We start from the raw sequence: 53,142 nt of genomic DNA on the forward strand, positions 1-53,142 counted from the left end.
GCGCGTCGCGCTGCAAATCGGTAGCCTGGGAGCCGTCCGCCTTCGATACCCGCATGTAGCCTATCAGCATGTCGTACCTGTCACATATACGTTCGTTTTGTCGAACCATTGCATCGCCCTTTGTGATTGGCGTATAAACACACAAACACCTATTAGCGGAGAACGCTATGAATACCATTCGCTGGAATGTCGCCGTCTCGGCCGACACCGACCAGTCGCTTCGGATGTTTCTGGCCAGCCAGGGCGGCGGCCGTAAGGGCGACCTGTCGCGCTTCATCGAAGAAGCGGTACGGGCACACATCCTGGAGCTGAGCGCTGAGCAGGCCAAGGCCGCTAACGCCCATCTGAGTGAGGCAGAATTGACCAACGCGGTTGACGAAGCGCTCGACTGGGCACGTAAGCGCTGATGCGGGTCGTGTTGGATACCAACATCCTGTTCAGCGCCCTGATCTCGCCACATGGCGCGCCCGATGCGATCTACCGTGCCTGGCGGGCGGCGCGTTTCGAGGTGGTGACCTCGCGGATGCAACTCGATGAAATTCGTCGAGCCAGCCGCTATCCCAAGCTTCAGGCCATCCTACAGCCCGCCAAGGTGGGCGCCATGATCAATAACCTGCAACGGGCTGTGGTACTGGAGCGCCTGACCATCGAGGTCGAAGCCGATGATCCGGATGACTCGTTTTTGCTGGCCATGGCCTTGGCGGGCGATGCGGACTACCTGATAACCGGTGATCGCCGCGCCGGCCTGCTGCAACGCGGGCACATCGAACGCACGCGGATCGTCACGCCCGCCGTGTTCTGCGTCGAGGTGCTGTGATCAATGCCGGTCGGTTTTCTGACTCAAGAGCAACGCGACGGTTTTGGCCGCTATGTTGATTCGCCCAGCCGTGAAGAGCTGGAACGTTACTTCCACCTGAGCGATGAAGACCGTGAAGCCATCCAGGTGCTGCGGGGTAACCATAACCGTCTGGGTTATGCCGTTCTGCTGACCACCGTCCGCTTCGTTGGCGTTCTGCCGGACAAGCCCGCCGCCGTGCCGGTGGAAGTCCTGCAGGTGCTTTGCCGACAACTGGCGATTCCAGACCCCGACTGCCTCCAGCGCTATAGCGATCATCGCCGCTGGATACATGCCACCGATATTCAGAACCGCTTTGGCTATCGTCATTTCACCGATCCGGGCATCGGCTTTCGCTTGAGCCGCTGGCTGTATGCCCTCTGCTGGACGGGCACCGACCGGCCGGGAGTGCTGTTTGAGCGAGCCACCTCGTGGCTGTTCACACAGAAAGTCCTCCTGCCTGGTGTGTCTCAACTAGAGCGCTTTATCGCCCAGTTGCGCAGTCGGGTCGAAGAACGCCTCTGGTTTACGCTGGGCCGCAGCGTGACTGAGGAACAGCGATTGCAACTGCAAGACTTGCTGACGGTGGCCGAAGGCAACCGCAGCTCCCGGCTGGATCAATTGCGCTCCGGCCCGGTCATGGTCAGTGGCCCCGCGTTGATTCGGGCACTGCGCCGGCTCGATGACGTGCGCGGCATCGGCATCACCTTGCCGGCGGCGGCGCACATCCCTCCCAGCCGTATCGCCGCCCTGGCCCGCTTCGCCAACACGGCCAAGGTCACCGCGATTAATCGGCTGCCGGCGTCGCGGCGGATGGCGACACTGGTGGCCTTCGCACTCTGCCTGGAGGCGACTGCGCACGACGACGCACTGGAAGTCCTGGAGGCCTTGCTGCGCGACCTGTTCAGCAACGCGGAGAAGGCCGACAAGAAAGCCCGCATGCGCAGCCTGAAAGACCTGGATCGGTCGGCCGCGACGCTCGCCGCCGCGTGCAAGGTCGTGCTGGACAGCTCGATCAGCGATGACAACGTGCGCGCCCGGCTGTTCAACGACCTGCCGAGGACCACCCTGGAAAAGGCCCTGGAAGAGGTCAACGCGCTGATCCGCCCGGTAGATGACGTCTATTTTCTTGCATTGGAAGCGCGCTACCGCAGCGTGCGCCGCTTCCTGCCCGACCTGCTCAAGCACATCCGCTTCGGCTTCAGCCCGGCCGGCAAGGGCGTGGCGGCTAGTCTGGAGTGGCTGCAACTGAACCTGCCGCGCCGGAAGCCAGAGGATGACGCGCCGCAGGAGATCGTGGCCAAGGCTTGGCAGAAGCACATCACCCGCGAAGATGGCTCCCTCGACATGGGTGCCTATGTGTTCTGCACGCTCGATGCGCTGCGCACGGCCCTGCGCCGCCGCGATGTCTTCGTCTCGCCCAGTTGGCGCTATGCCGACCCGCGCCTTGGCCTGCTCGACGGTGCCGAATGGCTGGCGGCGCGACCGATCATCTGCCGGTCACTGGGCCTGACCATCGACGCCAAAACCACCCTGGACGCCTTGTCCGTCGAGCTGGATGCAACCTGGCTGGCAGTAGCCGCGCGCCTGCCCGACAACCCGGCGATTCAACTGAGCGAGAACACCGAGGGCAAGACCGAACTGTCGCTCGGGGCGCTGGACAAGCTGGACGAGCCCTGCTCGTTGCTGCAACTGCGGGCGGCCGTGTCTGACCTGATGCCGCGTGTCGATCTGCCGGAAATCCTCTTGGAAATCGCCGCCCGCACTGGCTTTTCCGAGGCCTTCACCCATGTCTCCGAACGCAATGCACGCGCCGACAACCTGGTCACCAGCCTCTGCGCGGTGCTGTTGGGCGGGGCCTGCAACACCGGCCTGGAGCCCTTGATCCGCACCGACAACCCGGCGCTGCGCCGTGACCGGCTGTCCTGGGTCAGCCAGAATTATATCCGCGACGACACCCTGTCAGCGGCTAACGCCATCCTGGTCGGAGCGCAAAGCCAACTGGAACTGGCCCAAGTCTGGGGTGGCGGCGAGGTCGCCTCCGCCGATGGCATGCGCTTCGTCGTACCGGTGCGCACCGTGCATGCCGGCCCCAATCCGAAGTATTTCGGCACCGGCCGGGGTGTCACCTGGTACAACCTGATTTCCGACCAATTCTCCGGCCTCAACGCCATCACCGTGCCCGGCACGCTGCGCGACAGCCTGGTGTTGCTGGCGGTCGTGCTGGAACAGCAGACCGAGTTGCAGCCGACGCAAATCATGACCGACACCGGGGCCTACAGCGATGTGGTGTTCGGGCTCTTCCGCCTACTTGGCTACCACTTCAGTCCGCGGCTGGCCGATGTCGGCGGTACCCGCTTCTGGCGCACGCGCCCGGACGCGGACTACGGCAAGCTCAACGGGCTGGCCCGCCAGTCGGTCAAACTCGACCTGATCGCCGAGCACTGGGACGACCTGCTGCGCCTGGCCGGCTCGCTCAAACTCGGCCGGGTGCCGGCGACTGGCATCATGCGCACGCTGCAAACGGGAGATAGACCCACCCGGCTGGCCCAGGCGCTGGCCGAATTCGGGCGGATCGAAAAGACTCTGCACACGTTGACCTATATCGACGACGAGTCCAAGCGCCGCGCCACCCTGACCCAGTTGAACCGAGGCGAAGGCCGGCACAGCCTGGCCCGCGCCGTGTTCCACGGCAAACGCGGCGAGCTCCGCCAGCGCTACCGCGAAGGCCAGGAAGACCAGCTCGGTGCTCTGGGCCTGGTGGTGAACATCATCGTGCTGTGGAACACCCTCTACATGACGGCGGCCGTGGAACGGCTCAAGCAGCACGGCTATCCAGTGCTGGAAGAGGATTTGGCCCGGCTATCGCCGCTGATCTACGAGCACATCAACATGCTCGGGCGGTATTCCTTTGCGGTACCGGAAGAAGTTGCGCGCGGCGAGCTGCGGCCACTGCGTAATCCAGACGACGACCTGTGATCCCCCTAAACGCTATGAGCAACACCCAAGCTGCTGCTGGATCGGCGGGCACTTCACCGAGCCGAACGAACAGAAAACGCAGCAATCCCCTGGGTTGGGGCGCAGCAGCGCCTTGCAGTTGCTGCACTCGTAATAGAACTGGCAGGCGTCCGTGGGCATGGTTTCCGGCTTGGCGAAGCCGCAGCGCGGGCAAGTCAGCACGGACTCAAGGACAATGGCGCTCATCGTGACCTCACTTCTGCACTGTGGAGGGGTATCCCGCGTTCGCGGTCGCCTCAGTCAGTGCCTCGGGCTGGGCCTTATCGGGATCGTAGGTGACGGTCGCCGTCTTCTGGTCGAAATTGACCTGGACGTCACTCACGCCGGACACCTTCTCCAGCGACTTCTTGACCGTGATCGGACAGAGTCCGCACGTCATGTTCTGCACGTCGAGCGTGACGGTTTTCGGGGGAGCCGCCAGCGCCACGAAGGGCAAGGCGAAAAGCACGGCGATCAGCAGTTTGCGCATGGTTAATCTCCTTCAGTAGAACAGCGGGGCGAGCCACGGCACGGCCAATAGGCCGAGCAGCAGCACGCTGACGATCCAGAACACGAGTCGCTGTCGCACGAGCGTGCGCGGATCGGCGCAGGGTGTACCTGGCGTACAAACCTGTGGCACCAGGTAGAGCTTGCGGAATGCCAATCCCAGGAACAGTAGAGTCAACCCGATGAAGAGGGGGCGTAGTGGCTCCATCATGGTCAGAGCGCCCACCCACGTACCGCCGACACCGAGTGCCAACAGCACCAGTGGCCCGACACAGCACACCGACGCACCGATGGCGGTCAGCGAACTCGCGACCAGCGAGCCTTTCCCGGTGAGTTGCATCCCCATTCCCATCTCCTGAGCCTGATTGCCTAGGTGCTATTCTAAACTCCGTACCAAAGTACGGAATCAAGGAGAAAGTGATGGCCACAGAGCTGACCATTGGCAAGCTGGCAGACGCCGCCGGGGTGAACGTCGAGACGATCCGCTACTACCAGCGACGCGGGCTGCTGGATGAACCAGCCAAACCCTTGGGTGGCCATCGGCGCTATCCGGTGGACATGGTGAAGCGACTGCGTTTCATCAAGCGGGCTCAGGCGCTGGGTTTCACGCTCTCGGAAGTCGGTGGACTGCTGACGCTGGATGAGTCGTGCGCCTGTGCCGAAACGCGAGCACGGGCTGCACGCAAGCTCGCGTTGATCGAGCAGAAGATGGCCGACTTGGTCGTCATGCAGCAACTGTTAGGCGAACTGGTGCAGCAATGTTATGCGGGAGACGGCGGAACGATCTGCCCGATCATCGAGGCACTGATCAGAGAGTAATGCCTGGCGGGTGAGCTGGAGATCGGAAAGCCCCTTTACGGTGGGATTCAGAGCTTACGTTGGTTTTTGGTTCCATTGCTCCCCAAACCCCGGAATCAAGGCATTGCTATTCTCGAAAATAGTTCTTGAAATTCTATTCTTGATTGCATATCATCTCAACGAGTTTCGATAAGAAAGGATGCCCATGCGACCGTCTGTTGTGCTTGACATGAAGCGAAGCGCAGTGCGTGAAGCGGTAGGCCGCTTTCGCGCCGCGAACCCGCGCGTCTTCGGCTCGGTGCTGCATGGCACCGACCGGGATGGCAGCGACCTCGACCTGTTGGTCGATGCGCTGCCCGGTGCCACGTTGTTGGACTTGGGCGATTTGGAAGAAGAACTGAAATCGCTGCTCGGCGTTGACGTCGATCTGCTGACTCCCGGCGACCTGCCGCCGAAGTTCCGGGCCAAGGTGCTCGCGGAGGCGCAACCGATATGAGCGAGAACCGCCTGCCCGATTACCTCGACCACATTCAGCAGGCCGCAACCGATGCGCGCAGCTTCGTGGAAGGGATGGCCAAGGACGACTTCTTGGCCGACAAGCGCACCCAGCAGGCCGTCATCATGAGCCTGATCGTCATCGGCGAGGCGGCCACAAAGGTGATGGATGGCTACGTCGAGTTCACCCAGGCGCATGCCGACGTGCCGTGGCGCAGCATGCGCAATATGCGTAATCGCATGGCTCACGGCTATTTCGACATCAACCTCGATGTGGTGTGGGAGACGGTACAGGAATGGCTGCCGGCGTTGCTCCAGCAATTGCCCGCCGTGCGTCAGGATGCCGACGATGAAGACCGTAACGACAAAGGCATGGAGCCATGACCAATCAAGCCGCCGATGTTCGGCCCCTCTGGCGTGTTCGATCCCGCGACCTATGAGCCGCGCTCGGGCAAGACCTTCTGGATGGCCGCAACGGACGAGAGTTCGCTGGTGGGCAAGGAGGCAGCAGCCGACACGCTCATCGGCAACTGCACGACCGCACGACCAGCCTCCCGTTCAAATTCGAGTTAGAACTCATATCCAGCCTGTCTGGGGGCACTGTGAAAGAGGGATCTCCGATGACTGTTGAATCGAGAATATTTTCTGTAGCCGAGTATGTTCAGCCGTCCGAAGGCGAGCCTATTCGTTCCGTTGTGCTTGAAACCCGAGACTCAATTATCGTGGTTTGGCATGTCCATCCCGGGCAGGAAATTGCGGCTCACATTCATCCTCACGGCCAAGACACGTGGACTGTTTTGTCGGGAATGGCTGATTACTTTCAGGGCAATGGGATTGTTCGTGCCCTCAGGGAAGGTGAGATAGCCGTGGCAAGACCGGGCCAAGTGCACGGGGCGCGAAATACAGGTACCGAGCCATTTGTGTTCGTCTCGGTTGTGGCATCAGCCAATGCCGGTTTCGTATTGGCTGAGCGATAGAGCCCAATCTCTGGAGTTGGTCCAATGAGCGGTCGGGGAGATAGGTAACAGACATGCAGCGGACACGGCTGCTAAACCAGGTCGCAAACCTCCTTGCGTCGCAGCGTGCCGCAAGCGACGCGATCAATCGAATGGGGTCGGCATGAGACTGAACACCATCCAGTTCCCGACCGCGTAGCCGCCTGTCCTGCCGATCAGGTCTTGACCATCGACGCCTGGGATCAGTCCTGAATGTTCTTGGAGACCACTACGTTATGAGCCGCAGCCGCCGCAAAACACCCATCGTCGGGCACACGACCTGCGGCAGCGAGCGCGAGGACAAGAAGCTCTGGCATCAGCGCTGGCGCACCCGTGAGCGCACGGCGCTGACCAGCGCGTCGCCCGAAGCCCTGAGCGCCCATCTGCCCCTGCTGGAAAACCAGGCCAGCAGCGTCTGGTCGATGGGCAAGGATGGCCGCTCCTACTGGCCCGTCAAGCGCCAGGCCGCCACGGCGGATCGCATCGCCAATCACAAGGGACGCAACCCGCAAGAACGCGCCTCCCTGAAAAAGCGCCTGCTGCGCAAGTGGATGAGCAAATGAAGCTCTCCTTCCATCAGCACATTGCGCTGTTCTGGATGATCGGTGCTCCGGGCGTCTTCGCGCCCGTGATCGAGAACGCCAAGCGGCCCGATGCCGGCGCCGTCATGGCGTGGGGTGTCGCGATCGTGGCGGTGATGATCCTCTTCACCCCTTTGCTGCTGCGCTGTCCACCATTCCGGCGCTGGTATGGCCGGACGGATGCGCTGTCGGAGCGGCAGCGCCAGGCGCTTGCCGAGCGCGGCCTGCGCCGCTACTACCAGACCGCTTTCGATGACGGCTACGTGCCCCGCGTGATGCCCTACGTGTGGCGCATCATCTGGACGGTCGGCGGGTTGATGGCTGTGACCGCCGTACTGCCTACCAACACCGGACGGCCAGCCTTCGATGCCTTGGTGGTCTTCTCGACCTGGTATCCGATAGGCGTGATGCTGCTGGTTTTCGCGTCGAGGCCCCTTGGCCGGTTGATTCGCCAAAGAGCACAGGAGCGGCGGAAATGAGCACGTCAACCATCGAGGCGCTGGCCAGCGCCTGGGCAAGGATTGCCGAGGAAGCGGAATTCCCCGCTGACTACGAGGGGACTGCCACACCACAAGCGCATCGGGCTAGCGAAGCTATTCAGGAGCAGATTCGGGAGCGCATCGTCGCCACCAACGACATGCGGCTGTTCAGCCTGCTGCACCTGCTGGGTCAGGCGTCGCTGCGCATGGAGCAAGCGCTGTGGCCGGAGGATTACGAGCGGATGACGCGCGAGGTTGAGGAAGCCCTGCGGCAAGCCACCGACGCCAACGCCAGATCGTACACCCACGAAGAAGTGATGCAGGCGATGCAGGAACGCATCGACCGGGCGCGAGACAAGCCATGTTGATTGGCTATGCGCGCGTCTCGACGCAGGATCAGAACCTGGAGCTGCAACGCGAAGCCTTGAGCAAGGCCGGATGTAAAAAGGTCTTCGAGGACAAGGTGAGTGGCACGCGGGCAGACCGGCCTGGCTTGGCCAAGACGCTCGAAATGCTGCGCGAAGGCGATACTTTGGTCGTCTGGAAGCTCGACCGGCTGGGCCGGTCGGTCAAGCAACTGGTCGATCTGGTCGGCGATCTGCACAAGCACGGTGTCCAGTTCAGGAGCCTCACCGACTCCATCGACACCGGCACACCATCCGGGCGGTTCTTCTTCCACGTCATGGCGAGCCTTGCCGAAATGGAGCGCGAGCTGACCGTCGAGCGCACCCGCGCCGGGCTGGAAGTCGCCAAGCAGCTCGGCCGCAAAGGCGGCCGCAAGCCGAAGATGACCGACAGCAAGATCGAGTCGGCCAAGAAGCTGCTGGCCAGCGGGGTGCCGCCCAAGGACGTGGCCAAGAACCTCGGCGTGTCCATTCCGACGCTGTACCGCTGGGTGCCAGCCTCCACGCACGCTTAGCGTGCTTTATTTTCCGTTTTCTGAGACGACCCCTTGTTGGAACCAGGGGTTGCGCACCAGCCAGCGATTGTTGCGCGGGCTAGGGTGAGGCAGGGGGAACGCTTGCGGCCAGTGCTCGCGCCAGGCTTCGACCACCCGGGTGAGCGGCGTCTTGCCAGTACCGAGGTGGTAGTCCATGGCGTAGCTGCCCAGCACGATGACCAGCGACAGGCGCTCGAAACGCTGCATGAAGGCTTCGCGCCAGGCGGGGGGCGCACTCCGGGCGTAGCGGCAGGTCACCGCTTTTGCCGGTGCCCGGATAACAGAAGCCCATGGGCAGAATGGCGATGCGGGTAGGGTCGTAGAAGGTGTCGCGGTCCACGCCCAGCCAGGCGCGCAGACGCGCGCCGCTGGCGTCGTCGAAGGGCACGCCTGAGGCATGGACCCGGGCCCCCGGTGCTTGGCCGGCGATGAGGATGGGCGCACTCGGGTGAAACTGGAAGACCGGCTGCACGCCGTGTGGCAGATGCGGTGCGCAGCGCGTGCAGGCGCGGACGACGGTCAGAAAGGCGTCGAGTGTCGGCATGGCGCGCTTCCGGAAAGGGTGGCTCGCGCAGGACGGAGGTGCCATCCTGCGCGAAGCGTAACCCGGCAGCAAGTCAGTGCTGGGTCAGTGTCGGATAGCCCTGGATGAATACGCGGTCGGTCTTGGCCGCCGGCACATGGCAGCCCATGCAGTCGGCTTCGTAGCTGACGGCGACATTCTTGGCGGGGGCGTCGGCCTTGAACAGCGCCCAGCCCCAGCCGTCGCCCCACAAGGGGTTGCTGGCGAAACGGCCTTTGGCGTCCTTGACCATCACGAACCACACGGCCGCATCGGAACCCCAGACCACAGGGTTGCCAGTGGTCATGGCGCTGGTTTCGAGCTTGCGGATCTCTTTCACCAGCGTGGCGCCGTCCAAGAACTTGCCGGTCTTGCGGTAGTGCTCGGCCGAGGCCTTTTCGGTGTACACATCGTGCAAGCCGCGAGAGGCGGATTTTTCGTCCAACACCGCATATGAGCCCAGGTGGACGAAGTTTGTGCGGAAGTCTGTGGGGCGGCTGATGCCGCCCTGGCTGTCCACATAGGGCGAAAAGTCGCCGGCCGTGACGGCCAGTGGCAGGACGAGGGCGCTGGCGAGCAGAGCGCCGGTGAGTGCGATTTTCATCGTGTTCTCCTTATATGCCTATGGAGATCAGACGGCGACCACGGGGAAATCCACCGTGGTGTCGGCGATGTGGTTGGTGTAGTTGGTGAGCGTGTTCAGCGCGACGTTGGCGATCACTTCCAGTATCAGGCCGTCGTCGAGCCCCGCGCGGCGGTAGTTGGCCATGGCGTCGGCCGACACCACGCCGCGTTGCTCGACCAGCGCGCGGGCAAAGCCGGCGATTGCATCGTCAAGTGCGTTGGCCGCCTGGCCGGTGCGGGCCGCGGCGATGGCCTCTGCCGACAGTCCGGCACCTTTGCCGATCAGGGTGTGTGCGCTCAGGCAATACTGGCAGCGATTGGCTTGACCGGCAGCGAGCGCAACGATCTCGCGCTGGGAGGCATTCAGGCGGCCGGTGCCCAGCGTTTCGGACAAGCCGAGGTAGCCATTGAGCGCCGCCGGCGCGTGGGCCAGCGTGGCGAACAGGTTCGGCACCATGCCAAGCTTGGCTTTGACGGCCTTGAGTGTGGCAGCGGTAGCGGCGTCAGCGGTGTCGATGGTCAGGGGGGCGATTTGGGTCATGTCTATCTCCGTAGTGGGTGAGGTGCAAGAGCACGTGGGCATGATCGCCCTTTGTTTGGTACGATATGGCACGTAAAGTATCAAATACGTAACCTATCGTCTTATATGGAGAGTGGAATGGCGGATCGACTGGCCGGCTTGCTCCGGCACTACTCGCTTTCGGCGCGCGTTTTTCACAGCGGCGCCTTCTGTGGGCAGCATCATTACGCGGCGCCGCATGGCTATATCCATCTGGTGCGGCGCGGCCCGATTACGGCGCGTTCGCCCGTGCATGAAGATCTGCTGGTTACCGAGCCGAGCCTGCTGTTTTATCCGCGCGTGGCGTCGCATCGTTTTGTCGCCGCCCCCGGCGATACCGCTGAGCTGTTGTGTGCGGAGGTCGACCTGGGCGCTTCGACGGGCAATCCGTTGGCCATGGCCTTGCCGTCGATGCTGCTGATTCCGTTGGCGGACTTGCCCGGCCTCGGGCCGACGCTAGAGTTGCTGTTTGCCGAAGCCGAGCGCGACCAGTGCGGTCGGCAGGCCGCCATCGACCGCTTGTGCGAGTTGCTACTGATCCAGTTGCTGCGTTATCTGATGGATGGGCGGCTTGGCGCCACCGGACTGCTGGCGGGCCTGGCCGACCCGAAACTCGCGCGCGCCATAACCGCCATGCACGATGCGCCGCAGACCGCGTGGTCGCTCGAGGCGCTGGCGGCGAAGGCGGGCATGTCACGCGCGCGCTTCGCCGCCGCGTTCAAGGACGCGGTGGGCGTCACGCCGGGCGACTATCTGGCCGACTGGCGGATGAACGTCAGTTGCACCCTGCTCAAGCAGGGGCGGCCGGTGGCGGTGGTGGCCGACCGCGTCGGCTACGGCAGCCCGAACGCTCTGGCGCGCGCCTTCCGCGTGCGCATGGGCTGCGCCCCGCGCGACTGGCTGGCGCAGCAGCGCGGTGACGCGGCGCTCAGCGGTTCGTGAGTTTGAGTTCGATTCGCCGGTTCTTGGCGTAGGCGGCGCCGGTGTTGCGCTCGTCGAGCGGGTGAAATTCGCATCACGCCGGAACAACTGGCGGAACTCCAGGTGGCGATCCGTCAACGGCTGGTCAGTCTGTTCGTGCGGCGCGGCCGGCTGGACAAGGCTGAGTCAGTGGCGCAGGTAGCTGGATGACGCTGTCCCGCCCTGAGCCGACGCTCACAGGCGGGGATTTCCAGTGTCGTCATTGTCGGCTATTGGCCGGTTTCGGCCCGTGGCCACCGGCAGCTATGGATTGAATCCGGCCAGTCGTGACTGGCAACAGCCGAACCATCGTGGACCACTGAGAGCTAGATGAGTGGAAGCTTCGAATCGTCACCGCCAATCAGCTACTGCCGTTTTGTTGTAATCAAAGGGGAGACTTCTTCTTTCTATGCAGAGACTTTTCGGACTGCGTGGTGGTGGCCGTCCACCACGCTCCCGGCGACCATCCAGCCGGCAAGCAGGGCGATGTGTTCGCGGTCGAGATCAGGGTAGCGCATGTCCTGCCTTGGCCTGAACGACGACCCGGTGTTCCAGTACAAAGAGCCTCTTTCGTTCCAGGTCGCGACCGATGATCAGGCTGAGACGGACCACTTGTGAGCGCGATCATTAACAATGTGGCCAGGTGAGCGCGTATGGCTGGCACAGGGACGAGTGGGTGTTTCGTGGTAGATCTCCCTACATATCCTGACGGCTGCAATACCCAGCCCTGATCGAGCGGCAGCAACGCGTTCGTTCGAGGCCATTGATGGCAGGACGAAGATCGACTTTGCCGCGATCGAGGCTGCGCTGAAGGCTTAATCTCCAGCGTCTGAATCCAGCCCCAATGACTGAGCCTGCCTCACACCACATGTGATTCTGAGGCTGCTGCGGCCTCTCCGCGTGACTCGCAGAGTTCCGTGCTGTGATCCTCCTCTGTTGCGACTCGGTCAAGCTAAATGCAATCGTTGGTCAGGAGCTTCTATAAAACGCAGGCATAATCTTGTTATGATATAGCTGGCTTCAAACTCGGCAGATGATACTGACTTATAGATTTACTTAAGAGTGTATGTCGTATATTAAATACGTGGCCTCAATGTTGTGCTTTGCTTCGAATTGTTTATGCGTCCGATTTTGGTAGTGTCTAACTATCTCAATTCTTCGCAAGTGGTGCGGGATGTTGCAAGGTGGGCGAGGTTTTTATAGTAAACTGGGCTTGTAAATATTTAATTGGAAGCTAGTGTATATGATGATGGGCGAACAGGTATCTCAGATTAATAAAGCTGCGGAACTTCGTCGTAAAAAGCTGCGCGGCAATGTGGGCAAGGCTGTTGTAGATTATGCAATGATCGAAGATGGCGACAAAGTTATGGCCTGCGTAAGTGGTGGCAAAGATTCATTCGTTATGCTTGACGCTTTGCTGCACTTGCAGAGAGTTGCGCAAATAAAATTCAGTGTTGTGGCGGTTAATCTTGATCAGAAGCAACCTGGCTTTCCGGAGCATATATTGCCTGAGTTTTTCGAGGCTAAAGGGATTGATTATTATATAATCGACAAGGATACTTATTCCGTTGTCAAGAGTAAGATCCCAGAAGGTAAGACTACTTGTTCTCTTTGCTCTAGACTCAGAAGGGGCACGCTTTATAGTTTTGCTGAGGAAATTGGGGCTACTAAATTGGCACTCGGTCATCATATGGATGACATGGTTGAAACTTTGTTTCTGAACATGTTTTTCCAAGCGCAATTGAAAGGGATGCCTCCTAAGCTTCTTAGCGATGACAAGAGGAATATAGTCATCCGGCCACTCGCCTACTGTCGCGAGAAAGATATAGCAAAGGTCGCTGCCGATAGCGCATATCCAATCATTCCGTGTAATCTCTGCGGATCGCAAGAGAATTTGCAGAGGAAAAAAATCAAGTCGATGATTGCGGAGTGGGATTCGGTAAATCCTGGCTGCGTAGAAAACATCTTTCACAGCTTACAAAACGTAAGTCCTTCCCAGTTAGCTGATCGCAGTCTCTTCGATTTTATAGATCTATCCATTGATAGATCGGATGTCCGGCCGCCCTACGAATTCGAAGCAGCCGAGGTTTCATCATCCAGTGTTGAAGGCCGGATTGATGTCGTTCGGATTTTGTAAAGGTTGAAGGTGGTTTTTCGGGAGGTATGAGGGTTTTTAGAGCTCAGGAAGACGCCAAATTTACATTTTTGCCTTTTTCTGTAAAGCCTGAATGCTATTTAATTTATTTAAAATCAATAGGTTACGTTTATGGTGGTGCTGTAAAATTTTGTTTCTTAGCCTATAAGGGAAGGACAGCTACACCATGCTGGACGTGCTGCTGTACCTGCAGAAGGTCGCGCCGATCAAGTTCGAGATCGTCGCCGTGAACATGGACCAGAAACAGCCGGGCTTCCCCGAGCACGTGCTGCCGCAGTATCTGGAATCCATCGGCGTGCCGTACCACATCATCGAGAAGGACACCTACTCGGTGGTGAAGGAGAAGATCCCGGAGGGCAAGACCACCTGCTCGCTGTGCTCGCGCCTGCGCCGGGGCACTCTTTATACGTACGCCGACGAGATCGGGGCGACCAAGATGGCGCTGGGGCACCACCGCGACGACATCCTGGAGACCTTCTTCCTCAACATGTTCTACGGCGGCACCCTGAAGGCGATGCCGCCGAAGCTGCTGGCCGACGACGGGCGCAACGTGGTGATCCGTCCGCTGGCGTACTGCAACGAGGCGGACATCGAGGCCTACTCGCGCCTGAAGGAGTTCCCGATCATCCCGTGCAACCTGTGCGGCTCCCAGGAGAACCTGCAGCGCCAGGTGGTGAAGGAGATGCTCAACGAGTGGGAGCGCAAGTCGCCGGGGCGCACCGAGATCATGTTCCGCGCCCTGCAGAACGTGGTGCCGTCGCAGCTGGCGGACCGCAACCTGTTCGACTTCGTCAACCTGCGCATCGACGAGACCGCCACGCCCCGTACCCTCGACCTGGTGAACCTCTGACGGAGCGCCTGCATGCGTGACTATCGTTGGCTGCACGAGTACTGCCTGAACCGCTTCGGTTCCGCCGAGGCGCTGGAGGCGCGCCTGCCGCAGCCCCGCTCCGACGGGGAGCTGCGCTCGATCCCCGATGACCGCTACCTGTCGCTGCTGGCGCTGCGGGTGTTCCGTGCCGGGCTCAAGCACAGCCTGGTGGATGCCAAGTGGCCGGCCTTCGAAGAGGTGTTCTTCGGCTTCGACCCGCAGAAGGTGGTGCTGATGAGCGCCGAGCACCTGGAGCGGCTGATGCAGGACACCCGGCTGATCCGCCACCTGGGCAAGCTCAAGAGCGTGCCGCGCAACGCCCAGTTCGTGCTGGACGTGGTGCGGGAGAAGGGCAGCTTCGGGGCGCTGATCGCCGACTGGCCGGTGACCGATGTGGTCGGCCTGTGGAAGTACCTGGCCAAGCACGGCAACCAGTTGGGCGGGCTGTCGGCGCCGCGCTTCCTGCGGATGGCCGGCAAGGACACCTTCATCCCCACCGACGACATGATGGCGGCGCTGAAGGCCCAGGGCGTGATCGACAAGGCGCCCACCAGCCAGAAAGACCTGGCCCTGGTGCAGGCCGCGTTCAACCGCTGGCACGAGGAAAGCGGCCGACCGCTGTGCCAGCTTTCGGTGATGCTGGCGCATACCGTCAACCATTGATCGAGGCCGCAAGGCCAGGGAGTGCAGCCGATGGACCTGAGCAGCCGAATCCGCCGCGTCGCCGAGGCCCTGTCGCGGGCTGAGCGCATCCTGGTGATCACGGGGGCTGGCCTTTCGGCGGACTCCGGCCTGCCGACCTACCGCGGGCTGGGCGGGCTCTACAACGGCGTGACGGAGGAGGGCATCCCGATCGAGGAGGCCATCTCCGGGCCGATGCTGCAGCGCGACCCGGCGTTGTGCTGGAAGTACCTCGCCCTGCTGGGGCGCGCCTGCCTGGCTGCCCGCCCCAATGGAGGGCACCGAGCCATCGCCCGCTTGCAGGCGCTCAAGCCCCAGTGCTGGGTGCTGACCCAGAACATCGACGGCTATCACCGCCAGGCGGGCTCGCCGGCGGAGCGGCTGATCGAGATCCACGGGGAGATGGCGCCGCTGTTCTGCCAGTCCTGCGGCCGGGAGAGCGACCACGTGTCGCAGTACCTGGAACGGGAATTGCCTCCCCGTTGCGACGGGTGCGGTGGTATCCTCCGCCCCCCTGTCGTGCTGTTCGGCGAAATGTTGCCGGAACACGCCATCGACACTCTCTACGCGCAACTGCGCCAGGGCTTCGATGCGGTGCTTGCAGTGGGCACCACGGCTGGCTTCCCGTACATTTCCGAGCCCGTCCTGCGCACGCGCCAGCAGGGCGGCTTCACGGCGGAGATCAATCCCGCCGTCACCGATCTCTCCCCCGTCGTCGATGTTCATCTCAAGGGTCGCGCCTTAGATGTTCTGGAAGAACTCCTGAGTCACATTTCGATCGATTAAATTTGCAAATCAGATCGATAGAGGGCATAGTCGCGCCTTCATTTAAAAATTCGACACGGTCGTGCCCATGCTCAAGCGCTTCGCACCCCTCGTGCCCCTCGCATTCGCTATTTTGTTGACCGCCTGCGCCGGTGTTTCGCCCAAGCCGCAATCGGTCGCCATCCAGGAACCCCAGGTCGAAGAACCTACCGACCAGGAACTGGCTGATTTCACCGACGACAAGCCCTACGAGCTGCCGTCGCTGGCTGATGGCCTCCTGGAACGTGGCTTCGAACTGATCGGCACGCCCTACCGCTTCGGTGGCCGTTCCGAGAAGACCGGTTTCGATTGCAGCGGTTTCGTCGGCTTCCTGTTCAAGGAAGAGGCGGGCATCCAGCTGCCGCGCTCCACGCGCGAAATGATCAACCTCGACGCCCCGCTGGTTTCCCGCAATGAGCTGAAGCCCGGCGACATCGTCTTCTTCAACAACCGTGGCCGTGGTCGCGTCAGCCATGCCGGTATCTACATCGGCGACGACCAGTTCATCCACTCCTCCAGCCACCGCAGTGGCGGTGTGCGGGTCGACAGCCTGGATGACCGCTACTGGAGCGCCAGCTACATGGAAGCCAAGCGCGTACTCGCCCAGGCTTCCCCGCAGCCGACCCATCCGCTGCACCGCTGATCGATCGGCTTCACCTGACGGCCCGGACATTGTCCGGGCCGTTTCGTTTGTGGCTTCCGTTGCCGGTTGTCGCTGGGGCCGCGCTGAAAGATGGCTTTTTGCTTGCATTATTCGAACTGGATCAGCACATTAGCGTGCAAACCTCAAGTCGGGACTGACTTGCCATGCGCGCCTTCCTCCGTTTTTCCCTCATCGCCCTGGCTGCCACCCTCGCTGCCTGTTCCGGCCACGCCCCGACTCCCGAGCCCGTCTACACCCCGCCCGTCTTCAGCAATGCCCAGAGTTCGCCCGAGGCCGAGGACGTGCTGTTCCGTGCGCTGGGCCTGGTGGGCACGCCCTACCGCTACGGCGGCAACACCCCCGACAGCGGGTTCGATTGCAGCGGCCTGATCGGCTACGTGTACCGCGACGCCGCTGGCATCCAGCTGCCGCGCTCGACCCGCGAGCTGATCGCCATGCGGGCGCCCGACGTCGGGCAGGATGCATTGCAGAGCGGTGACCTGGTGTTCTTCGCCACCAATGGCGGCAGCCAGGTCAGCCATGCCGGCATCTACGTCGGCGAGGGGCGCTTCGTCCATGCGCCGTCGAGCGGCGGAACGGTGCGCCTGGACAGCCTGTCCAACCGCTACTGGCAGAAGAGCTACCTGAATGCCAAGCGCGTGCTGGCGGAGCCGAGGCTGGCCCGCACTCCCTGACGGCTTACCTGCGGTCCCGCCATGACCAACCGAACCCTGGCCCTCGACGACGCCCTCCACCGTTACCTCCTCGATGTCAGCCTGCGCGAGTCGCCCCTGCTGGAGCGCCTGCGTGCCGAAACGGCTGCCCTGCCGACGGCCAACTGGCAGATCGCCCCGGAGCAGGGGCAGTTCATGGCATTGCTGGTGCGCCTCATGGGCGTGCGGCGAATTCTCGAGGTCGGCACCTACACCGGCTACAGCGCCCTGGTGATGGCTGAGGCGCTGCCCGAGGACGGCCGGGTGGTCTGCCTGGACCGGGCGGGGGATTACCACGCCATTGCCCGGCGCTACTGGCACGAAGCCGGCGTCGAGGCGCGCATCCAGCTGCGCACAGGCGAAGCCCTGGCCTGCCTGGAGGCGCTTGAGCGGGAAGGGGGTGAGGCGTTCGACCTCGTCTTCATCGATGCCGACAAGGCCAACTACCCGCGCTACCTGGAGCATGCCTTGCGCCTGGTGCGTCGCGGCGGGCTGGTGTTGTTCGACAACGTGCTGTGGAGCGGCCGTGTGCTGCAGGCCGAGCCCGACAGCGACGACACCCGTGGCATCCAGGCGCTCAACCGTGCCTTGAAGACGGACCCGCGGGTGGAGGTCAGCCTGCTGCCCCTGGGTGATGGCCTGACCCTGTGCCGCAAGCGCTGAGCCATGGCCGACGTCATCCGCCTGCCACCCCAACCCGAAGCCTGTGAGCTCTGCGGGCGCGCCACGCTGCTGACCCGCCACCACCTCATCCCCAAGGCGCTCCACGACAAGCCCTACGTGCGCAAGCGCTTCGACCGCAGCGAGCGCATCACCGCGACCCTCTGGGTCTGCCGGCCCTGCCACAACCAGATCCACCGGCTGTTCACCGAGAAGGAGCTGGCGCTCACCTACAACACCCGCGAGGCGCTGATGGCCCACGCGGACCTGCGCACCTTCGTCGACTGGCTGGCCACCAAGCCGCCGGGGTTCTCGCCGCGTCACTGACGCCGTTTTTCGGCCTGACCGAAGCGGGCACAATGGCGCTTTTGACCGAGGTGCCCGGAATGCCGCCGATCCCCGCCGAACTGACCCAACGCCTTGCCCGCAGCCAGCGCCTGGTGATCTTCACCGGGGCCGGGGTGTCTGCGGAGAGCGGGATCCCCACCTTCCGTGAGGCTCAGACCGGCCTCTGGGCACGCTACAACCCCGAGCAACTGGCCAGCCCCGACGGGTTCCGGGCGGACCCGCAGCTGGTCTGGGACTGGTACGCCTGGCGCCGACAGCGCTGCCTGGAGGCGCAGCCCAACCCCGCGCACCGGGCCATCGCCGCCCTGCAGCAGCGCCTGCCGGGAACCGAGCTGATCACCCAGAACGTCGATGGCCTGCATGCGAGGGCCGGCAGCACGGAGTTGCTGGAGTTGCACGGCAACATCCACCAGCTGCACTGCTTCCGCTGCGGGGCCAAGGGCGGCGAATGGCCTGAGGAGGCGGGGCCGGTGCCGCATTGCGCGTGCGGCGGGCTGTTGCGCCCCTCGGTGGTGTGGTTCGGCGAGAACCTGCCGGCGCCCGTGCTGGCCAAGGCGGTGCAGGCCAGCGAGGCGGCCGACCTGTTCCTCAGCATTGGCACCTCCAGCCTGGTCTACCCGGCGGCGGAGCTGCCCTACCTGGCCCGGCACCAGGGTGCCTACCTGGTGGAGATCAACCCTCAGCCGACGCCCCTCAGCGCCCACGCCGACCTGTGCCTGCACGGTCCGGCGGGCGAGGTGCTGCCGGCCCTGCTGGCGAGCCTCGATCAGCTGGAGTAGGGAGGGATGCGCCGCTGCGGCCATGCCACAGCGGCGCGAGAGGGTCAGGCGTAGTTCTGCGGAGCCAGCTTACGTTCGACCAGCTCGATGAGGATGTGCACCACCTTGATGTGCAGCTCCTGCACGCGGTCGGCGAAGTCGCCGCCCGGCGCGCAGACGCACACGTCCGCCAGCGCTTCCAGTTGCGAGCCGGGCTTGCCGGTCAGGGCGATGACCTTCACGCCCAGCGCCTTGGCGGCTTCGGCGGCCTTGATCACGTTCGGGCTGCGGCCGCTGGTGCTGAAGGCCAGCAGCACGTCGCCTTCGCGGCCGTGGGACTCGATGTAGCGGGAGAAGATGTGGTCGTAGCCGAAGTCATTGGCGACGCAGCTGATGTGGCTGGCGTCGCTGATGGAGATGGCGGCGATCCCCGGGCGGTTCTTGCGGTAGCGCCCGGTCAGCTCCTCGGCGAAGTGCATGGCGTCGCACATCGAGCCACCGTTGCCGCAGGAGAACGCCTTGCCCTTGTTCTCGAAGCTGGCGACCAGCAGGTCGGCGGCCCGTTCGATGTTGCGCAGGGTCGCCTCGTTGTCGATGAAGGCGTCCAGGGCGCGCCTGGCTTCCTCCAGGCTGTTGCGGATGTGGCTCAGCATGGTGACTCCCTTCAGGGCAGATCGTGGCTGGAGTAGAACGCGGACAGCACCTTCACCAGGTGCGCCAGGTCATGGCTGCCGGCCAGTTCGCGGATGGAGTGCATGGCGAAGGTGGGCAGGCCGATGTCCACGGTGCGCACGCCCAGCTGGCTGGCGGTGATCGGGCCGATGGTGGAGCCGCAACCCATGTCGCTGCGGGTGACGAAGCTCTGCACCGGCACTTCGTTCTCCAGGCACAGGTGGCGGAAGAACCCGGCGGTCTCGCTGTTGGTGGCGTAGCGCTGGTTGCTGTTGATCTTGATCACCGGGCCGGCGTTGAGCTTGGGCCCGTGGTTGCCGTCGTGCTTGTCGGCGTAGTTGGGGTGCACGCCGTGGGCGTTGTCGGCGGAGACCAGCAGCGAGCGCTGGATCACCCGGGCGAAGGTGTCGCCTTCGGGCAGCAGGCGGCGCAGCACCTGCTCCAGGAAGGGGCCGTCGGCGCCGCAGGCGGAGCAGGAGCCCACTTCCTCGTGGTCGGTGCAGACCAGTACGCAGCTTTCGTCGCCCTCGGCGGCCAGCAGTGCCTGCAGGCCGGCATAGCAGGAGAGCAGGTTGTCCAGGCGGGCGCCGGCGATGAAGTCACCGCCCAGGCCGATCACGGCGGCGTCCTGGGTGTCGTAGAAGCTCAGCTCGTAGTCGAGCACGGCATCGGCGGTGACGCCGTGCTCCAGGGTCAGCTGTTCGGCCAGCAGGTCACGGAATTCGCGGGTCTCGCCGGTGGCCAGCTGGGCCAGGATCGGCGGCAGCTCGGTCTGCGGGTTGATCGCCCAGCCCTGGTTGGCCTCGCGGTTGAGGTGGATGGCCAGGTTGGGGATGACGGCGATGGGGGCCTGGAAGTCCACCAGCTGGCTTTCCACGCGCCCGGCGGAACGGTAGGTGACGCGACCGGCGATGGACAGGTCGCGGTCGAACCAGGGCGCCAGCAGGGCGCCGCCGTAGACTTCCACGCCCAGTTGCCAGAAGCCCTGGCGGTGCAGTTCGGGGTTGGGCTTGATGCGCAGGCACGGGCTGTCGGTGTGGGCGCCGACCAGGCGCAGGCCGCCTTCGAGGGGGGCGCGCTTGCCGAGGCGTACTGCGATCAGCGAGGAGTCGTTGCGGGTCACGTAGTAGCGACCACCGGCTTCGGCACGCCAGGCTTCGCGCTCATCCAGATGCACGTAGCCGGCGGCTTCCAGGCGCTTGGCCAGGCTGCGGGTGGCATGGAAAGGGGTAGGCGAGGCCTTGAGGAAATCGATCAGGCCCTGGTTCAACTCTTCGCGCATAAAACACTCCAGGCGGCAGTGGGCCGGAGTTTATCCCATCAGGCTCGGGGTTTAGCAGGCGAAGGGCGATGAATTTTGGCCAGCGGGGCGATAGTCACGGGCGCCGTGCGATCAGGCCGTACAGGTGCCAGTGCTTGGTGCGGCCTCGGGCGGTGGTGCCGTCGCGGTCGATTTCCTCCAGGTGCAGCACCTCCCAGCCGGCCAGCAGGGCGTCCAGCTGCGTGCGGGTGAAGGTGCAGACCTCGGGGCTGGCCCAGTCGTCGCGCTCGCCCAGCAGGTTGCCGCAGAACAGCCCGCCACCGGCCAGTGCCCGCGCGATGCGGTGCCACAGGCCGGGGAAGTGCGTCGGGGCGCAGAAGGGCAGGGCGAAGGCGCTGTTCACCAGGTGGGCGGCGGGCAGCTCGGTGTGTTCGAAGGGTTCGCAACGGGTTTGCAGGCGAGGCGCCCAGGCGGGGTCGAGCTGGGCCTGGAGGCGCTCCAGGGCTTCGGCTGCCTTGTCCACCGCCAGCACCTGCCAGCCCCGGCGCAGCAGCTCCAGGCTGTCGCGCCCGGCGCCGCAGCCCAGATCGATGGCCAGGCCATCGGTGCGGCCGAGGAGTTCCAGGGCCTTGAGCAGTTCGGGCCAGGGCGGTGCCCCCTGGGTGCGGTCGTAGTAGAGGCGGTCGGCCATTGCTCAGAACGGCGCGGGGCACTCGAAGCGCAGGCGCTCGCCGCTCACCGGGTGGGTGAAGGCGAGCATGCTGGCGTGCAGGCACAGGCGTTCGTGGGCGGCCAGGGCTTCGTCGTGGGCGTACAGGCGGTCCCCCAGCAGCGGGTGGCCGATGGCGAGCATGTGCACGCGCAACTGGTGGGAGCGGCCGGTCACCGGGGTCAGCTCGACGCGGCAGTGGTTGCCGCAGCGCTCCAGCACGCGCCAGAAGGTCAGGGCGTGGCGGCCCTGCTCGTGGTCCACCACGTGGCGTGGCTTGGTCGGCGGGTCGTAGCGCAGGGGCAGTTCGATGCGCCCGCTGTCCTGCTCCGGCTGGCCCCAGCACAGGGCGGTGTAGGCCTTCTCGGTCTCGCGGTCATGGAACTGGCGGGACAGCTCGCGGTGGCTGTCCGGGTCACGGGCCAGCAGGATGATGCCCGAGGTCTCCCAGTCCAGCCGGTGCACGATCAGCGCCTCCGGGTAGCCGTTCTGCTGCAGGCGGGTGATCAGGCAGTCCTTGTTGTCCTCGGCACGGCCGGGGACGGACAGCAGCAGCGTCGGTTTGTTGATGACCAGGAAGGCCGGGTCCTGGTGGAGTATCTGGATCTGCGAGAGGGGCATCTGGGGTACCGGAAATGACGACGGCGGCCGAGGCCGCCGTCCTTGCTCACCCGCCGATCAACGATCGGGGAGGGTGATGTTCAGCTCGAGGATGGAGCAGTTGCCCTGGTCCTCCAGCATGACCTGGACCTGGTCCTGGTCGATGTTGACGTATTTGCGGATCACCTCCACGAGCTCCTTCTGCAGGGCCGGCAGGTAGTCCGGCTGGCTGCGTTGGCCACGCTCGTGGGCCACGATGATCTGAAGTCGTTCTTTAGCGATCGAAGCGCTGCTCTGCTTCTTCCGCTCGCGAAAGAAGTCAAGAATGTTCATTCACGGCCTCCAAAAAGGCGTTGCAGGAATCCTTTCTTCTGCACATCGAGGAAGCGGTGAGGCAGTTCCTTTCCGAGCAGGCGGTCGACGGCATCGCTGTACGCCTGACCGGCGTCGCTCTGATCGTCGAGGATGACCGGAATGCCCTGGTTGGATGCCTTGAGCACCGCCTGGGATTCCGGGATGACGCCCAGCAGGCGGATGGCGAGGATTTCCTCGACGTCCTCCACGCCCAGCATTTCGCCCTTGGTGACGCGTTCAGGGTCGTAACGGGTGAGCAGCAGGCGCTCCTTGATCGGCTCCTCGCCCTTCTCGGCGCGGCGGGACTTGCTGGCCAGCAGGCCGAGCATGCGATCGGAGTCGCGCACCGAGGAGACTTCGGGGTTGGTCACCACGATGGCCTCGTCGGCGTAGTACATGGCCAGGTGGGCGCCCTTCTCGATGCCGGCGGGGGAGTCGCAGACCACGTATTCGAAGCTCTGTGCCAGCTCTTCGATGACCTTGCCGACGCCTTCGATGGTCAGGGCGTCCTTGTCACGGGTCTGGCTGGCAGCCAGGACGTAGAGGTTGTCGAGGCGCTTGTCCTTGATCAGGGCCTGGGTGAGGGAGGCTTCGCCGTTGATGACGTTGACGAAGTCGTACACCACGCGGCGCTCGCAACCCATGATCAGGTCCAGGTTACGCAGGCCGACGTCGAAGTCGACGATGACGGTTTTGTGGCCGCGCAGTGCGAGGCCGGTGCCGATGGCGGCGCTGGTGGTGGTTTTGCCGACGCCACCCTTGCCGGACGTGACAACGAGGATCTTGGCCAAGGTGATTCACCCCAAAGAAGATAGAAATGGCGGGTAGCCTGCAGGCCCGGGATCGGCCGTCCTGGCGCCCGTTCAGGTCCCTTAAAATCGCGGCAGTATCCGTTAAAGGCGGGTGATGTTCAACACATCCCCCGACAGGCTGACCTGCACGGAATGGCCCCATGACGGATCGCGGCGCAGGTCCTCCGCGACCTTGTACTGGCCAGCCACCGAAACCAGTTCGGCGGCCAATTGCTGGCAGAAGATCCGCGCCTGGGTATTGCCCTTGATGCCGGCCAGGGCGCGGCCTCGCATTGGGCCGTACACATGGATGTTGCCATCGGCCAGAAGTTCCGCACCCGGGCTCACCGGGGCGAGCACCACCAGGTCGCCACCGGGGGCGTAGACCTGCTGGCCGCCGCGCACCGGCGTGGTCACCAGCTTGGTGGGGCGGACCACCGGCTCCGGCGGCTTCTCGGGGGTTTTCTCTTCCTTCTTCACGGCGCCGGGCTCAACCGGGTCGATGGGGCGCTCGCGGGCGCCGGAGGGCGGCAGCACCGGCAGGTCCAGGGCATTGGCGGCCGCGACGTCCTGCTCGCGGCTGGCACGGATGGCCAGGGTGCGCAGGCCGTGGCGACGGCAGATTTCCATCAGCGCCGGCAGGTCCAGCTCGCCTTCGCCCTCGGGCAGCTTGTCCAGGGCCATGACCAGGGGCGTGTTCTGGAAGAAGTTGGGGGCCTGGGCGACCTTGTCCGCGAGCTGGCGATCCAGCCGTTCGAGGTCGTTGTGCGCCAGCTCCATCACGGTGATGGCGAGCATGCTGCCCTTGAGTTGGAACACGGGATCTTGGTCGAGGAGGTCAGCTTGGCTCATGGTCGTTCTGCGGGGTTCGGTGGGCAGGACTTATAGCGATATCGACCCGCCGTCGCAACCCGGATTCCGTGCCGGGGAGGCCGAGCGGCGGGCAATTCTGTAGAATGCCGGCCCTTGTCGATCTGCTTCGGAATCCTGATGGAACGTCCCCGTTTCCGTGCCGCCTTCCTGCACCCGCGTTTCTGGCCGCTGTGGCTGGGCCTGGGGCTGCTCTGGCTGCTCACCCAACTGCCTTACCCGGCGCTGGTGCGCCTCGGGCGCGTGCTCGGGGGCTGGATGGGGCGGCTGGCCGGCTCGCGTCGTCGCATCGTCCGGCGCAACCTTGAGCTGTGCTTCCCGACCATGACGGCGGAGGCCCGTGAGCGCTTGCTGCGGGAGAACTTCGCCTCCACCGGCATCGCCTTCTTCGAGATGGCCATGAGCTGGTGGTGGCCGGCCGCGCGCCTGCGTCGCCTGGCCCACATCGAAGGCCTGGAGCACCTGCAGCAGGCCCAGGCCGAAGGGCACGGCGTGATCCTCATGGCCCTGCACTTCACCACCCTGGAGATCGGCGCGGCGCTGCTCGGCCAGGTGCACACCATCGACGGCATGTACCGCGAGCACAAGAACCCGTTGTTCGACTACATCCAGCGCCGGGGCCGCGAGCGCCACAACCTGGACGCCACCGCCATCGAGCGCGAAGACGTGCGCGCCATGCTCAAGGTGCTGCGTGCCGGCCGTGCCATCTGGTACGCGCCGGACCAGGACTACGGTGCCAAGCAGAGCCTGTTCGTGCCGCTGTTCGGGATCACCGCCGCCACCGTCACCGCCACCACCAAGTTCGCCCGCCTGGGCCGTGCCAAGGTGCTGCCTTTCACCCAGGAGCGGCTGGCCGATGGCTCGGGCTACCGCCTGGTGGTGCACCCGCCGCTGGCGGACTTCCCCGGCGAGAGCGAAGAGGCGGACTGCATCCGCATCAACCAGTGGATCGAGCAGGAGGTCAGCCGCCTGCCCGAGCAGTACCTCTGGGCGCACCGGCGCTTCAAGAGCCGGCCCGAGGGCGAGCCCAAGCTCTATTAGCGCTGGCCTACACTTGCGAGAAAAACAGCGGACGCCGCCATGACTTCGACCCCCGCCGCCACACCCGTCACAGGCCTGATCCTTTCCGGGGGTGGCGCCCGGGCGGCCTACCAGGTGGGGGTGCTGGCCGCCATCGCCGACCTGCTGCCGGATTCGGCGTGCAACCCCTTCCCGGTGATCGTCGGCACCTCCGCCGGTGCCATCAATGCCGTGGGCCTGGCCTGCGGTGCCCTGCACTTCAGTGAGGCGATCCGTCGTCTGACCGCCGTCTGGCAGGGCTTCGAGACGCACCAGGTGTACCGCAGCGACTGGCCCGGGGTGATGCGCCAGAGCCTGCGCTTCCTCGGCCACAGCCTGCTGGGCATGAACCGCCACTCGCCGGTGGCGCTGCTGGACAACGCGCCGCTGCGCACCCTGCTGGAGCGCGAGCTGGATTTCTCCGGCATCGCCGCCGCCATCCGCATGCGCCAGCTGCGTGCCGTGGCGGTGACCGCCTTCGGCTACGAGACCGGCCAGGCGGTGACCTTCTATCAAGGCCGCGCCACCATCGACCCCTGGTTCCGCCACCGCCGTGGCGGCGTGCCGACCCGGCTGAGTGTCGAGCACCTGCTGGCCAGCGCCGCGATCCCGCTGATCTTCCCGCCGGTCAGGCTGCACCGCGAATACTACGGCGACGGCGCGGTGCGCCAGTCGGCACCCATCAGCCCGGCGCTGCACCTGGGCGCCAGCCGGGTGCTGGTGGTGGGGGTGAGTGGCAACCCCAGTGAGGACGCCCGCGACAACGGCATGGCCCGCATTGGCACCGGCAACCCGCCGAGCCTCGCGCAGATCGGCGGGCACATGCTCAACAGCACCTTCATCGACAACCTGGAAAGCGACATCGAGCTGCTGGAACGGATCAACCAGCTCAGCCGGCTGATCCCCGACGAGGCCCACCGGCGCAACCTGGGGATGAAGCCGGTGGAGGTGCTGGTGGTGTCGCCCAGCCGGCCGCTGGATGAAATCGCCGCGCGCCATCGGCGCGAGCTGCCCCGTGCCATCCGCACCTTCCTGCGCGGACCGGGCGCCACCAAGGCCAGTGGCGCCGGGGTGATCAGCTACCTGCTGTTCGAGGCCGGCTACTGCAACGAGCTGATCGAGCTGGGCTACCAGGACGCCATGGCACAGAAGCTGGAGCTGCTGGCGTTCCTCGGCCTGTCCGAGGAAGCCACGCTGCCCGAACCGGCCTAGCCGGCCAGGCGGCCGTCGCGGTAGTCGCGCAGCGCCTGTTCGATCTCCTCCCGGCTGTTCATCACGAAGGGCCCGTACTGCACGATGGGCTCGCCCAGCGGGCGGCCCGCCAGCAGCAGCACCTTCGCGCCCTCGCTGCTCGCCAGCTCGACTGCACCCTGTTCCGAAAGACGCGCCAGACGCCCCTTGCCGACCGGGTTGCCGTTCACATGCAGCGCGCCTTCGTACACGTACAGCAGCACCCGCAGGCCGTCGGCCAGGCGCGGCGCCACCCGGCTGCCGGCGGGCAGGTGGAGGTCGAAGAGGTGGGGTTCGGTGTGCGGGCGCTGCACCGCACCGTCCTGTTGCACCTGGCCATCGTCGAAGCGACCGGCGATCACCCGTGCCTCGACCCCACCGGCCGTGCGCAGGTGCGGAATCTCGGCCGGGGCGAAGTCGCGGTAGCCGGGGTCGCCGAGCTTGTCCCTGGCCGGCAGGTTGAGCCAGATCTGGAAGCCGCGCATGACGCCCTCCTGCTGCTCCGGCATCTCGCTGTGGATGATGCCGCGGGCGGCCGTCATCCACTGCACGCCGCCGTTCTGCAGCAGGCCGACGTTGCCCAGGTGGTCTTCGTGGCGCATGCGCCCTTCGAGCATGTAGGTGATGGTCTCGAAGCCCCGGTGCGGGTGGGCGGGGAAGCCGGCGACGTAGTCGTCCGGGTTGGCCGAGCCGAACTCGTCGAGCATCAGGAAGGGGTCGAAGCGCGGGATGCCCTGCTCGGCGAAGACGCGGATCAGGTTGACCCCGGCGCCGTCGGAAGCGGGCTGGCCGGGGCGTTGCTCAAGAAGCTGGCGATAGGTGCTCATGGGAGCCTCCCTGGATGACGGACCGGGCGATCCTAATCCAGGGAATTGAATGAATGGTGCGTGATTTTGCGTGGTTTCAATCGAAGTGCTGGATGAGTAGCCGATGAGCCCCCCACCCGGTTCCCGGGCGGGGAGGGCGCATCACTCGGCGATCTGCAGCTTGCGCGACTCGGTGTAGACGTAGCGGATCTTCTCGTACTCGAACGGCGAGTTGAGCTGGCCGTAGCGGAAGCTGGTGGTGTAGCGCTTGTCGACGATGCGCAGCGCGGTGATTTCCGGGTGGTCGCTGCTCACCTCCGCCACGTTGAGGAAGTTGATCTGGTTCTCCGCGGCGAAATCCACCACCAGGCCGGTGGTGTCGCGCAGGTTCGACGGCCCCAGCAGCGGCAGCATCAGGTAGGGGCCGGCGCCGACGCCGTAGAAGCCCAGGGTCTGGCCGAAGTCCTCGCTCTGCTTGGGCAGGCCCATCAGGGTGGCCGGGTCCCACAGGCCGACCACGCCGATGGTGGTGTTGATCAGCAGGCGCCCGGTGACCTCCATGGAGCGCTGGCCCTTGAACTGCAGCAGGCTGTTGACCAGGTTGGGCACGTCGCCGAGGTTGCTGAAGAAGTTGCTCACGCCGCTGCGTACGAAGCGCGGCGTGACGTAGGTGTAGCCACGCACCACGGGCAGGAACACCCACTGATCGAAGCGGTAGTTGAAGTGGTAGACGCGGCGGTTCCAGGACTCCAGCGGGTCGTAGACCTCCAGGGCATCGAAGGTCGAGCGCTCGAACTCGCGCTGGTCCAGGCCGGGGTTGAACGTCAGCTGGCGCAGTGGCTGGGTGAAGCCGTCCGGGTCGGCAACGGGTTTGGCCGGGGTGTCGGCGAATACCGGCAGGCTGGCCAGCAGCAGGGCGGGCAGGAGTGCGTACTTAGCCACGGAAGAACTCCAGCATGGCGTCGCTGTTGACGCGGTAGTTGAGGTTGCCGCAGTGCCCGCCATGGGGGTAGACGGTCAGGCGGTCGCCGAAGGTACGGCGCAGGAAGCCCAGGTCACCGGTGCCGAGGATCACGTCGTCGGCGTTGTGCATCACCGCGATCTTGCTGCTGCTTTTGAGGTAGTCCTCCAGGGCGTAGAGGCTCACTTGGTCGATCAATTGGGTGAGGCTGCCGCCGTCGAAGCGCGCGCGCCAGAAGGGGATCAGTTGCTCGGTGATGTAGCAGTCGAAGTCACACAGCAGTGCGCCCTTGAAGTAGGGCGTCAGGCTCGTGCCTTCGGTGATGGGCATCTTCACCGGGGTGATCAGCCCGCGGCGGTTGATCAGGTCCGAAGTGAAGGCGATGTCCGAGGCGGAGAAGCGGAACGAGGTGCCGATCAGCATCGCCATCTGTTCGTTGGAGAGCTTCTGCTTGGACTGCTGGAAGTCGTAGAGCATCGCGTCGTTGATGTCGACGTAGCCGCGCTGCTGGAAGTAGCGGGTCAGCTTGCCCAGCACCACTTCATAGAAGTTGGTGTTGGTGTCGATGCCCTTCACCCGGGTCTGCACCAGGCGGTCCAGGTTGCTGATGGAGGTGTAGAGGTTCACCGGCGGGTTGAGCAGCAGCACGCGCTTGAAGTTGAAGCTGCGCCGGGTCTCGTCCAGGTGGCTGACGAAGGCCGCCTCCAGGGCGCCCAGGCTGTAGCCGGTGAGGTAGAAGTCGGTGACCGGCAGGCGCGGGTGCTGCGCGCGCACGGCCTGCATCACCCGGTACAGATCGTCGGCGTCCTCGGTGGACAGGCCGGGGGTGGCGAAGCGCGAGGCGGCGGCCATGAAGTCGTAGCTGCTCGGCGAGGACAGTTGCACCACGTGGAAGCCGGCGCCGTAGAACAGCTTCTTCAGGTACTCGGCGAGGGTGCTGGAGTAGTGCGCACCGGTGCCGGCGATGATGAACACCAGCGGCGCCGCGTGGTCCTGCTTGGCCAGGCGGTAGCCCAGGGTGCGCACCGGCCAGAAGTTGTCCGGCAGCTGGAACTCCCGCTCGGGGCGCAGCTTCAGCGAGTAGTCGGCCTGGTCGATGTCCTCGTCGTCCGGCAGCTCGGGACGCAGCTCGGGCGGCGTGGTGGCGATGGTCGCCTCGAACGGGTTGGTCAGCGGGTAGCCGTAGCTGGCCGCGTCGATGTCGGCCGCCCACAGCGGGGCACAGAAAAGCAGGCCGCCAAGCAGGGCGGCGATACGGCGGGTCAGGGCCATGTGGGTCGTTCTCGTGGCTGGAGCGTGAGGGCCGAGTGAAGTACGCAGGCTATGACAAGCGCAACCGCAGCAAAGTGCCGCAGTGAGTGGCAATCTGCCTGCCCCCGGCCAGGCTGGCAAGAACAAAGCCGTGGGCGGCTCAGTCCAGGCGCTCGATGCGCTCCAGCCAGACCAGTTCGCAGGCGCCGTTGCCGGTGTCCTCGCGGGTCAGCGAGCTGACCCAGGTGAAGCCGTCGTCGCCGTCCACCCTGACCAGTTGCCCGATGATGCGGATGCGCTGGCCGGGCGCCACGTCCGCCAGGTCGCGAGCTACCTGCGCCGTGGCCGGGATCATGTGCATGTTGGCGCTGTGGGTCTCGATCTCCCGCCGGGGAATGGGGAAGCGCTCGGTAGACCAGTGGTACCAGCGGTTGCCCTGGGTGATGCGGATCTGCGCCAGCACCGCCGGATCGGCCATAGGCCCCCAGCCCAGGGCCAGGTCGGTGGGGGAGAGGCGGGCGCCGGCGTCGAAGCGGTAGTCCTCGCGGCCGAGGATGCGCGCCTCCAGCTGGAAGGGCTGCAGCGGGGTGATGCGGTCCTTGCCCACGCGCAGCTCCCCGAAGGCGCTGTTGGCCGGCGGTGTGTGCGGAGTGGGGCGGGCCATGGTGTAGAGCATCCAGGCCAGGGCCAGCGCCGCGCAGAGGTAGACGAAGCGGGACAGGTTCATGGGGCGCAGTGTAGTGGCTGCAGGGCAAGGCGGAACCCGGCGCCTGGCCCCTCGTCACAATTGTGCGAAGCACCTTGCATAAGGCTTGCGGCGGTTTATCCTTGGCGCCGCTTTTCATCCACCGGAGAGAACCATGTCCCGCCGTTTCCCCCTCATTGCCCTGCTGGTGCTGTTCGCCCTCTGGTTGGCCGGCAGCTACGGGTTGCGCTATGCGCTGATGGAGGATGCCCAGTGGGTCGGGCTCTGCGTGGAAGACGCCCAGCGCTGGGAATGCCAGCTGCGTGCCGGCCTGGGCCTGCTGATCCACCACCGGGTGATCGCCCTGGGGGCCCTGGGCCTGGCGCTGGTGGCCTTCTTCCTGCCCGGCCGCGCCGGCTGGCGCCTGGGTGTGCTGGGCATGCTGGTGGCCCTGCCGGCCATGGTGCTGTACAGCGCCAGCATCGGCGTGTTCGCCGTGGTGATCGCAGCCCTGCGGCTGGTACGTCGCCCGGGGGCAACGCCCGCCACGGCCTGACGGCCCATGTCACTGGAAAGGGATGCCGAGGCATCCCTTTTTTATTGACGCCGTTCTGTACGCACTCACGCCGGCTCCGCTATTTTTTCCCGATCAACCAGGGAGAGACGCATGTTCGAATCTGCGGAAATCGGCCATTCCATCGACAAGGACACCTACGAGAAAGGTGTGCTGGAGCTTCGCGAGGCGCTGCTGGAGGCGCAGTTCGAGCTGAAGCAGCAGGCACGCTTCCCGGTGGTCATCCTGATCAACGGCATCGAGGGGGCCGGCAAGGGCGAGACGGTCAAGCTGCTCAACGAGTGGATGGACCCGCGCCTGATCCATGTCGAGAGCTTCCTCACCCCCACCGACGAGGAGCTGGCGCGGCCGCCGCAGTGGCGTTTCTGGCGCAAGCTGCCGCCCAAGGGGCAGATCGGCATCTTCTTCGGCAACTGGTACAGCCAGATGCTCCACGCCCGGGTGGAGGGCGACATCAAGGACGCCCGCTTCGACCAGGCCATCGACGGCGCCGAGCGCTTCGAGCGGATGCTCTGCGACGAGGGCGCGCTGATCTTCAAGTTCTGGTTCCACCTTTCCAAGAAGCAGCTCAAGCAGCGCCTCAAGACCCTGGAAAGCGACCCCCAGCGCAGCTGGCAGCTCAACCCGCTGGACTGGAAGCAGAGCGAGACCTACGACCGCTTCGTGCGCTTCGGCGAGCGCATGTTGCGCCGTACCAGCCGCGACTATGCGCCCTGGTACGTGATCGAGGGCATCGACGAGCATTACCGCAGCCTCAGCGTCGGCCGCATCCTGCTGGAGGGCCTGCAGGCGGCGCTCAAGCGCAAGGACCGCCAGCAACCGCAACCCCATGCCGCACCGCTGACTTCCAGCCTGGACAACCGCAGCCTGCTGGACGCCCTCGACCTCGGCCTGTCCCTGGACAAGGACGAATACCGCGAACAACTGGCCGCCGAGCAGGCGCGCCTGGCCAAGCTGATGTGGGACAAGCGCTTCCGCAGCCATGCGCTGATGGCGGTGTTCGAGGGCAACGACGCCGCCGGCAAGGGCGGGGCGATCCGCCGCGTCACCGGCGCCCTCGACCCGCGCCAGTACCGCACCGTGCCCATTGCCGCCCCCACCGAGGAGGAGCGCGCGCAGCCCTACCTGTGGCGTTTCTGGCGGCACGTGCCGCCGCGCCGGCAGTTCACTATCTTCGACCGCTCCTGGTACGGCCGGGTGCTGGTGGAGCGGGTCGAGGGGTTCTGCAGCCAGGCCGACTGGCTGCGGGCCTACAGCGAGATCAACGACTTCGAGGAGCAACTGCACGACCACGGCATCGTGGTGGTGAAGTTCTGGCTGGCCATCGACAAGGACGAGCAGATGAAGCGCTTCAAGGAGCGCGAGCAGACCTCGTTCAAGCGCTACAAGATCACCGAGGAAGACTGGCGCAACCGCGACAAGTGGGACCAGTACGTCAGCGCGGTGGGCGACATGGTGGACCGCACCAGCACCGAGATCGCGCCCTGGACCCTGGTGGAGGCCAACGACAAGCGCTTTGCTCGGGTGAAGGTGCTGCGCACCATCAATGACGCCCTGGAGGCCGCCTTCCGCAAGTCCTGAACCATGGGCGCGCATACGCCGGGTGAATGATCGTCGCGGGCGAGGATAGTCGGCATCTATCCTCGCCCCATCGTCAATGGACACCCGTCCTCCAACCGACAAGAAAGAGGTGCCTCATGCGTGAAGTGGTGATAGTCGACAGCGTCCGGACCGGCCTGGCCAAGTCCTTCCGCGGCAAGTTCAACATGACTCGGCCCGACGACATGGCCGCCCACTGCGTGAATGCGCTGCTGGCACGCAACGACCTGGACCCGGCGCTGGTGGACGACTGCGTGGTCGGGGCCGGCTCCAACGAAGGCGCCCAGGGCCACAACATCGGCCGTAACGTGGCCGTGCTGTCCGGCCTGGGCATCGGCGTCGCCGGCATGACCCTGAACCGCTACTGCTCCTCCGGCCTGCAGGCCATCGCCATCGCCGCCAACCAGATCGCCTCCGGCTGCAGCGACGTGATGGTGGCCGGCGGCGTGGAGTCCATCACCCTGACGCTGAAAAGCATCAACCAGGACAACTTCGTCAACCCGCGCCTGAAGCTGGAACACCCCGGCATCTACTACCCTATGGGCCAGACCGCCGAGATCGTCGCGCGCCGCTATAACGTCAGCCGCGAGGTCCAGGACCTCTACGCCCTGCAGAGCCAGCAGCGCACCGCCCGCGCCCAGGCCGACGGCCTGTTCGCCGACGAGATCGTGCCGATGAACGTCAAGTACGCGGTGGAGGACAAGGCCACCGGCGAGAAGCAGATTCTCGACGGCGTGGTCGACCGCGACGACTGCAACCGCGCCGACACCACCCTGGAGGGCCTGAACAGCCTCAAGCCGGTGTTCTCCGAAGACGGCAGCGTCACCGCCGGCAACTCCTCCCAGCTCTCCGACGGCGCCTCCATGACCCTGCTGATGAGCCTGGACAAGGCCATCGAGCTGGGCCTCAAGCCCCGTGCCTTCTTCCGTGGCTTCACCGTGGCCGGCTGCGAGCCGGACGAAATGGGCATCGGCCCGGTGTTCTCGGTGCCCAAGCTGCTCAAGGCCCGTGGCCTGAGCATCGACGACATCGACCTGTGGGAGCTGAACGAGGCCTTCGCCTCCCAGTGCGTCTACGCCCGTGATCGCCTGGGCATCGACAACGAGAAGTACAACGTCAACGGCGGCTCCATCTCCATCGGCCACCCCTTCGGCATGACCGGCTCGCGCCAGGTCGGCCACCTGGTGCGCGAGCTGCAGCGTCGCGGCAAGCGCTACGGCATCGTCACCATGTGCGTGGGCGGCGGCATGGGCGCCACCGGGCTGTTCGAAGCGGTCCGCTGAGTTCCGGCGGCCCATATGCGCGAAACCCGCTGGAGGGAACTCCAGCGGGTTTCGTCGTTTCAGGGCGGCAGGTTCGTCAGGCGCGGCTGGCAACGATCTCCTTGGCCTGGACCATGCGGCGGATGTAGGAGGTGATTTCCCGCTCGGCATCGGCCCGGGTGAAGTAGGGGCCTTCCAGGGTGCCTTCGCGGGTGGCGAAGAAGTACTGGCCGTTCACCGAGCTGATCCGGTCGCTGCGGTAGTGGGTGCCGGGACCGGCGTCTTCAGTGCGTTGGCCGTACATGCGGGCTCTCCGAAAGCGGCGTACAGATGCCTGGAGTCTAATGCGTCGCCGCTGCGCTGCACGGGCCGGCGATGGACGGTTGTGATCACAGGTGCGGATGGTCGACCGGTACAGTTGTCCGGCAGCCTGGCGGGCGGGTGTAGCTGTCCTGCCGGCCGGGCCCGCCCTAGAATGGCGCACCCGCCGTCTTGCGGGCCCTGCCCTGAGGTTTCCCATGCATGTTTCATCCGGCCGCTGGTTTCTCGGCCTGGTTCTCGCCCTCGTCACTGCGGTGCTCTGGGGCATCCTGCCCATCAAGCTGAAGGAAGTGCTGAAGGTGATGGACCCGGTCACCGTGACCTGGTACCGCCTGGTGGTTTCCGGCTCCCTGCTGTTCCTCTACCTGGCGGCCACGCGGCGCCTGCCGACGTTCCGACCGCTGGGGCGCAAGGGCGGCTGGCTGGTGGCGCTGGCCATCGCCGGCCTGCTGGGCAACTACGTGCTCTACCTGATGGGCCTGCGCATGCTGACGCCGGGCACCACGCAGCTGGTGATCCAGGTGGCGCCGATCCTGCTGTTGCTGGGCAGCCTGTTCGTCTTCAAGGAGCGCTTCAGCCTCGGCCAGGCCCTGGGCCTGCTGGTGCTGGTGAGCGGCTTCGGGCTGTTCTTCAACCAGCGCCTGGAGGAGTTGTTCACCTCCCTGGGCAGCTACACCACCGGTGTGCTGATCGTCCTCGGCGCGGCCTTCGTCTGGACCTTCTACGGGCTGGCGCAGAAGCAGCTGCTGACGGTGTGGAATTCCATGCAGGTCATGATGGTGATCTACCTCGGCTGCGCCCTGCTGCTGACCCCCTGGGTCTCGCCGCTGGAGGCGCTGCAACTGAGCCCGCTGCAGGGCTGGCTGCTGCTGGCTTGCTGCCTGAACACCCTGGTGGCCTACGGCGCCTTCGCCGAGGCCCTGGCCCATTGGGAGGCCTCCCGGGTCAGCGCGACGCTGGCCATCACCCCGCTGGTGACCTTCGCCTCGGTGGCGGTCGCCGCCAGCCTGTGGCCGGACCACGTCCACCCCGAGCAGATCAACGGCCTGGCCTACGGCGGGGCCGTGCTGGTGGTGCTGGGCTCGGCGCTGACCGCCCTGGCACCCTCACTGGTGCGCAGCTGGAAGGCCCGCCGCCAGCGGGCCGGGTGATACCACTCAGGCGTGGCCCTTGCCGCCCAGCAGCTTGAACCAGAAGGCCACGCCATTGGCCAGCTCGGTGCGCAGGGTGGCAGCGTCCAGCTGGTCCGCCCGCTCGCCGAGCACCCGTCGCCAGGCCGGTAGCTGGGGCAGGCTTTCGTCGTCTGGCTCGCTGGCGCAGAGGCGGCTGGCCACCTGCACCAGGTCGGCCAGGTCGGCCCGCTCGCCGTGCTGGCGATCCCAGTGGGTGCGATGGCGCGCGCAGTCCACCAGCACCGGGGGCAGCTTCCAGGCGGTCAGCACCACCACGCCGATGTCTGCCGAGAGCTGGTCGCACAGCTGCTCCAGCACGGCCTCCTCGCGGGGGATCTCGGGCCACTGGTCGGCCTCGTCCAGCAGCGGCAGGCTGCCGATGTCCTGCACCAGGCCGGCGAGCATGGCGTCTTCCAGGGAGAGTCGGGTGTAGTCCTGAGCCAGGCAGGCGCAGTAGGCGGCGCAGAGCAGGGCGGTGTTCCAGCGATGGCGGAAGACCTTCTGCAGCACCGGGTCCTGGGTGGTCAGCAGGTTCTGCAGGGTGAAGCTGAGCACCAGGTTGTTCAGGCGCTGCATGCCCAGGCGGGCGATCACCTCCTGCAGGTTCACCCCCGGCCGCAGGTTGCGCAGCAGCGGGGTGGCGGCGAACTGCATCAGGTAGGCCGCCAGCGGCGGGTTGCTGTGCAGCAGGCGCGTCACCTGCTCCAGGGAGGCGTGCTCGGACGAGAGCAGCTTGCGCAGCTGCATCGAGGTCTCCGGCATCTGCGGGACCTTGGCCTCGCCCTTCATGAAGTGGCTGAGCAGCGAGAACTTGAGGCGGTCGTAGCGGTTATCCATGGGGTGTGTCCTTCCTCCCTCCTCGATTGACAAGAGTAGAGGGCATTTCTTAGGGTGCCCGACCACTGGACGGCCGGCCGGCCGTGCTCATGCGCCACGGGCGCCGCAGACGGGATGCACCATGACTGAAAGCGATCGGATCAAGCTCGAGGCAGGCTGGAAAGAAGCCCTGCGCGACGAATTCGACAAACCTTACATGAAAGCGCTGGGAAATTTCCTACGCACTGAGAAGGCTGCCGGAAAAGAGATCTACCCGCCGGGACCGATGATCTTCAACGCCCTCAACTCCACGCCGCTGGACCAGGTGAAGGTGGTGATCATCGGCCAGGACCCGTACCACGGCCCGGGCCAGGCCCACGGCCTGTGCTTCTCGGTGCAGCCGGGGGTGGCCATCCCGCCGTCGCTGCTGAACATCTACAAGGAACTCAAGCGCGACCTGAACCTCGACATGCCCAGCCACGGCTACCTGCAGAGCTGGGCCGAGCAGGGTGTGCTGCTGCTCAACACCTCCCTCACCGTCGAGCGCGGCCAGGCCGGTTCCCACGCCAACCAGGGCTGGCAGCCGTTCACCGACCGGGTGATCGAAGTGGTCAGCCAGCACCAGCCGCACCTGGTGTTCCTGCTCTGGGGCGCCCATGCCCAGAGCAAGCAGCGGCTGATCGACACCCAGAAGCACCTCGCCCTGCGCTCGCCGCACCCCTCGCCGCTGTCGGCCCACCGGGGCTTCCTCGGCAACGGGCACTTCAGCCGCTGCAACAAGTTCCTCGAGCAGCACGGGCTGGCCCCCATCGACTGGCGCGTCCCGCCGCTGGACTGAGTCGCCGCAAGGGCCGCAACCCCCGCCCCGGGCCTGATTTCCTGATCGACCGGCTGTTCAGCCGAGGTTCAGAGAGGGTTCAGGGGCGGTTCAGTGACCCGCCTGCATCATGGCTCCCGAGTTCGACACCTACATACGTCAACAGGGAGAACCCCCTCATGAAGAAGATCCTCACCCCCCTCGCGCTGGCCACCACCCTGGGCTTCACCGCACTGTCCGCCCAGGCCGCCGAGCCGTTCGTGGGCCTGACCTGGGGCCAGACCAACAACAACATCCAGAACTCCTCGGCGCTGAACGCCAACATGGACCACCCGAGCCTGGACAAGGTCATCCACAAGACCGGCACCTGGGGCATCCGCGCCGGCCAGGCCGATGACAAGGGCCGTTACTACGCGACCTACGAGAACTTCTCCGACACCCACAGCGGCAACAAGCTGCGCCAGCAGAACCTGCTCGGCAGCTACGACCTGTTCCTCCCCCTGGGTGACAACAACACCAAGCTGTTCGGCGGTGCCACCCTGGGCCTGGTCAAGCTCGAGCAGGACGGTTCCGGCCTGCGTCGCGACAGCGACATCGGCTACGCCGCCGGCCTGCAGGCCGGTATCCTCCAGGAGCTGAACAAGAACACCTCCATCGAGGCCGGCTATCGTTACCTGCGCACCAACGCCAGTACCGAAGTCGCGCCTCACGGCGGTCCCAAGCTGGGCTCCCTGGACCTGCACAGCAGCTCCCAGGCCTACGTTGGTGCCACCTACAAGTTCTGACCCGCTGCACCCACGGGCCGGGCACCTGCCCGGCCCTCTTCATGGAGACGCTGATGAAACTGCTGGTCGTGGAAGATGAGGCGCTGCTGCGCCACCACCTCTACACCCGCCTGGGCGAACAGGGCCACGTGGTGGACGCTGTCGCCGACGCCGAGGAGGCGCTCTACCGCGCCGAGGAGTATCACCACGACCTGGCCGTGGTGGACCTGGGCCTGCCCGGCATGAGCGGGCTCGACCTGATCCGCCAGCTGCGCAGCCGCGACAAGACCTTCCCCATCCTCATCCTCACCGCCCGTGGCAACTGGCAGGACAAGGTGGAGGGCCTGGCCGCCGGCGCCGACGACTACGTGGTCAAGCCGTTCCAGTTCGAAGAGCTGGAGGCCCGCCTCAATGCGCTGCTGCGGCGCTCGTCCGGCTTCGTCCAGTCCACCATCGAGGCCGGGCCGCTGGTGCTCGACCTGAACCGCAAGCAGGCACTGATGAACGGCGAGTCCCTCGGGCTCACCGCCTTCGAATACCGCATCCTCGAATACCTCATGCGCCACCACCAGCAGGTGGTCGCCAAGGAGCGGCTGATGGAGCAGCTCTACCCGGACGACGACGAGCGCGACCCCAACGTCATCGAAGTACTGGTCGGCCGGCTGCGGCGCAAGCTCGAAGGCGACAATGGCTTCCGCCCCATAGACACGGTGCGCGGCCAGGGCTATCTGTTCATCGAGCGCTGCCGATGAGGCGACACCCCCTGGCGGGGTTCTCCCTGCGCCTGCGCTTGATGCTCGGCGCCGCTGGCCTGGCGGTGCTGTTCATGCTGGCGCTGTTGCCGGTGCTCAGCAAAGCCTTCGACACCGCCATGGAGCAGGCCATCGAGAAGCGCCTCGCGGCCGATGCCAGCGCGCTGATCGCCGCCGCCCGCATCGTCGACGGCAAGCTCGACATGCCGGACAAGCTCCCCGACGAGGAATTCGACAACCTCGACGCCCACCAGCTCGGCTTCATCTACGACAGCGACGGCCGCCTGATCTGGCAGTCGCGCTCCTCTCAGGACGAGAGCGTCCACTACATGCCGCGCTACGACGGACGTGGCCACGAGTTCACCCAGATCCACGACGACCGCGGTCGGCGCTTCTTCGTCTACGACGTCGAGATCGACCTGCTGCGCGACCAGGCCGCTGCCTTCAGCATCGTCACCATGCAACCGATGAGCGACTACCAGGTGATGCACGACGGCTTCCTCCAGCAGCTCTACTTCTGGCTCGGCACGGCCCTGCTGGTGCTGCTGGTGATGCTCTGGTTCGGCCTCACCTGGGGCTTTCGCAGCCTGCGCCGCCTCAGCGAGGAGCTGGACCAGGTGGAGTCCGGCACCCGCGACGCCCTGAGCGACGCCCACCCCCGCGAGCTGCTGCGCCTGACCAAGTCCCTCAACCGCCTGCTGGACAGCGAACGCCGCCAGCGCGAGCGCTACCGCCATTCCCTCGACGACCTGGCCCACAGCCTCAAGACGCCGCTCTCGGTGCTGCAGGGCGTCAGCGAGACCATCGCCACCCGCCCCGGCGACAGCGAGCCGGCGCGGGTGTTGCGCAACCAGATCGAACGCATGAGCCAGCAGATCGGCTACCAGCTGCAACGCGCCACCCTGCGCAAGAGCGGCCTGGTGCGTCACCGGGTGAAGCTCGCCCCGCTGCTGGACACCCTCTGCGACGCCCTCGACAAGGTCTACCGCGACAAGCGGGTCAGGGTCCTGCGGGACTTCGACCCGAACCTGCAGGTGCCCGTGGAGCAGGGCGCCCTGCTGGAGATGCTCGGCAACCTGCTGGAGAACGCTTACCGGCTGTGCCTCGGCACCGTGCGGGTCAGCGCCCGGGAGCACGAGGCCAGTTGCGAGCTGGTGGTGGAGGACGACGGCCCCGGCGTACCCCCGGACCAGCGCGCGCGCATCCTCCAGCGCGGCGAGCGGGCCGACGCCCAGCACCCGGGGCAGGGCATCGGCACCGCCGTGGTGCTGGACATCGTCGAGAGCTTCGAGGGCGAACTGGCCCTGGGCGACTCGCCCCTGGGCGGCGCCGAGTTCCGCATCCGCCTGCCTCGGAACTGAGCGGCGCGCCGACGCCGTTCGCCGGACGGTCATCGACAACCTGGCGGATCGGCGGAGCATGAGGGGGACGCCACGGAGCGTGGCGGAACCCCACAGGGAGGAACCCCCTCATGCGCATCAATGCCTACCTGATCTTCCCCGGCACCTGCCGGGAGGCCTTCACCTTCTACGCCGATGTACTCGGTGGCGAACTCCGGATGATGACCTTCGGCGAAACCCCGGCCGCTGCCCACGTACCCACTGATTGCCACGGGCACATCATCCACGCCTGCCTGACCCGCGACGGCCAGTCGCTGATGGCCTCCGACAGCCTGCCCGAGCAGCCCCACGCCGGCATTCGCGGCTGTTCGGTGTCGCTCAACGTCGACAGCATTGCCGAGGCCGAGCGGGTGTTCAGCGGGCTCAGTGCCGGCGGCACCGTGCAGATGCCCCTGGAGCCCACCTTCTGGGCCGTTCGCTTCGGCATGTTCGAAGACCGTTTCGGCGTGCCCTGGATGGTCAACTGCGAGAAGGACGGCGCCTGAACCCTCCCGTCCGGCGCGGCGCGGGCTCGATTGACCCTGTCCCGCCGCGCCACTAAGCTGCGCGCCTGCACCAGGTGCCCCACGGCTTTTGGCCGGTGGGGTGAAACAGGGAAGCCGGTCCATTCCATCAAGAATCCGGCGCTGCCCCCGCAACGGTAGGCGAGTCAACCACCGCATCCAGCCACTGTGCCCACGCATGGGAAGGCGCGGTCGGGGAACCCCAGGTTCCGCTCGCAAGCCCGGAGACCGGCCCGGTGCGAGCGAGCATGGCCACGGCCATGCATCCATCCCTGGAGTCGCGCGGGTGGCGCGACGGAGACCCCACATGCAGTCCCCCGTATCCCGGGCATCCGCCACATGGATGCTGCTCGGCCTCGGTGCCGTTCTGCCGGCCCATGGCGAGCCCCTCGAACTGGCGCCCCAGAGCGTCACCGCCACGCGCACCTCGCAACCGGCCCGCGCCAGCCTGGCCGCCACCACCGTCATCGACCGCGACGCCATCGAGCGCAGCCAGGCCCACTCGGTGCCCGAGCTGCTGAGCCAGGTGCCCGGCGTCACCCTCAGCAACAACGGCGGCCCCGGCAAGAACACCACGCTGTTCATGCGCGGCGCCGAGTCCGACCACGTGCTGGTGCTGGTGGACGGGGTGAAGATCGGCGCGGCCAGCAACGGCCTGGCTGCCTTCCAGGACCTGCCGGTGGAGCTGATCGAGCGCATCGAAGTGGTCCGTGGTCCGCGCTCCAGCCTCTACGGCTCCGAAGCCATCGGCGGAGTGATCCAGATCTTCACCCGCCAGGGCAGCGGCGACGGCACCGCCAAGCCCTGGTTCTCCGCCGGCTACGGCACTCACGACAGCTACCAGGGCAGCGCCGGCGTCAGCGGCGGCGGCGAGCAGGGCTGGTACAGCCTGGGCATGAGCAGCCAGGACAGCGACGGCATCGACGCCACCCGCGCGCGCAGCAGCTACCACGAGGGCGACGCCGACGGCTACCGCAACCTCTCCGGCAACCTGCGCGCCGGCTACCGCTTCGACAACGGCCTGGAACTGGACGGCACCCTGCTGCGGGCCAAGGCTCACACCGATCTGGACCTGGTGTCGCGGTCCAGCCCCGGCGGCGGCCGCAATGCCAACGCCGACAACGAGCAGCGCGTCATCGGCGGGCGCGCCCGTTTCAGCCCGGTGGAGCCCTGGGGCATCACCCTCCAGGCCGGACGCAGCGAAGACCTGTCGCGCACCGAGGCCGGCGGGCAGTTCGACTCGCGCTTCGACACCCGCCGCGACACCGCCTCCTGGCTCAACGAATTCACCCTGGCCGAAGGCCACACCTTCAGCATCGGCCATGACTGGCAGCAGGACGAAGTGGACAGCTCCACCCGCTTCGACCGCGACTCGCGCCTCAATCGCGGCACCTTCGCCCAGTACCTGGGGGAAGCCGGCCGGCATGACTGGCAGCTCGCCCTGCGCCGCGACGACAACCAGCAGTTCGGCCGCCACGACACCGGCAGCGCCGCCTGGGGCTATGCCCTCAGCGAGGCGCTGCGCTTCAGCCTCAGCTACGGCACCGCCTTCAAGGCGCCCACCTTCAACGAGCTGTACTACCCCGACTACGGCAACCCCAGGCTCAAGGCCGAGACCTCCGAAAGCCTCGAAGCGGCGCTGAGCGGCGAACACGACTGGGGGCACTGGTCGGCCAACCTGTTCCGCACCCATGTCGATGACCTCATCGTCCACGATGCCCAGGCCGGCACCGGCCCCTTCGGCGGCCCCAACAACATCGGCAAGGCGCGCATCGACGGCGCCGAGCTGAGCCTCGGCAGCCGCTGGCTCGGCTGGGACTGGAACGCCAACCTGACCCTGCTCGACAGCGTCAACCGCGCCCACGACGGCAACCACGGCAAGCAGCTGCCGCGCCGTGCCCAGCAGGTGTTCAACCTGGACCTGGACCGGCGCATCGGTGCCGTCGGCCTGGGCGCCACCCTGCACGCCGAGGGGCGGCGCTTCGACGACGTGGCCAACGACGACCGCCTGGCCGGCTTCGCCACCCTCGACCTGCGCGGCGAGTACTGGCTGAACGACGAATGGCGTCTGCAAGCCAAGGTCAGCAACCTCTTCGCGGCCGACTACGAGACCGCCAAGGACTTCAACCAGCCCGGCCAGGCCGTCTACTTCAGCGTCCGCTACCAGGCCCTGTAACCCCTGAACATCCTTGCCGGGTGCGGCGGAAAAGCCTTCGGGCCGCCGCCGCACCCGGCGTAAACTGCGCATCCTTCCGCCGGCGCCCGCGTCGGCCCGAACCGAGGACTCCCATGAGCGAATCCCCCGAACGCGACCAGCGCCACAAGGCGCGCATGCAGCGCAAGAAAGCCCTGATCGACGAGAAGATCGCCCAGGCCCAGGACGAGTACGGCCTGCTGCTGGTGCACACCGGCAACGGCAAGGGCAAGAGCAGCTCCGCCTTCGGCATGGTCGCCCGCGCCCTCGGCCACGGCTTCAAGGTGGGCGTGGTGCAGTTCATCAAGGGCGGCATGTCCACCGGCGAGGAGGCCTTCTTCCGCCGCTTCCCCGAGGAGGTCAGCTTCCACGTCATGGGCGAGGGCTACACCTGGGACACCCAGGACCGCCAGCGCGACATCGACAAGGCCCGCGCCGCCTGGGCCGTGGCCCGTGAACTGCTGGACGACCCCGAGGTGGGCCTGGTGGTGCTCGACGAACTGAACATCGCCCTCAAGCACGGCTACCTGGCGCTGGACGAGGTGCTGCGCGACATCGAGTCCCGCCCCGAGCACCAGCACGTGGTCGCCACCGGTCGGGGCGCGCCCGAGGCGCTGATCGAGGCGGCGGATACCGTCACCGAGATGAGCCTGGTCAAGCACGCCTTCAAGGCCGGGGTGAAGGCCCAGAAAGGCGTGGAGTTCTGATGACCCGCACCTGCCCCGCACTGCTCATCGCCGCACCCGCTTCCGGCCAGGGCAAGACCACCGTCACCGCCGCCCTGGCACGCCTGCACGCCCGCCAGGGCCGGCGCGTGCGGGTGTTCAAGTGCGGGCCGGATTTCCTCGACCCGATGATCCTTGCCCGCGCCTCGGGCCACCCGGTCTACCAGCTGGACCTGTGGATGATCGGCGAGGCCGAGAGCCGGCGCCTGCTGTGGGAAGCGGCGGGGGAAGCGGACCTGATCCTCATCGAGGGCGTCATGGGGCTGTTCGACGGCTCGCCGTCCGCCGCCGACCTGGCGCGGCACTTCGGCGTGCCGGTGCTGGGGGTGATTAACGGCGCCGCCATGGCCCAGACCTTCGGCGCCCTGGCCGTGGGCCTGGCCACCTACCAGCCGGACCTGCCGTTCGCCGGCGTGCTCGGCAACCGTGTCGGCAGCCAGCGCCACAGCGACCTGATCCGCGACAGCCTGCCGGACTGGATCCGCTGGTACGGCGCCCTGCCGCGCAGCGCCGAGGTGGAGCTGCCCAGCCGTCACCTGGGGCTGGTGCAGGCCGAGGAGCTGGCCGACCTGGACGCCCGCCTGGACGCCGCCGCCGACGCCCTGGCCGCCAGCGCCGAAGTGGCGTTGCCGCCCGCCGTGGCCTTCGCCGCGCCGGCAGCCGAACCCCTGGAGCCCTGGCTCGAGGGCGTGCGCATCGGCGTCGCCCGTGACACCTCCTTCGCCTTCCTCTACCAGGGCAACCTCGACCTGCTGCAGCGCCTGGGTGCCGAGCTGGTGTTCTTCTCGCCCCTGGTGGACGCCGAGCTGCCAGCGGTGGACAGCCTCTACCTGCCCGGTGGCTACCCGGAGCTGCACCTGCCGCAGCTGGCCGGCAACCCGGCCATGGCCGCCGCCATCCGCGCCCACCACCAGGCCGGCAAGCCGATCCTCGCCGAGTGCGGCGGCATGCTCTACCTGCTGGAGGCGCTCACCGATGCCGCCGGCCAGTCCGCCGAGCTGCTGGGCCTGCTGCCCGGCCGCGCGGTGATGCAGAAGCGCCTGGCCGCCCTGGCCCTGCAGGAAGCCGCGCTGCCGGAAGGCACCCTGCGCGGGCACACCTTCCACCACTCGCTGCTGGAGTCCCCCGAGGCGCCGCTGGTGCGCGGCCTGTGCCCCAACGACAAGCCGGTGGCCGAGGCGGTGTACCGCATCGGCCGGCTGACCGCCTCGTACATCCACTTCTACCTGCCGTCCAACCCCCGGGCGGCTGCGGAGCTGCTGCGCCCATGAGCGACCACGCCTACCGCCCCGAGGACCGTGAGGCGATCTACCGGGTCATCGCCGAGCGCCGCGACATGCGCCACTTTGCCGGTGGCGAGGTGGCGCCCGAGCTGCTGGCGCGGCTGCTGGAGGCCGCCCACCAGGCGCCCAGCGTCGGCCTGATGCAGCCCTGGCGTTTCATCCGCATCCGCGACCGGGCGCTGCGCGAGGCCATCCATGGCCTGGTGGAGGCGGAGCGGGTGCGCACCGCCGAGGCCCTGGGCGAGCGTTCCGACGAATTCATGCGGCTGAAGGTGGAGGGCATCCTCGACTGCGCCGAGCTGCTGGTGGCCGGCCTGATGGACGGGCGCGAAGCCCATGTCTTCGGGCGACGCACCCTGCCGGAAATGGATATGGCTTCGCTGGCCTGCGCCATTCAGAATCTCTGGCTCGCCGCCCGTGCCGAAGGACTGGGCATGGGCTGGGTCTCGCTGTTCGAGCCCCAGGCCCTGGCCGACCTGCTGGGCATGCCGCCCGGCAGCAAGCCCCTGGCGGTGCTCTGCCTGGGCCCGGTGGAAGCCTTCTACCCGGCGCCGATGCTGGCGCTGGAAGGCTGGGCGCAACCGCGCCCACTGAGTGATCTGCTGTTCGAGAACCATTGGGGACACACGCAATGAGCCTGGGCCTGACCACACTGGTCGCACTGCTGCTGGACGCCCTGTTCGGCGAGCCCCGTCGCGGCCACCCGCTGGTGCTGTTCGGCCGCTGGGCCGAGCGCCTGGAGCGTCGTTTCAATCCGGGTGGACGCGGCTGGCGCAGCCACGGCGTCAGCGCCTGGCTGCTGGCGGTGCTGCCGCCGACGGCGGTGGTCTGGCTGCTGGCCGATCTCCCCGGGCTGGGCTGGGTGGTCAGCGTGCTGGCGCTGTATGCCGCGGTCGGTCTGCGCAGCCTCAACGAACACGCCGAGCCGGTGGCCCAGGCGCTGGAGCAGGGCGACCTGGCCCGCGCGCGGGAGCGGGTCGGCTACATGGTCAGCCGCGACACCCGCGAGCTGGACGACAGCGCCGTGGCCCGCGCCGCCACCGAGTCGGTGCTGGAGAACGGCAGCGACGCGGTGTTCGCCGCACTGTTCTGGTTCGCCGTGGCCGGCGCGCCGGGGGTGGTGCTCTACCGCCTGGCCAACACCCTCGACGCCATGTGGGGCTACCGCAACGCGCGCTTCGAACGCTTCGGCTGGGCGGCGGCGCGCATCGACGACCTCCTCAACTACATCCCCGCGCGCCTGGTGGCGCTGACCTACGCCGTGCTCGGCAAGACGGCGCTGGCCCTGCAGTGCTGGCGCCAGCAGGCGCCGCTGTGGGACAGCCCCAACGCCGGCCCGGTGATGGCCGCCGGTGCCGGCGCGCTGGGCGTGCAACTGGGCGGGCCGGCGATCTACCACGGCGAGCTGCACGAGCGGCCGCACCTGGGGCAGGGCGAGCCCGCCCGCGCCGCCGACATCCAGCGTGGCATGGACCTGGTGCGCCAGGGCGTGATGCTCTGGGTCGCCGTACTGATCGTCGGAGGGTGGCTCCTTGCTTGAACATGGCGGACGGCTGCGCCTTGCCGCGCAGCGCTATCGCATTCCCGAAGGCGACTGGCTGGACCTCTCCACCGGCATCGCCCCCTACGGCCTGACCCTGCCGCCGATCCCCGCCCAGGCCTGGGCCCGCCTGCCCGAGCGGGACGACGGCCTGGAAGACGCCGCCCGCGACTACTACGGCGCCTGCGGGCTGCTGCCGGTGGCCGGCTCCCAGGCGGCGATCCAGGCCCTGCCACGCCTGCGCAAGCGCAGCCAGGTGGGCATCATCTCGCCGTGCTACGCCGAGCATGCCGCCGCCTGGCGCCGTGAAGGCCACCGCCTCGAAGAGATCAGCGAAGCCGGCGCCCGCCGCGCCGTGGACCGCCTCGACGTGCTGCTGGTGGTCAACCCCAACAACCCCACCGGGCAACGCTTCACCCCGGACCTGCTGCTGGACTGGCACGGCCGCCTGGCCGAGCGCGGTGGCTGGCTGGTGGTGGACGAGGCGTTCATGGACGTCACCCCGGAGCAGAGCCTGGCCACTGCCAGCCACCTGCCGGGGCTGATCGTGCTGCGCTCCTTCGGCAAGTTCTTCGGCCTGGCCGGCCTGCGCCTGGGCTTCGTGCTGGCCGAGGGGCGGCTGCTGGGCGAGCTGGACGAACTGCTCGGCCCCTGGACCGTCAGCGGCCCGGCCCGCGCCCTGGCCCGGGGCCTGCTGGAAGACCGCGCCGGCCAGGCCCGGCAACGCGAGCGCCTGCTGGCCGACGGGCAGCGCCTGGAGGCCCTGCTGGCCGGCCACGGCCTGGTGCCCACCGGCGGCTGCGCGCTGTTCCAGTGGGTGGCCATGCCCCACGCCAAGGTGCTGCACGAATACCTGGCGGCGCGGGGCATCCTCACCCGGCTGTTCACCGCACCGCCCAGCCTGCGCTTCGGCCTGCCGCCGGACGAGGCCGGCTGGCGCCGCCTCGACGAGACGCTGGCCGGCTTCAACCAGGAGTTCGCATGACCACCCTCATGGTGCAGGGCACCACCTCCGACGCCGGCAAGAGCACCCTGGTGACCGCGCTGTGCCGCTGGCTCAAGCGCCAGGGCGTGGCGGTGGTGCCGTTCAAGCCGCAGAACATGGCGCTGAACAGCGCGGTGACCGCCGACGGCGGCGAGATCGGCCGCGCCCAGGCGGTGCAGGCCCAGGCCTGCGGGCTGGCGCCGCACACCGACATGAACCCGGTGCTGCTCAAGCCCAACAGCGACACCGGTGCCCAGGTGATCATCCACGGCCGCGCCGTCACCTCGATGAACGCCGTGGCCTACCACGACTACAAGAAGGTCGCCCTGCAGGCGGTGCTGGCCTCCCACCAGCGCCTGCAGGCGGGCTACCAGGTGGTGATGGTGGAGGGCGCCGGCTCCCCGGCGGAGATCAACCTGCGCGCCAACGACATCGCCAACATGGGCTTCGCCGAGGCAGTGGACTGCCCGGTGATCCTCATCGCCGACATCGACCGGGGCGGCGTCTTCGCCCACCTGGTGGGCACCCTGGAACTGCTCTCGGACAGCGAGCAGGCGCGGGTGAAGGGCTTCGTCATCAACCGCTTCCGGGGCGACATCGCCCTGCTGCAACCCGGCCTCGACTGGCTGGAGCAGCGCACCGGCAAGCCGGTGCTGGGGGTGCTGCCGTACCTCACCGACTTCCACCTGGAGGCCGAGGACGCCATCGACCGCCGCCAGGCCGACAAGACCGGCGAGGTGCTGCGGGTGGCGGTGCCGGTGCTGCCGCGCATCAGCAACCACACCGATTTCGACCCCCTGCGCCTGCACCCGCAGGTGCAGCTCACCTTCGTCGCACCGGGGCAGCCGCTGCCACCGGCGGACCTGGTCATCCTCCCCGGCTCCAAGAGCGTGCGCGCCGACCTGGCGCGGCTGCGCGAGCACGGCTGGGACCGCGCCCTGGCCCGTCACCTGCGCTACGGCGGCAAGGTGCTGGGCATCTGCGGCGGCTACCAGATGCTCGGCCGGCGCATCGCCGATCCCCATGCCCTGGAAGGCCCGGCGGGGGAGAGCGAGGGCCTCGGCCTGCTGGAGCTGGACACCGTGCTGGAGCCGGAGAAGCAACTGCGCAACGTGCGCGGCCGCCTGAGCCTGGGCGACGTGCCGGTGAGCGGCTACGAGATCCACGCCGGAGTCAGCCAGGGCCCGGCCCTGGAGCGACCCGTCGCCCAGCTGGAGGATGGCCGCTGTGACGGTGCCCTGAGCCCGGACGGCCAGGTGCTCGGCACCTACCTGCACGGCCTGTTCGAAGGCGCCGAGGCCCGCGAGGCGCTGCTGCGCTGGGCCGGCCTGGAGCAGGTGCAGGCCGTGGACTACCCGGCCCTGCGCGAGCGCGACATCGAGCGCCTGGCCGATCAGGTCGAGCGCCACCTGGACACCGACCTGCTGCGCCGCCTCTGCGGCCTGGAGCCTGCCCATGGCTGAACTGATCCTCGGCGGCGCCCGTTCGGGCAAGAGCCGCCTGGCCGAACGACAGGCGGCCGACTCCGGCCTGGCGGTGGTGTACATCGCCACCAGCCAGCCGCTGGATGGCGAGATGAGCGCCCGCGTCGCCCATCACCGCGCCCGCCGGCCCGACCACTGGGGCCTGGTGGAGGAGCCCGTGGAACTGGCCCGCGTGCTGCGCGAGCACGCCAGTGCCGGCACCTGCCTGCTGGTGGACTGCCTGACCCTCTGGCTCACCAACCTGCTGATGCTGGAGGACGAGGCGCGCCTGGCCGCCGAGCGCGATGCGCTGCTGGCCTGCATCGCCGAGCTGCCCGGCCGCGTGCTGCTGGTGAGCAATGAAACCGGCCTGGGGGTGGTGCCCCTGGGTGAACTGACCCGGCGCTACGTGGACGAGGCGGGCTGGCTGCACCAGGCCCTGGCCGAGCGTTGCACCCGCGTGACCTTCACCGTCGCCGGCCTGCCCATGCTGTTGAAGGGAGCTTCCTGATGAACACCGACGCCTGGTGGCTGGCCGCCTGCCAACCCGAAGACGCCTCCGCCCGCGACCTGGCCCTCACCCGGCAGGACCAGTTGACCAAGCCCCGTGGCGCCCTGGGCCGCCTGGAGGACGTGGCCGTGACCCTGGCCGCCCTGCAGGGTCGCGAGCGTCCGCGCATCGAGCGGCCCTGGTTCACCGTGTTCGCTGGTGACCACGGCGTGGTGGCCGAGGGCGTGTCGGCCTATCCCCAGGCGGTGACCGGCGAGATGCTGCGCAACTTCGTGCGCGGCGGCGCCGCCATCAGCGTGCTGGCCCGCACCCAGGGCGCACCGCTGGAGCTGGTGGACCTGGGCACCGCCGTGTCCATCGAGCCGCTGCCCGGTGTGCTGCACCTGAACCTCGGGCCGGGCACGGCGAACTTCGCCCAGGGCCCGGCGATGAGCGAGGCCCAGTGCCACGCCGCCCTGGCGGCCGGTCGCGACAGTGCCGAACGTGCCCGTGCCGAAGGTGCCGACCTGTACCTGGGCGGCGAGATGGGCATCGGCAACACCACCACCGCCAGTGCCCTGGCCGCCGGCCTGACCGGCACCTCCGCCACCACCCTGGCGGGTCCCGGCACCGGCCTGGACGCGGCGGGCGTGCAGCGCAAGGCCCAGGTGATCGACCAGGCCCTGGCGCTGCATCGAACTCACTGCGAAGCCCCGCTGGAAGCCCTGCGGCGCCTGGGCGGCTTCGAACTGGCGGCCCTGGCGGGCGCCTACCTGGCCTGTGCCCAGCGCGGCATCCCGGTGCTGGTGGACGGCTTCATCTGCAGCGTTGCCGCGCTCTGTGCCGTGCGCCTCAACCCCACATGCCGCCCCTGGTTGCTGTTCGCCCACCGCTCCGCCGAGCCGGGCCACCTGGCGGTGCTGGAGGCGTTGGGCGCCGAGCCGCTGCTGGACCTGGGCCTGCGCCTGGGCGAGGGCAGTGGTGCGGCGGTGGCCTTGCCGCTGCTGCGCCTGGCCTGCGACCTGCACGGCGGCATGGCCACCTTTGCCGAGGCGGCCGTCTCGGACCGCCCGGCATGAGCCGGGTCATCGACCTGCTGCGCCATGGCGAGACGGAGCGCGGGGGTGGCTTTCGCGGCAGCCTCGACGATGCCCTGACCGCCACCGGCTGGACGCAGATGCGCGCAGCCGTGGAAGGCGCCGGGCCCTGGACGCGGATCGTCAGCTCGCCGCTGCAGCGCTGCGCCGCCTTCGCCCGTGAGCTGGCGGAGCGGCTGGCGCTGCCCCTGGCCTTCGACGAGGACCTGCGCGAGCTGCACTTCGGTGACTGGGAAGGGCGCAGCGCGGCCGAGCTGATGGAAACCGACGCCGACGGGCTCGGTGCCTTCTGGAACGATCCCTATGCCTTCACCCCGCCCAACGGTGAGCCGCTGGAGGCCTTCGAGGCACGGGTGCTGGCCGCCCGCCAGCGGCTGCTGGAGGGCGGCGATGGGCCGGTGCTGGTGGTCAGCCATGGCGGGGTGATCCGCCTGTTGCTGGCGCAGGCCCGGGGCCTGCCTCGGCAGCAACTGATGAGCGTCGAGGTGCCCCACGCCTCGCTGCAACGGATCGTGCTGCCATGACGCCGTTGCTGATCGCCCTGCAGTTCCTCACCCGCCTGCCGGTGCGCCTGCCGGGCATGCCCGAGCCGCAGCAGATCGGTCGCTCGCTGCTGTTCTACCCGCTGGTGGGCGCGCTGCTCGGCCTGTTGTTGCTTGGCCTGGAGTGGCTGCTGGGGGATACCGCGCTGCTGCTCAAGGCGGCGCTGCTGCTGGCCGCCTGGGTGGCCCTGAGCGGTGGCCTGCACCTGGATGGCCTGGCCGATACGGCGGACGCCTGGGTCGGTGGCTACTGCGACCGCGAGCGCACCCTGGCGATCATGAAGGACCCGCGCAGCGGCCCCATCGCGGTGGTGGTGCTGGTGCTGGTGTTGCTGCTGAAGTTCGCCGCGCTGGTGGCGCTGCTGGAGCAGGGCCCCATCGCCTCGCTGCTGCTGGCGCCCTGGCTGGCGCGTGGCCTGCTGCCGCTGCTGTTCATGACCACCCCCTACGTGCGCCCGGGCGGCCTGGGCCAGGCTCTGGCCGAGCACCTGCCGCGCCAGGCGCTGCCCTGGGTGCTGGGCGCCCACGCGCTGCTGGGCCTGGTGTTCGGCTGGGTGGCGCTGGTGTCGCTGGCGGCGGCCCTGGCCGTGTTCGCCGTGTGGCGGCGCGGCCTGATGCGCCGGCTGGGCGGCACCACCGGGGACACCGCCGGGGCGCTGGTGGAGCTGGTGGAGGTGGGGGTGCTGGTGGCGGTGGTACTGCTGGCCTGAGCACCGGGGCCGCGCGGCCCCGGTGCGACCCGGCTCAGAAACGCAGCTTGCTGCGCCAGTCCTCGTGGACAGCGGTGGGGGCTACTTCCACACGGAAGCGGCTGCCGTCCTGGGCGTTGCCCCAGAGGAACAGGTGGTCCTTCCAGGCGCCGTCGGGCCAGATCTTCAGGTAGTAGTCGTGGCCGGGCAGGGGGCGTTGCCCGCTGTAGTCGATGAAGGCCACCTGGTCGCCGTCCTTCAGGCACTGCCCCTGGTCGTTGTCGATCTGCACGCGCAGGTGCCGCGAGGGCTTGCCGGCGGCGGGGTAGTAGCCCCATTTGCCGGCACCGTGTTCGTACCAGGTGAGGAAGTAGCCGGGGTAGGCGCGGGATTCCAGGGTGACGTAGTCGCCGTTGCGTACGCAGAAGCTGGCGAAGTGGTCCCAGGCATTGAGGCTGAAGGTGCTGGCGTCGTCGCGGCCGTTGCCGGTGACGGTGACCCAGTTGGTGGCCTTTGCCCCGGTGCGCAAGGCATTGCCGTTGTCCAGGCTGCGCAGCACCACGCGGGCGTAGCGGTTGTCGGTGGGCTTGTAGGCCTGCTGCGGCGTGCGCAGCGGGTCGGCGTAGGTGAAGGCGGCCACCGGGTAGTGGTCGGAGTAGTCCTGGTAGTACCAGGTGTTGACGCCGTCGCTGGCACTCCAGCGCGGGGAGGGGATGTCCAGCGCCTGGTTGTGCCAGTAGGACACCTGGCCGTGGCGGTTGGAGACCAGGATGTAGTCGAGGTACTCCGGCGGGTTGCTCGGCGCCTTGCCGGGGCCGTTGTCCTTGTAGGGATACTGGTAGCCGGTGACGCCATTGCGCCGGGTGTCGAAGGTGGCGGAGGCACCGGCGTAGCTGTCGGGCTCGCGCAGGTCCAGCTGGGCCAGCATGTGCGGGTATTCGTTGCTGCCGCGGATGACGTTGAGGTCGCCGCCGATGAACAGCACTTCGTTGGCGGGGATGTTCTCGCGGTCGATGAAGGCGCGCATTTCCCTGAACTGGCTTTCCCGCACGGCACGGCCTCCATCCGGGCAGGCGCTGTCGGCGGCCTGGGTGTGGGTGGCGATGACGTGAAAGGGGCGCTCGCCGCGCAGCACCTTGACGTAGACGAAGCCCTTGTTGGCCAGCCGGTCGGCGCCACAGGCATCGCGGTAGAGGTATTGCACCCGGCGTGCGATGGGCCAGCGGCTGACGATGGCGACGCCGCCGTCGTCGAGGTTGGCGGCGGGGTTGCCGGTGGTGGCGTCCCAGCCGGCGGTGGAGCGGCCGAGCACGGGCGTCTGGTGCGGGTAGCGGCCCCTCAGACCGTTCAGCAGGATGTCGGAGGCGGCGTTGTCGAACAGTTCGTTGAAGATGATCAGGTCGCGCTCTTCCAGGTAGTCGGCGCGGGTCATCAGCCGGGCGCGATCCTGATTGCTCCAGCTGAACTTGAACGGCAGCGGCGTGAGGAAGAAGGCGTTGTGGGTGAGCAGGTTGTAGGCGTCGGGCCGGGGATCGGGGGCGGCCTGGGCCTGGGTGGCGGCGAGGAGGGTGAGCAGCGTTCCGGTGATGCGGGCAGATGGGGTCATTGGCATGTCCTTGATGGGGGCTCAGGGCGGCGCGACGCTACCACCCGTTGGCGGACCGGCTAAGGCTTCGTCCGTTTCGTCCGCTGTAAGAAACATCAGCTGTATGACGGCGACATTTCATGGATAGCTGAAGGCCTGGCGTCGTCTGCCCCAGGCCTCCCGTCGGGAGCGCCTGGGGCGATGCCCCACCCGGTGCCTCATTCGAAGACGAAGTGCTCCCCCGGCAGGCCCATCACCGAGCCGGTGGGCTTGGTCATGGCGGCGGCGTGGCCCTTGGCGCGGGGCAGCAGGCGGTCGAAGTAGAAGTCGCTGGTGGCCAGCTTGGCGCGGTAGA

63 protein-coding genes, 3 pseudogenes and 1 riboswitch (1 of these 67 only partly in view) are annotated in these 53,142 nt (G+C 66.8%); of the genes and pseudogenes, 44 read left to right on the forward strand and 22 right to left on the reverse strand.

Features of this window, described 5'->3' with window-relative positions; all coding sequences use genetic code 11:
• The first annotated feature begins 167 nt into the window (after window positions 1-167).
• Genes BM198_RS11230 through BM198_RS11240 form a run of 3 tightly spaced genes read left to right on the forward strand, consistent with a single transcriptional unit; the run spans window position 168 to window position 3,814 of the window.
• A complete protein-coding gene (locus tag BM198_RS11230) occupies window positions 168-407 on the forward strand; it encodes a ribbon-helix-helix domain-containing protein (protein WP_003089107.1) in 240 nt (79 codons plus the stop codon).
• Complete coding sequence (locus BM198_RS11235; protein WP_003463562.1) at window positions 407-817, forward strand: putative toxin-antitoxin system toxin component, PIN family; 411 nt, start codon at window positions 407-409, stop codon at window positions 815-817. The genes BM198_RS11230 and BM198_RS11235 overlap by 1 nt, the downstream gene beginning before the upstream one ends.
• A gap of 3 nt (window positions 818-820) precedes the next feature.
• Window positions 821-3,814, forward strand: a complete 2,994-nt coding sequence (locus BM198_RS11240) for a Tn3 family transposase (protein WP_003299771.1) — start codon at window positions 821-823, stop codon at window positions 3,812-3,814.
• 12 nt (window positions 3,815-3,826) lie between these two features.
• Here the strand turns inward: BM198_RS11240 and BM198_RS30455 are convergent, their stop codons facing one another.
• From BM198_RS30455 to BM198_RS11255, 3 genes are read right to left on the reverse strand one after another with little or no spacing between them, the layout of a single operon-like run.
• Window positions 3,827-4,039, reverse strand: coding sequence for a GDCCVxC domain-containing (seleno)protein (locus BM198_RS30455; RefSeq protein WP_003089113.1), 213 nt, complete (start codon window positions 4,037-4,039; stop codon window positions 3,827-3,829).
• Between the two features lie 7 nt (window positions 4,040-4,046).
• Entirely contained in the window at window positions 4,047-4,322 is a 276-nt protein-coding gene (gene merP / locus BM198_RS11250) for a mercury resistance system periplasmic binding protein MerP (RefSeq protein ID WP_003150552.1), read from the reverse strand.
• Between the two features lie 12 nt (window positions 4,323-4,334).
• A complete protein-coding gene (locus BM198_RS11255) occupies window positions 4,335-4,685 on the reverse strand; it encodes a mercuric transporter MerT family protein (RefSeq protein ID WP_003089115.1) in 351 nt (116 codons plus the stop codon).
• A 74-nt stretch (window positions 4,686-4,759) separates the two neighbouring features.
• Between BM198_RS11255 and merR the strand changes: the two genes are divergently transcribed.
• The 8 genes from merR to BM198_RS11295 all read left to right on the forward strand — a co-directional run bounded on the left by merR (window position 4,760) and on the right by BM198_RS11295 (window position 8,606).
• The gene (gene merR / locus BM198_RS11260; protein WP_010466370.1) at window positions 4,760-5,158 is read left to right on the forward strand and encodes an Hg(II)-responsive transcriptional regulator; all 399 of its coding nucleotides are present in this window, start codon (window positions 4,760-4,762) and stop codon (window positions 5,156-5,158) included.
• Window positions 5,159-5,366: 208 nt separating this feature from the next.
• Window positions 5,367-5,633, forward strand: a complete 267-nt coding sequence (locus BM198_RS11265; protein WP_016487057.1) for a nucleotidyltransferase family protein — start codon at window positions 5,367-5,369, stop codon at window positions 5,631-5,633.
• A complete protein-coding gene (locus BM198_RS11270; protein ID WP_003100872.1) occupies window positions 5,630-6,016 on the forward strand; it encodes a HepT-like ribonuclease domain-containing protein in 387 nt (128 codons plus the stop codon). The genes BM198_RS11265 and BM198_RS11270 overlap by 4 nt, the downstream gene beginning before the upstream one ends.
• A 236-nt stretch (window positions 6,017-6,252) precedes the next feature.
• The gene (locus BM198_RS11275) at window positions 6,253-6,609 is read left to right on the forward strand and encodes a cupin domain-containing protein (protein WP_003465043.1); all 357 of its coding nucleotides are present in this window, start codon (window positions 6,253-6,255) and stop codon (window positions 6,607-6,609) included.
• A 254-nt stretch (window positions 6,610-6,863) separates the two neighbouring features.
• A complete protein-coding gene (locus tag BM198_RS11280; RefSeq protein WP_003100858.1) occupies window positions 6,864-7,190 on the forward strand; it encodes a hypothetical protein in 327 nt (108 codons plus the stop codon).
• Window positions 7,187-7,687, forward strand: a complete 501-nt coding sequence (locus BM198_RS11285) for a hypothetical protein (protein WP_003100856.1) — start codon at window positions 7,187-7,189, stop codon at window positions 7,685-7,687. Before BM198_RS11280 ends, BM198_RS11285 begins: the two co-directional genes overlap by 4 nt.
• Window positions 7,684-8,055 (forward strand): hypothetical protein, encoded by a 372-nt coding sequence (locus BM198_RS11290; protein WP_003100853.1) that lies wholly within the window; start codon window positions 7,684-7,686, stop codon window positions 8,053-8,055. Before BM198_RS11285 ends, BM198_RS11290 begins: the two co-directional genes overlap by 4 nt.
• The gene (locus BM198_RS11295) at window positions 8,049-8,606 is read left to right on the forward strand and encodes a recombinase family protein (protein WP_003100847.1); all 558 of its coding nucleotides are present in this window, start codon (window positions 8,049-8,051) and stop codon (window positions 8,604-8,606) included. Before BM198_RS11290 ends, BM198_RS11295 begins: the two co-directional genes overlap by 7 nt.
• A gap of 6 nt (window positions 8,607-8,612) precedes the next feature.
• Here the strand turns inward: BM198_RS11295 and BM198_RS30295 are convergent, their stop codons facing one another.
• The 4 genes and pseudogenes from BM198_RS30295 to BM198_RS11315 all read right to left on the reverse strand — a co-directional run bounded on the left by BM198_RS30295 (window position 8,613) and on the right by BM198_RS11315 (window position 10,354).
• Window positions 8,613-8,834: a uracil-DNA glycosylase family protein gene (locus BM198_RS30295; RefSeq protein WP_043244964.1), complete on the reverse strand. Its 222-nt coding sequence runs from the start codon at window positions 8,832-8,834 to the stop codon at window positions 8,613-8,615.
• Between the two features lie 61 nt (window positions 8,835-8,895).
• A pseudogene (locus tag BM198_RS30460) lies at window positions 8,896-9,216 on the reverse strand (uracil-DNA glycosylase family protein); the annotation flags it as partial.
• 28 nt (window positions 9,217-9,244) lie between these two features.
• Window positions 9,245-9,793 (reverse strand): cytochrome P460 family protein, encoded by a 549-nt coding sequence (locus BM198_RS11310; RefSeq protein WP_003465000.1) that lies wholly within the window; start codon window positions 9,791-9,793, stop codon window positions 9,245-9,247.
• A gap of 27 nt (window positions 9,794-9,820) precedes the next feature.
• Entirely contained in the window at window positions 9,821-10,354 is a 534-nt protein-coding gene (locus BM198_RS11315) for a carboxymuconolactone decarboxylase family protein (protein ID WP_020309197.1), read from the reverse strand.
• Window positions 10,355-10,471: 117 nt separating this feature from the next.
• Between BM198_RS11315 and BM198_RS11320 the strand changes: the two genes are divergently transcribed.
• The 11 genes and pseudogenes from BM198_RS11320 (at window position 10,472) to BM198_RS11370 (ending at window position 18,986) form a co-directional block, all read left to right on the forward strand.
• Window positions 10,472-11,314 (forward strand): helix-turn-helix transcriptional regulator, encoded by an 843-nt coding sequence (locus BM198_RS11320; RefSeq protein ID WP_023444849.1) that lies wholly within the window; start codon window positions 10,472-10,474, stop codon window positions 11,312-11,314.
• A 378-nt stretch (window positions 11,315-11,692) separates the two neighbouring features.
• A pseudogene (locus tag BM198_RS30770) lies at window positions 11,693-12,151 on the forward strand (VOC family protein).
• Between the two features lie 430 nt (window positions 12,152-12,581).
• Complete coding sequence (ttcA, locus tag BM198_RS11330) at window positions 12,582-13,469, forward strand: tRNA 2-thiocytidine(32) synthetase TtcA (RefSeq protein WP_371320280.1); 888 nt, start codon at window positions 12,582-12,584, stop codon at window positions 13,467-13,469.
• Window positions 13,470-13,635: 166 nt separating this feature from the next.
• Window positions 13,636-14,337, forward strand: a pseudogene (gene ttcA, locus BM198_RS11335) (tRNA 2-thiocytidine(32) synthetase TtcA); the annotation flags it as partial.
• A gap of 12 nt (window positions 14,338-14,349) precedes the next feature.
• A complete protein-coding gene (locus tag BM198_RS11340; protein ID WP_074970016.1) occupies window positions 14,350-15,021 on the forward strand; it encodes a DNA-3-methyladenine glycosylase I in 672 nt (223 codons plus the stop codon).
• Between the two features lie 30 nt (window positions 15,022-15,051).
• Window positions 15,052-15,825, forward strand: a complete 774-nt coding sequence (locus BM198_RS11345) for an NAD-dependent deacylase (RefSeq protein WP_044412566.1) — start codon at window positions 15,052-15,054, stop codon at window positions 15,823-15,825.
• A gap of 67 nt (window positions 15,826-15,892) precedes the next feature.
• Entirely contained in the window at window positions 15,893-16,486 is a 594-nt protein-coding gene (locus BM198_RS11350; protein WP_044412563.1) for a C40 family peptidase, read from the forward strand.
• A 164-nt stretch (window positions 16,487-16,650) separates the two neighbouring features.
• The gene (locus BM198_RS11355; protein WP_044412560.1) at window positions 16,651-17,181 is read left to right on the forward strand and encodes a C40 family peptidase; all 531 of its coding nucleotides are present in this window, start codon (window positions 16,651-16,653) and stop codon (window positions 17,179-17,181) included.
• 21 nt (window positions 17,182-17,202) lie between these two features.
• Window positions 17,203-17,862, forward strand: a complete 660-nt coding sequence (locus tag BM198_RS11360; RefSeq protein WP_074970018.1) for an O-methyltransferase — start codon at window positions 17,203-17,205, stop codon at window positions 17,860-17,862.
• 3 nt (window positions 17,863-17,865) lie between these two features.
• Window positions 17,866-18,186, forward strand: a complete 321-nt coding sequence (locus tag BM198_RS11365; RefSeq protein ID WP_044412554.1) for a hypothetical protein — start codon at window positions 17,866-17,868, stop codon at window positions 18,184-18,186.
• A 59-nt stretch (window positions 18,187-18,245) separates the two neighbouring features.
• A complete protein-coding gene (locus tag BM198_RS11370) occupies window positions 18,246-18,986 on the forward strand; it encodes an SIR2 family NAD-dependent protein deacylase (RefSeq protein ID WP_074970020.1) in 741 nt (246 codons plus the stop codon).
• Window positions 18,987-19,030: 44 nt separating this feature from the next.
• Here the strand turns inward: BM198_RS11370 and lpcA are convergent, their stop codons facing one another.
• From lpcA to minC, 7 genes are all read right to left on the reverse strand, one after another.
• Window positions 19,031-19,618: a D-sedoheptulose 7-phosphate isomerase gene (lpcA, locus tag BM198_RS11375; RefSeq protein WP_044412550.1), complete on the reverse strand. Its 588-nt coding sequence runs from the start codon at window positions 19,616-19,618 to the stop codon at window positions 19,031-19,033.
• Between the two features lie 11 nt (window positions 19,619-19,629).
• Window positions 19,630-20,919 (reverse strand): M18 family aminopeptidase, encoded by a 1,290-nt coding sequence (locus BM198_RS11380; RefSeq protein ID WP_069559737.1) that lies wholly within the window; start codon window positions 20,917-20,919, stop codon window positions 19,630-19,632.
• Window positions 20,920-21,013: 94 nt separating this feature from the next.
• Window positions 21,014-21,589 carry a class I SAM-dependent methyltransferase gene (locus BM198_RS11385; RefSeq protein ID WP_074970022.1) on the reverse strand — a complete coding sequence of 192 codons (576 nt, stop codon included), beginning with the start codon at window positions 21,587-21,589 and terminating at the stop codon, window positions 21,014-21,016.
• Window positions 21,590-21,592: 3 nt separating this feature from the next.
• Window positions 21,593-22,228: an RluA family pseudouridine synthase gene (locus tag BM198_RS11390; protein ID WP_044412544.1), complete on the reverse strand. Its 636-nt coding sequence runs from the start codon at window positions 22,226-22,228 to the stop codon at window positions 21,593-21,595.
• Between the two features lie 57 nt (window positions 22,229-22,285).
• The gene (gene minE / locus BM198_RS11395) at window positions 22,286-22,540 is read right to left on the reverse strand and encodes a cell division topological specificity factor MinE (protein ID WP_044412541.1); all 255 of its coding nucleotides are present in this window, start codon (window positions 22,538-22,540) and stop codon (window positions 22,286-22,288) included.
• Window positions 22,537-23,352 (reverse strand): septum site-determining protein MinD, encoded by an 816-nt coding sequence (gene minD / locus BM198_RS11400; RefSeq protein WP_044412538.1) that lies wholly within the window; start codon window positions 23,350-23,352, stop codon window positions 22,537-22,539. Before minD ends, minE begins: the two co-directional genes overlap by 4 nt.
• 102 nt (window positions 23,353-23,454) lie before the next feature.
• A complete protein-coding gene (minC, locus tag BM198_RS11405; RefSeq protein WP_074970024.1) occupies window positions 23,455-24,204 on the reverse strand; it encodes a septum site-determining protein MinC in 750 nt (249 codons plus the stop codon).
• A 138-nt stretch (window positions 24,205-24,342) separates the two neighbouring features.
• Here minC and BM198_RS11410 point away from each other — a divergent pair, with 138 nt between their 5' ends.
• Entirely contained in the window at window positions 24,343-25,263 is a 921-nt protein-coding gene (locus BM198_RS11410; RefSeq protein WP_074970026.1) for a lipid A biosynthesis lauroyl acyltransferase, read from the forward strand.
• Window positions 25,264-25,302: 39 nt separating this feature from the next.
• Complete coding sequence (locus BM198_RS11415) at window positions 25,303-26,493, forward strand: patatin-like phospholipase family protein (RefSeq protein WP_074970028.1); 1,191 nt, start codon at window positions 25,303-25,305, stop codon at window positions 26,491-26,493.
• On the opposite strand, the gene BM198_RS11420 is transcribed toward BM198_RS11415, so the two are convergent.
• The 4 genes from BM198_RS11420 to BM198_RS11435 form a co-directional block, all read right to left on the reverse strand.
• On the reverse strand, window positions 26,490-27,338 hold the full coding sequence (locus tag BM198_RS11420; RefSeq protein ID WP_074970030.1) for a pirin family protein: 849 nt from the start codon (window positions 27,336-27,338) through the stop codon (window positions 26,490-26,492). The genes BM198_RS11415 and BM198_RS11420 overlap by 4 nt on opposite strands.
• Window positions 27,339-27,479: 141 nt before the next feature.
• On the reverse strand, window positions 27,480-28,259 hold the full coding sequence (locus tag BM198_RS11425; protein WP_074970032.1) for an MlaA family lipoprotein: 780 nt from the start codon (window positions 28,257-28,259) through the stop codon (window positions 27,480-27,482).
• Entirely contained in the window at window positions 28,252-29,550 is a 1,299-nt protein-coding gene (locus tag BM198_RS11430) for an alpha/beta fold hydrolase family protein (RefSeq protein ID WP_044412521.1), read from the reverse strand. Before BM198_RS11430 ends, BM198_RS11425 begins: the two co-directional genes overlap by 8 nt.
• Window positions 29,551-29,689: 139 nt before the next feature.
• The gene (locus BM198_RS11435) at window positions 29,690-30,256 is read right to left on the reverse strand and encodes a hypothetical protein (RefSeq protein ID WP_074970034.1); all 567 of its coding nucleotides are present in this window, start codon (window positions 30,254-30,256) and stop codon (window positions 29,690-29,692) included.
• Window positions 30,257-30,389: 133 nt separating this feature from the next.
• Here BM198_RS11435 and BM198_RS11440 point away from each other — a divergent pair, with 133 nt between their 5' ends.
• The 3 genes from BM198_RS11440 to BM198_RS11450 all read left to right on the forward strand — a co-directional run bounded on the left by BM198_RS11440 (window position 30,390) and on the right by BM198_RS11450 (window position 33,670).
• Window positions 30,390-30,770, forward strand: a complete 381-nt coding sequence (locus BM198_RS11440; RefSeq protein WP_074970036.1) for a hypothetical protein — start codon at window positions 30,390-30,392, stop codon at window positions 30,768-30,770.
• 111 nt (window positions 30,771-30,881) lie between these two features.
• Complete coding sequence (pap, locus tag BM198_RS11445; protein WP_074970038.1) at window positions 30,882-32,369, forward strand: polyphosphate:AMP phosphotransferase; 1,488 nt, start codon at window positions 30,882-30,884, stop codon at window positions 32,367-32,369.
• Between the two features lie 116 nt (window positions 32,370-32,485).
• Window positions 32,486-33,670, forward strand: coding sequence for a thiolase family protein (locus BM198_RS11450; RefSeq protein WP_074970040.1), 1,185 nt, complete (start codon window positions 32,486-32,488; stop codon window positions 33,668-33,670).
• 76 nt (window positions 33,671-33,746) lie between these two features.
• Here the strand turns inward: BM198_RS11450 and BM198_RS11455 are convergent, their stop codons facing one another.
• Window positions 33,747-33,953, reverse strand: coding sequence for a DUF6316 family protein (locus BM198_RS11455; RefSeq protein WP_074970042.1), 207 nt, complete (start codon window positions 33,951-33,953; stop codon window positions 33,747-33,749).
• A 214-nt stretch (window positions 33,954-34,167) separates the two neighbouring features.
• Here BM198_RS11455 and BM198_RS11460 point away from each other — a divergent pair, with 214 nt between their 5' ends.
• On the forward strand, window positions 34,168-35,121 hold the full coding sequence (locus tag BM198_RS11460) for a DMT family transporter (protein WP_074970044.1): 954 nt from the start codon (window positions 34,168-34,170) through the stop codon (window positions 35,119-35,121).
• Between the two features lie 6 nt (window positions 35,122-35,127).
• Here BM198_RS11460 and BM198_RS11465 read toward each other — a convergent pair whose 3' ends face one another.
• Window positions 35,128-35,979, reverse strand: a complete 852-nt coding sequence (locus BM198_RS11465; protein WP_074970046.1) for an HDOD domain-containing protein — start codon at window positions 35,977-35,979, stop codon at window positions 35,128-35,130.
• Between the two features lie 121 nt (window positions 35,980-36,100).
• Here BM198_RS11465 and ung point away from each other — a divergent pair, with 121 nt between their 5' ends.
• The 16 genes from ung (at window position 36,101) to BM198_RS11545 (ending at window position 51,223) form a co-directional block, all read left to right on the forward strand.
• Window positions 36,101-36,796, forward strand: a complete 696-nt coding sequence (gene ung / locus BM198_RS11470) for a uracil-DNA glycosylase (RefSeq protein ID WP_044412501.1) — start codon at window positions 36,101-36,103, stop codon at window positions 36,794-36,796.
• A 158-nt stretch (window positions 36,797-36,954) separates the two neighbouring features.
• Window positions 36,955-37,560 carry an outer membrane protein gene (locus BM198_RS11475; protein WP_074970048.1) on the forward strand — a complete coding sequence of 202 codons (606 nt, stop codon included), beginning with the start codon at window positions 36,955-36,957 and terminating at the stop codon, window positions 37,558-37,560.
• A 53-nt stretch (window positions 37,561-37,613) separates the two neighbouring features.
• A complete protein-coding gene (locus tag BM198_RS11480; RefSeq protein ID WP_074970050.1) occupies window positions 37,614-38,291 on the forward strand; it encodes a response regulator in 678 nt (225 codons plus the stop codon).
• Entirely contained in the window at window positions 38,288-39,652 is a 1,365-nt protein-coding gene (locus BM198_RS11485) for an ATP-binding protein (RefSeq protein WP_074970052.1), read from the forward strand. Before BM198_RS11480 ends, BM198_RS11485 begins: the two co-directional genes overlap by 4 nt.
• A 110-nt stretch (window positions 39,653-39,762) precedes the next feature.
• A complete protein-coding gene (locus BM198_RS11490) occupies window positions 39,763-40,176 on the forward strand; it encodes a VOC family protein (RefSeq protein ID WP_044412490.1) in 414 nt (137 codons plus the stop codon).
• Between the two features lie 55 nt (window positions 40,177-40,231).
• A riboswitch (cobalamin riboswitch) is annotated at window positions 40,232-40,445 on the forward strand.
• Window positions 40,446-40,537: 92 nt separating this feature from the next.
• Window positions 40,538-42,370, forward strand: a complete 1,833-nt coding sequence (btuB, locus tag BM198_RS11495; protein ID WP_083422373.1) for a TonB-dependent vitamin B12 receptor — start codon at window positions 40,538-40,540, stop codon at window positions 42,368-42,370.
• Between the two features lie 113 nt (window positions 42,371-42,483).
• Complete coding sequence (cobO, locus tag BM198_RS11500) at window positions 42,484-43,095, forward strand: cob(I)yrinic acid a,c-diamide adenosyltransferase (RefSeq protein WP_069559716.1); 612 nt, start codon at window positions 42,484-42,486, stop codon at window positions 43,093-43,095.
• A complete protein-coding gene (locus BM198_RS11505; RefSeq protein ID WP_139233611.1) occupies window positions 43,095-44,384 on the forward strand; it encodes a cobyrinic acid a,c-diamide synthase CobB in 1,290 nt (429 codons plus the stop codon). The genes cobO and BM198_RS11505 overlap by 1 nt, the downstream gene beginning before the upstream one ends.
• Window positions 44,381-45,031 carry a 5,6-dimethylbenzimidazole synthase gene (bluB, locus tag BM198_RS11510; RefSeq protein WP_074970058.1) on the forward strand — a complete coding sequence of 217 codons (651 nt, stop codon included), beginning with the start codon at window positions 44,381-44,383 and terminating at the stop codon, window positions 45,029-45,031. Before BM198_RS11505 ends, bluB begins: the two co-directional genes overlap by 4 nt.
• Window positions 45,028-45,936, forward strand: a complete 909-nt coding sequence (gene cbiB / locus BM198_RS11515) for an adenosylcobinamide-phosphate synthase CbiB (protein ID WP_074970060.1) — start codon at window positions 45,028-45,030, stop codon at window positions 45,934-45,936. The genes bluB and cbiB overlap by 4 nt, the downstream gene beginning before the upstream one ends.
• The gene (gene cobD / locus BM198_RS11520) at window positions 45,929-46,921 is read left to right on the forward strand and encodes a threonine-phosphate decarboxylase CobD (protein WP_044412473.1); all 993 of its coding nucleotides are present in this window, start codon (window positions 45,929-45,931) and stop codon (window positions 46,919-46,921) included. The genes cbiB and cobD overlap by 8 nt, the downstream gene beginning before the upstream one ends.
• A complete protein-coding gene (locus tag BM198_RS11525; RefSeq protein ID WP_074970062.1) occupies window positions 46,918-48,384 on the forward strand; it encodes a cobyric acid synthase in 1,467 nt (488 codons plus the stop codon). The genes cobD and BM198_RS11525 overlap by 4 nt, the downstream gene beginning before the upstream one ends.
• Window positions 48,377-48,895, forward strand: a complete 519-nt coding sequence (gene cobU, locus BM198_RS11530; RefSeq protein WP_069564179.1) for a bifunctional adenosylcobinamide kinase/adenosylcobinamide-phosphate guanylyltransferase — start codon at window positions 48,377-48,379, stop codon at window positions 48,893-48,895. The genes BM198_RS11525 and cobU overlap by 8 nt, the downstream gene beginning before the upstream one ends.
• Window positions 48,895-49,953 (forward strand): nicotinate-nucleotide--dimethylbenzimidazole phosphoribosyltransferase, encoded by a 1,059-nt coding sequence (gene cobT / locus BM198_RS11535; RefSeq protein ID WP_074970065.1) that lies wholly within the window; start codon window positions 48,895-48,897, stop codon window positions 49,951-49,953. Before cobU ends, cobT begins: the two co-directional genes overlap by 1 nt.
• Window positions 49,950-50,495 (forward strand): alpha-ribazole phosphatase family protein, encoded by a 546-nt coding sequence (gene cobC, locus BM198_RS11540; protein WP_074970067.1) that lies wholly within the window; start codon window positions 49,950-49,952, stop codon window positions 50,493-50,495. Before cobT ends, cobC begins: the two co-directional genes overlap by 4 nt.
• Window positions 50,492-51,223: an adenosylcobinamide-GDP ribazoletransferase gene (locus tag BM198_RS11545; protein WP_074970069.1), complete on the forward strand. Its 732-nt coding sequence runs from the start codon at window positions 50,492-50,494 to the stop codon at window positions 51,221-51,223. Before cobC ends, BM198_RS11545 begins: the two co-directional genes overlap by 4 nt.
• 34 nt (window positions 51,224-51,257) lie before the next feature.
• Here the strand turns inward: BM198_RS11545 and sph are convergent, their stop codons facing one another.
• On the reverse strand, window positions 51,258-52,808 hold the full coding sequence (gene sph / locus BM198_RS11550; RefSeq protein ID WP_074970072.1) for a sphingomyelin phosphodiesterase: 1,551 nt from the start codon (window positions 52,806-52,808) through the stop codon (window positions 51,258-51,260).
• Between the two features lie 197 nt (window positions 52,809-53,005).
• Window positions 53,006-53,142: the final stretch of an acyl-CoA dehydrogenase C-terminal domain-containing protein gene (locus BM198_RS11555; RefSeq protein ID WP_074970074.1), read on the reverse strand. The gene runs 1,684 nt beyond the window's last position; only the last 137 of its 1,821 coding nucleotides appear in the window; the start codon falls outside the window, past its right edge — the gene reads right to left on this strand; the stop codon is at window positions 53,006-53,008.

It is taken from the genome of Metapseudomonas otitidis (assembly GCF_900111835.1).
In the GTDB taxonomy this organism is placed as follows: domain Bacteria; phylum Pseudomonadota; class Gammaproteobacteria; order Pseudomonadales; family Pseudomonadaceae; genus Metapseudomonas; species Metapseudomonas otitidis.

Coding starts and splice junctions, on each gene's coding strand:
- BM198_RS11230 (WP_003089107.1), top strand. CDS start 168: ATGAATACCATTCGCTGGAATGTCGCCGTCTCGGCCGACACCGACCAG.
- BM198_RS11235 (WP_003463562.1), top strand. CDS start 407: ATGCGGGTCGTGTTGGATACCAACATCCTGTTCAGCGCCCTGATCTCG.
- BM198_RS11240 (WP_003299771.1), top strand. CDS start 821: ATGCCGGTCGGTTTTCTGACTCAAGAGCAACGCGACGGTTTTGGCCGC.
- BM198_RS30455 (WP_003089113.1), bottom strand. CDS start 4,039: ATGAGCGCCATTGTCCTTGAGTCCGTGCTGACTTGCCCGCGCTGCGGC.
- merP (WP_003150552.1), bottom strand. CDS start 4,322: ATGCGCAAACTGCTGATCGCCGTGCTTTTCGCCTTGCCCTTCGTGGCG.
- BM198_RS11255 (WP_003089115.1), bottom strand. CDS start 4,685: ATGGGGATGCAACTCACCGGGAAAGGCTCGCTGGTCGCGAGTTCGCTG.
- merR (WP_010466370.1), top strand. CDS start 4,760: ATGGCCACAGAGCTGACCATTGGCAAGCTGGCAGACGCCGCCGGGGTG.
- BM198_RS11265 (WP_016487057.1), top strand. CDS start 5,367: ATGAAGCGAAGCGCAGTGCGTGAAGCGGTAGGCCGCTTTCGCGCCGCG.
- BM198_RS11270 (WP_003100872.1), top strand. CDS start 5,630: ATGAGCGAGAACCGCCTGCCCGATTACCTCGACCACATTCAGCAGGCC.
- BM198_RS11275 (WP_003465043.1), top strand. CDS start 6,253: ATGACTGTTGAATCGAGAATATTTTCTGTAGCCGAGTATGTTCAGCCG.
- BM198_RS11280 (WP_003100858.1), top strand. CDS start 6,864: ATGAGCCGCAGCCGCCGCAAAACACCCATCGTCGGGCACACGACCTGC.
- BM198_RS11285 (WP_003100856.1), top strand. CDS start 7,187: ATGAAGCTCTCCTTCCATCAGCACATTGCGCTGTTCTGGATGATCGGT.
- BM198_RS11290 (WP_003100853.1), top strand. CDS start 7,684: ATGAGCACGTCAACCATCGAGGCGCTGGCCAGCGCCTGGGCAAGGATT.
- BM198_RS11295 (WP_003100847.1), top strand. CDS start 8,049: ATGTTGATTGGCTATGCGCGCGTCTCGACGCAGGATCAGAACCTGGAG.
- BM198_RS30295 (WP_043244964.1), bottom strand. CDS start 8,834: ATGCAGCGTTTCGAGCGCCTGTCGCTGGTCATCGTGCTGGGCAGCTAC.
- BM198_RS11310 (WP_003465000.1), bottom strand. CDS start 9,793: ATGAAAATCGCACTCACCGGCGCTCTGCTCGCCAGCGCCCTCGTCCTG.
- BM198_RS11315 (WP_020309197.1), bottom strand. CDS start 10,354: ATGACCCAAATCGCCCCCCTGACCATCGACACCGCTGACGCCGCTACC.
- BM198_RS11320 (WP_023444849.1), top strand. CDS start 10,472: ATGGCGGATCGACTGGCCGGCTTGCTCCGGCACTACTCGCTTTCGGCG.
- ttcA (WP_371320280.1), top strand. CDS start 12,582: ATGGGCGAACAGGTATCTCAGATTAATAAAGCTGCGGAACTTCGTCGT.
- BM198_RS11340 (WP_074970016.1), top strand. CDS start 14,350: ATGCGTGACTATCGTTGGCTGCACGAGTACTGCCTGAACCGCTTCGGT.
- BM198_RS11345 (WP_044412566.1), top strand. CDS start 15,052: ATGGACCTGAGCAGCCGAATCCGCCGCGTCGCCGAGGCCCTGTCGCGG.
- BM198_RS11350 (WP_044412563.1), top strand. CDS start 15,893: ATGCTCAAGCGCTTCGCACCCCTCGTGCCCCTCGCATTCGCTATTTTG.
- BM198_RS11355 (WP_044412560.1), top strand. CDS start 16,651: ATGCGCGCCTTCCTCCGTTTTTCCCTCATCGCCCTGGCTGCCACCCTC.
- BM198_RS11360 (WP_074970018.1), top strand. CDS start 17,203: ATGACCAACCGAACCCTGGCCCTCGACGACGCCCTCCACCGTTACCTC.
- BM198_RS11365 (WP_044412554.1), top strand. CDS start 17,866: ATGGCCGACGTCATCCGCCTGCCACCCCAACCCGAAGCCTGTGAGCTC.
- BM198_RS11370 (WP_074970020.1), top strand. CDS start 18,246: ATGCCGCCGATCCCCGCCGAACTGACCCAACGCCTTGCCCGCAGCCAG.
- lpcA (WP_044412550.1), bottom strand. CDS start 19,618: ATGCTGAGCCACATCCGCAACAGCCTGGAGGAAGCCAGGCGCGCCCTG.
- BM198_RS11380 (WP_069559737.1), bottom strand. CDS start 20,919: ATGCGCGAAGAGTTGAACCAGGGCCTGATCGATTTCCTCAAGGCCTCG.
- BM198_RS11385 (WP_074970022.1), bottom strand. CDS start 21,589: ATGGCCGACCGCCTCTACTACGACCGCACCCAGGGGGCACCGCCCTGG.
- BM198_RS11390 (WP_044412544.1), bottom strand. CDS start 22,228: ATGCCCCTCTCGCAGATCCAGATACTCCACCAGGACCCGGCCTTCCTG.
- minE (WP_044412541.1), bottom strand. CDS start 22,540: ATGAACATTCTTGACTTCTTTCGCGAGCGGAAGAAGCAGAGCAGCGCT.
- minC (WP_074970024.1), bottom strand. CDS start 24,204: ATGAGCCAAGCTGACCTCCTCGACCAAGATCCCGTGTTCCAACTCAAG.
- BM198_RS11410 (WP_074970026.1), top strand. CDS start 24,343: ATGGAACGTCCCCGTTTCCGTGCCGCCTTCCTGCACCCGCGTTTCTGG.
- BM198_RS11415 (WP_074970028.1), top strand. CDS start 25,303: ATGACTTCGACCCCCGCCGCCACACCCGTCACAGGCCTGATCCTTTCC.
- BM198_RS11420 (WP_074970030.1), bottom strand. CDS start 27,338: ATGAGCACCTATCGCCAGCTTCTTGAGCAACGCCCCGGCCAGCCCGCT.
- BM198_RS11430 (WP_044412521.1), bottom strand. CDS start 29,550: ATGGCCCTGACCCGCCGTATCGCCGCCCTGCTTGGCGGCCTGCTTTTC.
- BM198_RS11435 (WP_074970034.1), bottom strand. CDS start 30,256: ATGAACCTGTCCCGCTTCGTCTACCTCTGCGCGGCGCTGGCCCTGGCC.
- BM198_RS11440 (WP_074970036.1), top strand. CDS start 30,390: ATGTCCCGCCGTTTCCCCCTCATTGCCCTGCTGGTGCTGTTCGCCCTC.
- pap (WP_074970038.1), top strand. CDS start 30,882: ATGTTCGAATCTGCGGAAATCGGCCATTCCATCGACAAGGACACCTAC.
- BM198_RS11450 (WP_074970040.1), top strand. CDS start 32,486: ATGCGTGAAGTGGTGATAGTCGACAGCGTCCGGACCGGCCTGGCCAAG.
- BM198_RS11455 (WP_074970042.1), bottom strand. CDS start 33,953: ATGTACGGCCAACGCACTGAAGACGCCGGTCCCGGCACCCACTACCGC.
- BM198_RS11460 (WP_074970044.1), top strand. CDS start 34,168: ATGCATGTTTCATCCGGCCGCTGGTTTCTCGGCCTGGTTCTCGCCCTC.
- BM198_RS11465 (WP_074970046.1), bottom strand. CDS start 35,979: ATGGATAACCGCTACGACCGCCTCAAGTTCTCGCTGCTCAGCCACTTC.
- ung (WP_044412501.1), top strand. CDS start 36,101: ATGACTGAAAGCGATCGGATCAAGCTCGAGGCAGGCTGGAAAGAAGCC.
- BM198_RS11475 (WP_074970048.1), top strand. CDS start 36,955: ATGAAGAAGATCCTCACCCCCCTCGCGCTGGCCACCACCCTGGGCTTC.
- BM198_RS11480 (WP_074970050.1), top strand. CDS start 37,614: ATGAAACTGCTGGTCGTGGAAGATGAGGCGCTGCTGCGCCACCACCTC.
- BM198_RS11485 (WP_074970052.1), top strand. CDS start 38,288: ATGAGGCGACACCCCCTGGCGGGGTTCTCCCTGCGCCTGCGCTTGATG.
- BM198_RS11490 (WP_044412490.1), top strand. CDS start 39,763: ATGCGCATCAATGCCTACCTGATCTTCCCCGGCACCTGCCGGGAGGCC.
- btuB (WP_083422373.1), top strand. CDS start 40,538: ATGCTGCTCGGCCTCGGTGCCGTTCTGCCGGCCCATGGCGAGCCCCTC.
- cobO (WP_069559716.1), top strand. CDS start 42,484: ATGAGCGAATCCCCCGAACGCGACCAGCGCCACAAGGCGCGCATGCAG.
- BM198_RS11505 (WP_139233611.1), top strand. CDS start 43,095: ATGACCCGCACCTGCCCCGCACTGCTCATCGCCGCACCCGCTTCCGGC.
- bluB (WP_074970058.1), top strand. CDS start 44,381: ATGAGCGACCACGCCTACCGCCCCGAGGACCGTGAGGCGATCTACCGG.
- cbiB (WP_074970060.1), top strand. CDS start 45,028: ATGAGCCTGGGCCTGACCACACTGGTCGCACTGCTGCTGGACGCCCTG.
- BM198_RS11525 (WP_074970062.1), top strand. CDS start 46,918: ATGACCACCCTCATGGTGCAGGGCACCACCTCCGACGCCGGCAAGAGC.
- cobU (WP_069564179.1), top strand. CDS start 48,377: ATGGCTGAACTGATCCTCGGCGGCGCCCGTTCGGGCAAGAGCCGCCTG.
- cobT (WP_074970065.1), top strand. CDS start 48,895: ATGAACACCGACGCCTGGTGGCTGGCCGCCTGCCAACCCGAAGACGCC.
- cobC (WP_074970067.1), top strand. CDS start 49,950: ATGAGCCGGGTCATCGACCTGCTGCGCCATGGCGAGACGGAGCGCGGG.
- BM198_RS11545 (WP_074970069.1), top strand. CDS start 50,492: ATGACGCCGTTGCTGATCGCCCTGCAGTTCCTCACCCGCCTGCCGGTG.
- sph (WP_074970072.1), bottom strand. CDS start 52,808: ATGACCCCATCTGCCCGCATCACCGGAACGCTGCTCACCCTCCTCGCC.